The organism is Thalassospira sp. A40-3 (assembly GCF_015871485.1).
Taxonomy (GTDB): domain Bacteria; phylum Pseudomonadota; class Alphaproteobacteria; order Rhodospirillales; family Thalassospiraceae; genus Thalassospira; species Thalassospira tepidiphila.
In genome coordinates, this window is the sequence record NZ_CP065428.1 from 1215001 (window position 1) to 1272671 (window position 57671).

At 54.3% G+C, this 57671-nt stretch carries 44 protein-coding genes, 1 tRNA gene and 2 rRNA genes (2 of these 47 only partly in view); 16 read left to right on the plus strand and 31 right to left on the minus strand.

Going from position 1 to position 57671, the window contains the following annotated elements; genetic code table 11:
• The 3 genes from IT893_RS05445 to IT893_RS05455 form a co-directional block, all read left to right on the plus strand.
• Positions 1-953, plus strand: a 23S ribosomal RNA gene (locus IT893_RS05445) (it extends 1793 nt beyond the left edge of the window).
• A gap of 136 nt (positions 954-1089) precedes the next feature.
• Positions 1090-1204, plus strand: a 5S ribosomal RNA gene (rrf, locus tag IT893_RS05450).
• A gap of 107 nt (positions 1205-1311) precedes the next feature.
• A tRNA-Met gene (locus IT893_RS05455) sits at positions 1312-1388 on the plus strand.
• Between the two features lie 306 nt (positions 1389-1694).
• Here the strand turns inward: IT893_RS05455 and IT893_RS05460 are convergent.
• The 5 genes from IT893_RS05460 to IT893_RS05480 form a co-directional block, all read right to left on the minus strand.
• Positions 1695-2837 carry an amidohydrolase family protein gene (locus tag IT893_RS05460; RefSeq protein WP_197147104.1) on the minus strand — a complete coding sequence of 381 codons (1143 nt, stop codon included), beginning with the start codon at positions 2835-2837 and terminating at the stop codon, positions 1695-1697.
• Between the two features lie 315 nt (positions 2838-3152).
• On the minus strand, positions 3153-3824 hold the full coding sequence (locus tag IT893_RS05465; protein ID WP_197147105.1) for an isoprenylcysteine carboxylmethyltransferase family protein: 672 nt from the start codon (positions 3822-3824) through the stop codon (positions 3153-3155).
• Between the two features lie 109 nt (positions 3825-3933).
• A complete protein-coding gene (locus IT893_RS05470; protein ID WP_197147106.1) occupies positions 3934-4821 on the minus strand; it encodes a hypothetical protein in 888 nt (295 codons plus the stop codon).
• Between the two features lie 168 nt (positions 4822-4989).
• Positions 4990-6231 carry an HAD family hydrolase gene (locus tag IT893_RS05475; RefSeq protein ID WP_197147107.1) on the minus strand — a complete coding sequence of 414 codons (1242 nt, stop codon included), beginning with the start codon at positions 6229-6231 and terminating at the stop codon, positions 4990-4992.
• A gap of 2 nt (positions 6232-6233) precedes the next feature.
• Positions 6234-7205 carry a DNA-processing protein DprA gene (locus IT893_RS05480; protein ID WP_197147108.1) on the minus strand — a complete coding sequence of 324 codons (972 nt, stop codon included), beginning with the start codon at positions 7203-7205 and terminating at the stop codon, positions 6234-6236.
• A gap of 432 nt (positions 7206-7637) precedes the next feature.
• On the opposite strand from IT893_RS05480, the gene IT893_RS05485 reads away from it, so the two are divergent.
• On the plus strand, positions 7638-8468 hold the full coding sequence (locus IT893_RS05485) for a phosphodiester glycosidase family protein (RefSeq protein WP_197147109.1): 831 nt from the start codon (positions 7638-7640) through the stop codon (positions 8466-8468).
• 16 nt (positions 8469-8484) lie between these two features.
• Positions 8485-9378 carry a hypothetical protein gene (locus IT893_RS05490; RefSeq protein WP_197147110.1) on the plus strand — a complete coding sequence of 298 codons (894 nt, stop codon included), beginning with the start codon at positions 8485-8487 and terminating at the stop codon, positions 9376-9378.
• A gap of 137 nt (positions 9379-9515) precedes the next feature.
• Here IT893_RS05490 and katG read toward each other — a convergent pair whose 3' ends face one another.
• Complete coding sequence (gene katG, locus IT893_RS05495; RefSeq protein ID WP_064781693.1) at positions 9516-11699, minus strand: catalase/peroxidase HPI; 2184 nt, start codon at positions 11697-11699, stop codon at positions 9516-9518.
• A 504-nt stretch (positions 11700-12203) separates the two neighbouring features.
• Between katG and IT893_RS05500 the strand changes: the two genes are divergently transcribed.
• The 3 genes from IT893_RS05500 (at position 12204) to IT893_RS05510 (ending at position 14981) form a co-directional block, all read left to right on the plus strand.
• On the plus strand, positions 12204-13214 hold the full coding sequence (locus tag IT893_RS05500) for a cation diffusion facilitator family transporter (RefSeq protein ID WP_197147111.1): 1011 nt from the start codon (positions 12204-12206) through the stop codon (positions 13212-13214).
• Positions 13215-13323: 109 nt separating this feature from the next.
• The gene (locus IT893_RS05505) at positions 13324-14256 is read left to right on the plus strand and encodes a 2-dehydro-3-deoxygalactonokinase (protein ID WP_197147112.1); all 933 of its coding nucleotides are present in this window, start codon (positions 13324-13326) and stop codon (positions 14254-14256) included.
• Positions 14257-14321: 65 nt separating this feature from the next.
• Positions 14322-14981 (plus strand): 2-dehydro-3-deoxy-6-phosphogalactonate aldolase, encoded by a 660-nt coding sequence (locus tag IT893_RS05510; RefSeq protein ID WP_197147113.1) that lies wholly within the window; start codon positions 14322-14324, stop codon positions 14979-14981.
• 243 nt (positions 14982-15224) lie between these two features.
• Here IT893_RS05510 and IT893_RS05515 read toward each other — a convergent pair whose 3' ends face one another.
• The 4 genes from IT893_RS05515 to IT893_RS05530 form a co-directional block, all read right to left on the minus strand.
• Complete coding sequence (locus tag IT893_RS05515) at positions 15225-17753, minus strand: tectonin domain-containing protein (protein ID WP_197147114.1); 2529 nt, start codon at positions 17751-17753, stop codon at positions 15225-15227.
• Between the two features lie 23 nt (positions 17754-17776).
• Positions 17777-19564, minus strand: coding sequence for a type II and III secretion system protein (locus IT893_RS05520; RefSeq protein WP_197147115.1), 1788 nt, complete (start codon positions 19562-19564; stop codon positions 17777-17779).
• A 298-nt stretch (positions 19565-19862) separates the two neighbouring features.
• Positions 19863-22313, minus strand: coding sequence for a tectonin domain-containing protein (locus tag IT893_RS05525; RefSeq protein ID WP_197147116.1), 2451 nt, complete (start codon positions 22311-22313; stop codon positions 19863-19865).
• Positions 22314-22509: 196 nt separating this feature from the next.
• Complete coding sequence (locus tag IT893_RS05530; RefSeq protein ID WP_197147117.1) at positions 22510-23445, minus strand: AraC family transcriptional regulator; 936 nt, start codon at positions 23443-23445, stop codon at positions 22510-22512.
• Between the two features lie 353 nt (positions 23446-23798).
• Between IT893_RS05530 and IT893_RS05535 the strand changes: the two genes are divergently transcribed.
• From IT893_RS05535 to IT893_RS05545, 3 genes are all read left to right on the plus strand, one after another.
• Positions 23799-24581, plus strand: coding sequence for an SDR family oxidoreductase (locus IT893_RS05535; protein WP_008890444.1), 783 nt, complete (start codon positions 23799-23801; stop codon positions 24579-24581).
• Between the two features lie 170 nt (positions 24582-24751).
• On the plus strand, positions 24752-25024 hold the full coding sequence (locus IT893_RS05540) for a GIY-YIG nuclease family protein (RefSeq protein ID WP_197147118.1): 273 nt from the start codon (positions 24752-24754) through the stop codon (positions 25022-25024).
• 97 nt (positions 25025-25121) lie between these two features.
• Positions 25122-25469, plus strand: coding sequence for a hypothetical protein (locus IT893_RS05545; RefSeq protein WP_197147119.1), 348 nt, complete (start codon positions 25122-25124; stop codon positions 25467-25469).
• Positions 25470-25549: 80 nt separating this feature from the next.
• Here the strand turns inward: IT893_RS05545 and IT893_RS05550 are convergent, their stop codons facing one another.
• The 15 genes from IT893_RS05550 to cysD form a co-directional block, all read right to left on the minus strand.
• Positions 25550-26653, minus strand: a complete 1104-nt coding sequence (locus tag IT893_RS05550) for an ABC transporter substrate-binding protein (protein WP_197147120.1) — start codon at positions 26651-26653, stop codon at positions 25550-25552.
• 181 nt (positions 26654-26834) lie between these two features.
• The gene (locus IT893_RS05555; RefSeq protein WP_197147121.1) at positions 26835-27473 is read right to left on the minus strand and encodes a CDP-alcohol phosphatidyltransferase family protein; all 639 of its coding nucleotides are present in this window, start codon (positions 27471-27473) and stop codon (positions 26835-26837) included.
• Positions 27474-27565: 92 nt separating this feature from the next.
• A complete protein-coding gene (locus tag IT893_RS05560; RefSeq protein WP_197147122.1) occupies positions 27566-28501 on the minus strand; it encodes a glucosaminidase domain-containing protein in 936 nt (311 codons plus the stop codon).
• 63 nt (positions 28502-28564) lie between these two features.
• Complete coding sequence (locus IT893_RS05565; RefSeq protein ID WP_197147123.1) at positions 28565-29275, minus strand: GNAT family N-acetyltransferase; 711 nt, start codon at positions 29273-29275, stop codon at positions 28565-28567.
• Between the two features lie 183 nt (positions 29276-29458).
• Positions 29459-31210 (minus strand): peptidase M14, encoded by a 1752-nt coding sequence (locus IT893_RS05570; RefSeq protein ID WP_197147124.1) that lies wholly within the window; start codon positions 31208-31210, stop codon positions 29459-29461.
• Positions 31207-32061 carry an ABC transporter permease gene (locus IT893_RS05575; RefSeq protein WP_197147125.1) on the minus strand — a complete coding sequence of 285 codons (855 nt, stop codon included), beginning with the start codon at positions 32059-32061 and terminating at the stop codon, positions 31207-31209. The genes IT893_RS05570 and IT893_RS05575 overlap by 4 nt, the downstream gene beginning before the upstream one ends.
• 4 nt (positions 32062-32065) lie before the next feature.
• Positions 32066-32989, minus strand: a complete 924-nt coding sequence (locus tag IT893_RS05580; protein ID WP_197147126.1) for an ABC transporter permease — start codon at positions 32987-32989, stop codon at positions 32066-32068.
• Between the two features lie 73 nt (positions 32990-33062).
• Positions 33063-34592: an ABC transporter substrate-binding protein gene (locus tag IT893_RS05585; RefSeq protein ID WP_197147127.1), complete on the minus strand. Its 1530-nt coding sequence runs from the start codon at positions 34590-34592 to the stop codon at positions 33063-33065.
• 101 nt (positions 34593-34693) lie between these two features.
• A complete protein-coding gene (locus IT893_RS05590; protein WP_371810698.1) occupies positions 34694-35932 on the minus strand; it encodes a dipeptide ABC transporter ATP-binding protein in 1239 nt (412 codons plus the stop codon).
• Positions 35933-36520 (minus strand): ABC transporter ATP-binding protein, encoded by a 588-nt coding sequence (locus tag IT893_RS20150; RefSeq protein WP_252724088.1) that lies wholly within the window; start codon positions 36518-36520, stop codon positions 35933-35935. It abuts the gene before it with no gap.
• A gap of 473 nt (positions 36521-36993) precedes the next feature.
• Positions 36994-40368 (minus strand): error-prone DNA polymerase, encoded by a 3375-nt coding sequence (locus tag IT893_RS05595; RefSeq protein ID WP_197147128.1) that lies wholly within the window; start codon positions 40366-40368, stop codon positions 36994-36996.
• A gap of 14 nt (positions 40369-40382) precedes the next feature.
• Positions 40383-42017: a DNA polymerase Y family protein gene (locus IT893_RS05600; RefSeq protein ID WP_252724089.1), complete on the minus strand. Its 1635-nt coding sequence runs from the start codon at positions 42015-42017 to the stop codon at positions 40383-40385.
• On the minus strand, positions 41929-42750 hold the full coding sequence (locus IT893_RS05605; protein WP_197147129.1) for an ImuA family protein: 822 nt from the start codon (positions 42748-42750) through the stop codon (positions 41929-41931). The genes IT893_RS05600 and IT893_RS05605 overlap by 89 nt, the downstream gene beginning before the upstream one ends.
• A gap of 160 nt (positions 42751-42910) precedes the next feature.
• A complete protein-coding gene (gene cysN / locus IT893_RS05610) occupies positions 42911-44830 on the minus strand; it encodes a sulfate adenylyltransferase subunit CysN (protein WP_197147130.1) in 1920 nt (639 codons plus the stop codon).
• On the minus strand, positions 44830-45735 hold the full coding sequence (gene cysD, locus IT893_RS05615; RefSeq protein ID WP_197147131.1) for a sulfate adenylyltransferase subunit CysD: 906 nt from the start codon (positions 45733-45735) through the stop codon (positions 44830-44832). The genes cysN and cysD overlap by 1 nt, the downstream gene beginning before the upstream one ends.
• 333 nt (positions 45736-46068) lie before the next feature.
• On the opposite strand from cysD, the gene IT893_RS05620 reads away from it, so the two are divergent.
• Positions 46069-46869 (plus strand): hypothetical protein, encoded by an 801-nt coding sequence (locus tag IT893_RS05620; RefSeq protein WP_197147132.1) that lies wholly within the window; start codon positions 46069-46071, stop codon positions 46867-46869.
• 157 nt (positions 46870-47026) lie between these two features.
• Entirely contained in the window at positions 47027-48244 is a 1218-nt protein-coding gene (locus IT893_RS05625; protein ID WP_197147133.1) for a PLP-dependent aminotransferase family protein, read from the plus strand.
• A gap of 108 nt (positions 48245-48352) precedes the next feature.
• Here the strand turns inward: IT893_RS05625 and IT893_RS05630 are convergent, their stop codons facing one another.
• From IT893_RS05630 to IT893_RS05640, 3 genes are read right to left on the minus strand one after another with little or no spacing between them, the layout of a single operon-like run.
• Positions 48353-48487: a DUF2474 family protein gene (locus IT893_RS05630; protein WP_197147134.1), complete on the minus strand. Its 135-nt coding sequence runs from the start codon at positions 48485-48487 to the stop codon at positions 48353-48355.
• Positions 48487-49485: a cytochrome d ubiquinol oxidase subunit II gene (gene cydB / locus IT893_RS05635; RefSeq protein WP_197147135.1), complete on the minus strand. Its 999-nt coding sequence runs from the start codon at positions 49483-49485 to the stop codon at positions 48487-48489. Before cydB ends, IT893_RS05630 begins: the two co-directional genes overlap by 1 nt.
• A complete protein-coding gene (locus IT893_RS05640) occupies positions 49482-50870 on the minus strand; it encodes a cytochrome ubiquinol oxidase subunit I (protein WP_197147136.1) in 1389 nt (462 codons plus the stop codon). The genes cydB and IT893_RS05640 overlap by 4 nt, the downstream gene beginning before the upstream one ends.
• Positions 50871-51218: 348 nt before the next feature.
• Here IT893_RS05640 and IT893_RS05645 point away from each other — a divergent pair, with 348 nt between their 5' ends.
• Positions 51219-52115: a hypothetical protein gene (locus IT893_RS05645; protein ID WP_197147137.1), complete on the plus strand. Its 897-nt coding sequence runs from the start codon at positions 51219-51221 to the stop codon at positions 52113-52115.
• A 3-nt stretch (positions 52116-52118) separates the two neighbouring features.
• Here the strand turns inward: IT893_RS05645 and IT893_RS05650 are convergent, their stop codons facing one another.
• A complete protein-coding gene (locus IT893_RS05650) occupies positions 52119-53006 on the minus strand; it encodes a LysR substrate-binding domain-containing protein (protein ID WP_197147659.1) in 888 nt (295 codons plus the stop codon).
• 112 nt (positions 53007-53118) lie between these two features.
• Here IT893_RS05650 and IT893_RS05655 point away from each other — a divergent pair, with 112 nt between their 5' ends.
• Complete coding sequence (locus tag IT893_RS05655; RefSeq protein ID WP_197147138.1) at positions 53119-54123, plus strand: YeiH family protein; 1005 nt, start codon at positions 53119-53121, stop codon at positions 54121-54123.
• A 170-nt stretch (positions 54124-54293) separates the two neighbouring features.
• Here the strand turns inward: IT893_RS05655 and IT893_RS05660 are convergent, their stop codons facing one another.
• Entirely contained in the window at positions 54294-54695 is a 402-nt protein-coding gene (locus IT893_RS05660) for a DUF779 domain-containing protein (protein WP_197147139.1), read from the minus strand.
• A gap of 72 nt (positions 54696-54767) precedes the next feature.
• Positions 54768-56288 (minus strand): aldehyde dehydrogenase, encoded by a 1521-nt coding sequence (gene adh / locus IT893_RS05665; protein WP_197147140.1) that lies wholly within the window; start codon positions 56286-56288, stop codon positions 54768-54770.
• A 376-nt stretch (positions 56289-56664) separates the two neighbouring features.
• On the opposite strand from adh, the gene IT893_RS05670 reads away from it, so the two are divergent.
• Positions 56665-57671: the 5' portion of a sigma-54-dependent Fis family transcriptional regulator gene (locus IT893_RS05670; protein WP_197147141.1), read on the plus strand. The gene runs 895 nt beyond the window's last position; the window shows 1007 of its 1902 coding nt (coding positions 1-1007); the start codon lies at positions 56665-56667; the stop codon falls past the right edge of the window.

Sequence of the window (57671 nt, forward strand, 5' to 3'; positions counted from 1 at the left end):
GAAATTCCTTGTCGGGTAAGTTCCGACCTGCACGAATGGCGTAACGACTTCCCCACTGTCTCCAACACCAACTCAGCGAAATTGAATTCTCCGTGAAGATGCGGAGTACCCGCGGTCAGACGGAAAGACCCCGTGCACCTTTACTACAGCTTTGCAGTGGTATCAGGATGTGAATGTGCAGAATAGGTGGGAGGCTTTGAAGCCATGGCGCCAGCCATGGTGGAGCCACCTTTGAGATACCACCCTTTTGCTTCCTGATATCTAACCGAGGTCCGTTATCCGGATCCGGGACCCTGCATGGCGGGTAGTTTGACTGGGGCGGTCGCCTCCCAAAGAGTAACGGAGGCGCGCGATGGTAGGCTCAGGCTGGTCGGACATCAGCTTAAGAGTGCAATGGCAAAAGCCTGCCTGACTGCGAGACTGACAAGTCGAGCAGAGACGAAAGTCGGTCATAGTGATCCGGTGGTCCCGCGTGGAAGGGCCATCGCTCAACGGATAAAAGGTACGCCGGGGATAACAGGCTGATACTCCCCAAGAGTCCACATCGACGGGAGTGTTTGGCACCTCGATGTCGGCTCATCACATCCTGGGGCTGGAGCAGGTCCCAAGGGTTTGGCTGTTCGCCAATAAAGTGGTACGTGAGCTGGGTTTAGAACGTCGTGAGACAGTTCGGTCCCTATCTGCCGTGGGCGTAGGATACTTGAGAAGAGCTGTCCCTAGTACGAGAGGACCGGGATGGACGCACCTCTGGTGTACCGGTTGTTCCGCCAGGAGCATCGCCGGGTAGCTAAGTGCGGAAGGGATAACCGCTGAAAGCATCTAAGCGGGAAGCCCCCTTCAAGACTAGGTATCCCTATCAGATCCCTGGAAGACCACCAGGTTGATAGGCTGGGTGTGGAAGCGTGGCAACACGTGAAGCTAACCAGTACTAATTGATCGATCGGCTTGATTGATCCCTCTTGCTACTGATCTGCATATGACTTGCGCAGCGGTAAAATCAGCAAGACCAATACGTCACAACAATAAATAGTTCGCAACTCAACATCACGATCTCATAAGATCTCCGATCTCTTCGCTGTGTTTGGACGGCCCGGTGGCCATAGCGGCCGGGAACCACCTGATCCCATCCCGAACTCAGAAGTGAAACCAGCCTGCGCCGATGGTACTTTGTCTTAAGGCACGGGAGAGTAGGTCACCGCCGGGCCTTCCAAATACAGCAACTCATATTCCCTATAAACACACCCAAACATCCAACGCCGCATCATCCCAGACGCGGCGTTATCTGTTTAAACAACAGAATACACCCACTGACGCGGGGTGGAGCAGCCCGGTAGCTCGTCAGGCTCATAACCTGAAGGTCGCAGGTTCAAATCCTGCCCCCGCAACCAACATTAATAAAGCTCGCCCTTGTGGCGGGCTTTTTTAATGTTCGATTATCGGGTGCATATGGATTGGAACATCGCAAACAGGCCTATGCCTGTTTGCAGGTTCTTTGCGTAGGCCATAGGCCGGAGTTGGCGGAGCCCATAGGGCGCAGACTAATCCTGCCCCCGCAACCACTTCTTGTATAAGTCGCTTCTTTGCGAAATATAACAACGCCCTAAATCAAAACACCCCGCTTGGCGAACCTGAGCGGGGTGTTTGTCTTTGCTGTAGCCTTGTTTGGTAAAGGCGTGTGGGTTTGAGGAGAGGTCTCAGACCTTTATACCGAACAGTTTTTGCGCATTCCGGAAGGCAATTTTTTCCTTGGCTTCACGGGGCAGATCCACTGCCTTAAACCAGTCGGTTCCCTGCTTCATGTCTGCAAACGGATAATCGGTTCCAAACATCACACGATCCACACTGATGTATTTCAACAAAAGATGAAGCAGTTCATCCTGGAAAAATGCGCTGGTCGTGTACCAGAAATTGTCATTGAAGTACTGGCCGATGGGCTTGTTCAGGGAGCCTTCGGTCACGTCGCCCAAATCTTCGACGATACGCTCAAAGAAGAACGGAAGGCCTTCTCCCATATGGCCGATGATCATTTGCAGTTTGGGGAACCTGTCGAACGTTCCTGTCATGATCAGTCGAAGACATTGCGTAAGCACCTCCTGATGCCAACCATATCCGGAACCACTGAGAATATAGTCCTGATATTCGTCATTATATCCTGGCCGCATGATGCGGTAGTAAATGTCGAAGACTTCCTTGGGCGGGAAACCCGGATGCAGGTATATCGGGACATCAAGTGCCTCGGCCCGCGCCAGAAGGGGTTCAAAATCGGGATGGTCGAGAAACTTTTTGCCGATGAAGCCATTGGTCATGGCGCCGACAAAGCCATCTTCGCGAACGGCGCGTTCCAGTTCGTCGGCTGATGCGGCCGGGTCCTGTAGCGGCAGGGTTGCATAGGCCTGGAACCGCCCCGGATAGGTGACCATCGGGCCTGTGGCAATCATCTTGTTGAGGCGATAGGCAAAATCGATGCCTTCCTGACCAGCGAGATCCTGCACACCGGGTGTATGTGCCGAGAGGATCTGCATATTGATCCCTGCCTGATCCATGTCACCGATGCGGCCGGGGCCAAGTTCGGCAAGACCGGTTTCCCTGAGATATTCCACGTGATCATCGTTAATCGCATTCAGCGCGATCAGTTCGTCGGTGGTATAGGTCTCTTCGGTGGCGATAAAGGGCAGGTCCTGGTCTCGCAAGGCAATGGTCGATTTTACTGCCGCAGTGGTGTTGGCGGCATTGGCGGGTGCGGCCAATCCGGCACCAACACCAATGGCCGCAGCACCACTTAGAAAGCTGCGGCGTCCTATTGCTAGGTTCCCTTGGTGATTTTCGGTCGGTTTCATATCAATTTCTACTCCGCTATTACGTTGTGTGGTTCGGGGGCTTTCGTCATCATCGTTCTTGGGATCGAACATTGGTGACGGCAGCCCGGTAGGCCTAAAACCAATGGAAAGGGCAGGCGCTTCACTCAGACGGCCTTGTGTGGATCGACTTATGCGCGTCCACGTCTGGGCAAATATCGGATCAACAGGCAAAAGGCCTGCTATTGCTGGGGGTGGGGGCAGATCGCAACATCGTCGCGCGGGATAAAAGACAAGCTGTTTTTCAGCCGCTCAACCGCGTCGGGCTAAGCGGGACACCCTATTTAGGTTTGGCACCTAGGGCAGATAGATCACAGGTGTCAGCCATCCCTTTTCCTGCATCACTTTGATGCCTTCCAATACCGGTCCAGCAGCCAGAAACCACATCGCATCGCGCGTCGTGGTTAAAAACAGTGACGGCTTGCACAGCAGTGTTTCTTTATCCCGCCAGCGAAACCAGGTCGGCCGAAAACGCGGCACAGTATTGGTATAGCGCAGGAATGCCTTGCCAAAGCGTTCTGATAACAGCACCTCTTCTTGCAAGACCACATTGCGAAACACCATCCAGCACACGCCCGCAAACAAACTGGCGAGCACGATGCTGCCGGTCTGGGCTCCGACACCAAACGCCCCGATTATGCTGAAGAGATAAAGTGGATTACGGCAGCTTGAATAAGGCCCGGTGGTGACAAGCTCTGTGTTCTTGCGCCCGCCGATATAAAGGGAGCACCAGCCACGTCCGATGATGCATACGTAAATCGCAAATAGCCCAACGGCTTCGATCATGTCGTGAAGCGCGCTCTGCCGATCGGTCAAGGACCGAGATCCGGCAACGAGTACCAGAAGAACCACAACACCAAGCCGAAGAATACGTTTTCTTCGGCGCTGTATGGTTCGCATGCCGGCGTCATCCGGGGGCGTTCCCGACACCGCATTACCGGCAAAACGGAGTGCTGTAGGGGGGATCATAAAGTTCACTCTTGCCACAAATCAAACTGCGGTAACTTCTATCGTTAACAGGTTGATTGTGGCGTCCAGTGCTTCACATCCGGTCGTTCGGTTGCAAACTCAAACTTACTCACTCCCCCTCAACCACCCCATCGACAACACCAGCCTCCATCAGCTCTGCCACCTCCGGGAACCAGATCCCGGAATGCGGGGCGAGGAAGACTTGCTTAAGGAAACTCTCGGCAATGCCCTGGCTGCGATAGAAGGTGATTTCCTTTTCCTGCTGGCCCTTGATGTCATAAAGCGGGACGGGGTAGTCGAGATCGATCTTGTATTGATGAAAGCCCAGCCGGGCGTTCGGGCCAAGGTAACGCTTGGCGCCACCGATAAAGGCGGTTGTGCAGGCGGAACTGCAGGCCTCATAAACATAGGTGTCCAAGCCCCGATCGCGGATCAGCAAGCCGACACCGCGCCCCTCATAGACATGCCCGCCATCACTATGCAGGACGATGCCGGTGATACCCGGATTTTGATCGAGCAAGGCGGCCAAGCGCTGCGCCATGCCAAGGGTAAAGGTGCCAGTGATGTAAATGCGGGTGTTATCGGGGCTGAGGGTCAGCGCATACTGGCTGGCGCGGGCATCTTCAAGCTCGGTCAGGTTGACCGGAATAAACCGCTCCGGGGCAAGCGCACGGAAAGATGCCGCGATGCTGAGTACGGTAAAGACCAGAGAAAGCCCGATCACCCCATAACTCACAACAGTCCAGATGTTGGCAAGAATGCTTGATTGATGTTGGGTGGCGCGCAGCACCCCAACCACCTGCCAGACAAAAACAACGCCATGAAAAAGAAGGATAAACGCAACCGTCGCGATCAGCGCCGGAACGCGATCAGGGATATAGGGCGGGAGCGTGTAGCGATCGGCAAACAGGATCAGGGCACGGATCAGGATCAGGTTGACGAACAGCGCGAATAACAGCGCGTGCTTTCCCTGCCAGTGATCCCGGATGTATGCCAAGTAATCTTTCCCCTAGACGGTTAATTTCTTGGTTTTATATGTATTTTTAGTGCTGTTCTGAAAAAGCCGATCTGTATAGTCGAATTGAATAATATGTGTGTGGAACACAGAGATTCTGAAGCGAGCCCTTCAATATTCCTTTCTTTGGCAGAAAAGTATAATTCGTTTCTATGGCCAATCCCAATTTTGATAGCGACTAAATGATTCGGCAACGCTTTTGGGAGCATTAGGGTTGGAAATATGAGTGTCAAAACTACGTAATCTATATTTCACTTGCTCTGGTGAGTACGGGGAGTATGGTTTCTTAATCTCCGGAGCGAGTTGTCTTATTTGCTGAAAATCATTGTTTCCTGGGGTTTTCAGCCACGTAACAGCAATCATTTCTGCTCCAGTGGCCTCAATAAATGAACGAGCAGCCTCGCTTGAGAACCCCTGCGTACAGATGTCATCAATCAATAGAACCTTCTTGCCCTTTTTTAAAGGCGGGCTCTTGTATCGCAACTGCTTTGGCCCGGTTCTAACAGGATCCCGGCGTAAGCATATTGTTGAAAGCTGATTTCTGTGATCTGGCGCTATTCCTTGTTTTCTAAGCAACTGCGATTTTTGTGCATCTGTGTGCCGTATTATAAGATCATCTAGGTATTGCGCTTGAAGTGATCCTGAAACAACTTTCAAGGCATTCGTCAAAAGTGTTTTTTGTGAAGTAGTTTTATGCCCTGGGTAAGGAGTGACGTAGTTTACTTCTGCTCCCAAACCGGAAAAATGTAACCGCGCGGCCATAACCAAGCCCCAGAACCTTAGGTCTCCGATACTAAATTTGGTAGCTGATTTTGCGCTACTTGAGTAGCCAGCAGCTTCGGGATATCGCTTCGAGAACTCAGCTAAGGGGGCTATTGAATATATCCGTAAGCCTTCTTCCTCGATTTTCCAAAACCAATCTTCTGGGTCGCAGCAACAATCAATAAATTTACCTATCTCTAAAGGTGACGCAAAGTCGAAACCATATTTACTGTTCTGCGCGTGCCAATTTGCATTCAGGAATAATAAGCCTCCGTTTCGGGCAGCCTGCATATCATGATCTGTACTACCTACGTAAACGGCCTCTTGTTTAGAAACGCCATAATTATCAAGAACGGTCTTCATGGCCTGCGGGCGTTGTTTATAAGGAATGTGAACGCCGCCCTGAAAGTATGGGATTTCGGTGCCGACAAGTTCTGAAATAAACTGTTGAAATGATTTGTTGGCAGGGCGAACAGTCCAGTGACTATTGCTGACTAAGGCGATATCTATTCCTTTTGAAACAAGAAATTTGAATAGTTTTACTGTTTCAGAAAGCTTTTCATTGTCGATAGTGCCTTTTGAAACTAGTACGTCTCTCAGAGAAAAAATTACTAATTTGAGTGAATGCATAATTAAATCCCTTCGAATAGATTTTGTTGGATAGGCTCTTCGATATTTCGCTTTTGTAGAGCTTCCCTTACAAATTCTCGAAATTTCTCTTCCTCTCCTGGGATTGCAAACTCACAAAAGTTTGGGGCCGTAATACTCGGTGGTGTAAGGCCTCCACCTGGAGAGTAAACACTGAGTGTTGCAATTGCCCTTTTTAGCTTCTTCGCATATTGGACAGTGTGCGCAGTACCACTCTTTGCTGCCCATTCTGTAGGGATAAGCACCTTAGCCAATGCAGCTTGAAGTCTATTCCTCCGAACAAAGTTCTTGGCGCTATATGTCTCGTTTGGGAGGTACTCTGTTATTATCGCTCCTCCATTGCGAACAATGTTGCGACGCAGTTCTGATGCATTCTTGGGATAGTCAGAAAAAATTCCCGTTCCAAGTACCGCGATGGTAGGAAGGTTTGCTTCAATACTGGCTACATGTATTTTTTGGTCAATCCCAAGAGCCAATCCACTCACCGTCGGGCAACCCCAATAATTCAGACAAAGTCCAACGTACTCGGTTACCCATAAGCCTTTGTCACTTGGAGAACGAGTGCCGACGACTGCGATTGATGGTTCGCTCAGAACGCTCAGGCTTCCCTGAACGAACAGCCAATGTGGCGCATCCGAAAGGTCCAGCAGCGATTTAGGGAACATTGGGTGGGATCGATCTATGACCTGCACCTGCGCTTCGTTTAGATCGCTTAGCAATTTTCGAGAGCGAGTTAGTATTCGCTCTCGAATACTTGCCCAGTCGGAGACAGACTCCGTTGCTATACGCGCCCCATTTGAGCGCAATACATCCGCGGCTTCTTTGGAGCTGTTGAGATCGACGATGTCGGAAAAGGGTATCTGCTTCTCAGCTATCGAGCGCAAAGTTTCATAGCCCACGCCCTGAATAGCAGATAGAGCGAGAAAGCACTGAATGTTGTAGTTTGGGCTAAGCATTTATGGCTCAACTAAGGCATTCGGAAATTGCAAAGAGGCGGCTAGAATACGCTAAGATAGAACGTTAAAGCTAGATATTTGGCAAGCAAAGTTAATTCTGTCGGACAATATCGTTATAGAAAACAAAACACCCCCAGTCTCACAACCGGGGGTGTTCTCATTTTGAAGCCGTAAAGCCCCAAATCACATCAGGCGATCAGCCCTCACGCCACATCAAAACTATCGGAGTTCATGACTTTCACGCACACGGACCATAAGAGCGGGAGCTGTCCCCTTTTCGTCGTGAGTACCTATAGATCGTCAGTGAATTTGAAACAAAATCAATGATTTCATGTAACCAATAATATTGCTGGTCTGTGTTGAATTGTAACCTTCCATAATCAATTCAAGGTGGTAATATGGTGCCTCTTGTTGTTAGGGGGGGGGCAGTGGATGGCCGTCTTATTGAAATCCATATACTTCGTTAGTTTTGCCCTATTGATGGTCTTGATAAACACAAGTGTTTCTGGCGAAACCTTGTCCAATAATATGCTTCAGACAAAGACCTTTGATGTGGAAGAGACCGAGCAATTACTACAGGTGTGGTCGCTACCAAATGATGATCAGAATAATGGCATTCTGTCTTTGGTGGCCGTGACGGCGAGGTCTCCGATACCGAACTTCGAAGTTATAGATGTACGTAAGGAAGGTAGAATATTCACTCTTCTTGGTGAATTGAAGTGTCGGTCGCCAGTGGCACTTTCAAATGGTGGTTTCTACTTCGAAGATGACGCGGGATTTCCTCAGCCATTGGGATTAGTTATTAGTGCAGGGCAAAAGAAGAATGATTTTCGGCGACGTAAATTTGGAGGATTTGCCGTTTTGAATAAACAACGGGTAGATATTATTCCCGTTGATTCCGTTTCTGCGGCGCGGGAGGCGTATCAAGCAATACAGTCATCTCCAATCCTAGTGTACAGAGGCCAAAACGATATGTTTTCTGATCGCGAGGTGAAGTTCAATAGGACAGCTATCGGTATTACTGATTCTGGAAATGTTGTCTTGTTGGGGGCATTCAGACCAAGAGGAAGTGCTGTTTCACTTTATGAGTTTGCTGAATTGATTGTGTCATTAAAGTTACACGGGGGTCCGCGAATTGAAGCGGCTCTAGCCTTGGATGGTGGTCCCAGTAGTCAGATAATAATCCCAGAAACGGGAGATATATTTGGTTATGACGGTCCGAATTACTTGCCAAATGCTATTTGCCTGAATGTTCTCCAATAAAGAATAAGGAACTTTCATGTCAGTCGAGAATGACAACGATGATTCTGGGGGACGAGGAGGGATTACTCGTATCGTTCTGAAATTCGTTGTGGTGTCAGCCTTGGGTGTAGCGAGTTTCGCATTTTTCGAGCCATTGAAGACTATAACTAAAAACTATCTCTGGCCTGAAAATATCGAATTACATGAAACAGCGAGCGGCATAGTGGGGGTTGCTCAGGGGTATCAATTTTCGTTGGTCAATAAGTCATCCGTTGCAGGCATCTCCGGAGGGGCAATCCTATTTGTTCCTCAGGGGCAAGGGATCGAGGTTGTTGGAAAGTCTAAGTTTATTATAGAGCCGTCAAACGGCTCCGTTTCAGTGCCGAGTTCAGAAAAACTTATGATTATAACTCGTCGAGAAGGTGAGCATCGTTTGCTAGCCAAGATCGAGACCCAACGAGGTGCAAAGTTTGAGGGAGAGGTTATAATTCACTCAAAACCCCGCTCCTTAGTTACCACAGATGACTATTCGGGGGTATGGGATGTGTTGCTAAATGAGGTTTCTGGAACAATGAAAATTGAACAGACTTCCCCTTCGGACAGACATTTCGGCGGAAGAATAACCCTCTCCGATGGAACGCACCTGAATATCAGCCCGTCAGCTAGTAAGTGGGATGGAAGAACAATCGTAATTTGGGCTACTAACGAGTTTGGGGATGAATATAGTTTTCAGTCTAGGAAGTGTAGATTGGAGATAGACGACAAATATTGGGTGTTTGCTCATGGTGACTATAAGGTACACCTTAAAAATGGTGGATCAAAGGACCTTGAATACAATTTTTCTACCTATGTAGAAAAATGCCCTGGAAGTGAGAGCGTTAGTCCACGGGAAAATAGTGGTAGTTTCTTTGCGAGAGTAGCTTCTCGATAGTTTATTTCTGCTGACTGTTATGATTTGAAGTCCACTAATGAACGAAATATAAAAAACACCCCCGGCCTGACGACCGGGGGTGTTCTCATTCCGAAGCTCAAAAGCTCCAATCCAAATCACATCAAGTCATCAGCCCCTCACGCCAGATCAAAACGATCTGCGTTCATGACTTTGGTCCAGGCGGCGACGAAGTCTTTGACGAACTTCTCGTGGTTGTCGTCCTGGGCGTAGACCTCTGCGTAAGCACGCAGGATGGAGTTGGAACCAAACACCAGATCCACGCGGGTGGCGGTGTATTTGGTTTCGCCGGACTTGCGATCAACGATGTTGTACAGGTTGTCGCCCGCCGGTTTCCAGCTGTAGCCCATGTCGGTCAGGTTGACGAAGAAGTCATTCGACAGCACACCAACCCGATCCGTGAAGACACCGTGTTTGGTGCCGCCATGGTTGGTGCCGAGCGCCCGCATTCCACCGATCAGGCAGGTCATTTCATGCGCGGTCAGGCCCATGAGCTGTGCACGGTCGAGCAGCATTTCTTCCGGTGAGACGACATAGTCCTTTTTCGACCAGTTGCGGAAACCATCCGCCAGTGGTTCGAGGACATCGAAGCTATCCGCATCAGTCATTTCATCGGTCGCATCCCCGCGGCCCGGTGCGAACGGGACGGTGATGTTAACCCCGGCATCCTTCGCGGCCTTTTCAACCGCAGCCGTACCGGCGAGCACGATGAGATCGGCAATCGAGACTTTCTTGGCAAGACCAGCCTGGAAGTCTTCGAGTGCCTTCAGAACCTTAGCAAGGCGTGCGGGTTCGTTGCCTTCCCAGTCCTTCTGCGGGGCAAGACGGATGCGTGCGCCATTGGCACCACCACGGCGGTCAGAGCCACGGAAGGTGCGGGCACTGTCCCACGCGGTGTTGATCAGATCGGTCGCGGAGACACCAAGACCCAACAGCTTGGATTTGAGATCGGCGATCTCGGACTCGCTCAGCGTGTAATCAACTGAGGGGATCGGGTCCTGCCAGATCAGGTCTTCTTTCGGCACATCCGGGCCGAGATAGCAGGCCTTCGGGCCCATATCACGGTGGGTCAGTTTGAACCATGCACGGGCAAAGCAATCGGAGAAGTATTCAAAGTCATTATTGAATTTCTCGATGATGGCGCGATAGGTCGGGTCCATCTTCATCGCCATGTCGGCATCGGTCATGATCGGCATGCGGCGGATCGACGGGTCTTCGACATCAACCGGCATGTCTTCTTCCTTGATGCCGATCGGTTCCCACTGGTTGGCACCGGCCGGGCTTTTCTTGAGCTCCCACTCATAACCCAGCAAAAGCTTGCAATAGCCGTTATCCCACTTGGTCGGGTGGGTGGTCCAGGCACCTTCGATGCCTGAGGTCACAGTATCGCGGCCAATGCCACGCTTGGTGTGGTTCATCCAGCCAAAGCCCTGTTCATGGACATCGGCGGCTTCGGGTTCGGCCTCAAGCAGGGATGCATCGCCATTGCCGTGTGTCTTACCAACCGTATGACCACCGACGGTGAGGGCCGCGGTTTCTTCGTCATCCATTGCCATGCGGGCAAAGGTTTCACGCACCTGGGCGGCGGTCTTGAGCGGGTCGGGTTGACCATTGACGCCTTCCGGGTTCACATAGATCAGGCCCATCTGGACTGCTGCAAGCGGGTTTTCCATGGTGTCGGGCTTGGAGACATCGTCATAACGATTGTCAGATGGTGCCAGCCATTCGCGTTCGGCACCCCAATAGGTGTCCTTTTCCGGGTGCCAGATATCTTCGCGGCCACCGGCAAAGCCAAAGACCTTAAGGCCCATTGATTCATAGGCCATGGTGCCGGCGAGAATGATCAGGTCGGCCCAGGAAAGCTTGTTGCCGTATTTCTTTTTGATCGGCCAGAGAAGACGGCGCGCCTTATCAAGGTTGGTGTTATCAGGCCAGGAGTTCAGCGGGGCGAAACGAAGGTTGCCCTTGCCGCCGCCACCACGGCCATCGGCCAAGCGGTACGAGCCGGCAGAGTGCCAAGCCATACGGATCATCAGCCCGCCATAATGGCCCCAGTCGGCCGGCCACCAGTCCTGACTGTCGGTCATGAGATTTTTGATGTCGGTCTTGACCGCTTCAAGGTCGAGCTTTTTGAATTCTTCGGCATAGTTGAAGTCTTCACCATAGGGGTTCACCTTGGTGTCGTGCTGGTGAAGAATGTCGAGATTAAGCGTCTTTGGCCACCAGTCGCTTACTGATTTGCCCGTCTCGGTCATGCCACCATGCATTACCGGACATTTCCCTGCGGTATGTTTTCCGTCCATTTTTTCTCTCTCCGTCGTGGCTGAGATGTTTTAAACAGCTACTGGACCCGTATCGCGTGTATCGCGCGGTCGTGGGACGCGTTGGTGTGTTGCGTCCGTTTGTTGTTTCTCCCTGATCTAGTTTAACCAAAACCAGCACGATGAAACCAGAAGTTATACGTGACGGTTTCATGTTGAAGGTAATCATCAACTCAGGGATCGCAATGCGACACGGGGTAATCAATTTTGGCAACGGGTTTCCCATCGCTTTGAGAAGGCTAACAACGATACAGGTAATAGGGGAAATAGTTATTTCATGTGTTTTCGATAGTTTTTATCGATGATTTGGTCTGGAGCGGTGAAGGTGCCGGTTTTGGCCGGAGGTGGTTGGAGCCGTGACATTTACAATCAGTCGGGTAGACTGTGTTCGAGTTCACAGTCTTAAGGCCTTAAACATGCGGGGTTTTCCTGATCCCGTATGTTGCCAGGCCAAATCATCGCCCCACAGAAAGCGGAAATCCCCATATGTCTCATTCTTCAAAAGGTGCCATCTATATGGCGGCAGCGGCCAATTTGCTGATTGCTGTCGCCAAGTTTGGCGGGGCGGCGATTACCGGATCGGCCGCGATGATGTCGGAAGGCATTCATTCGCTTGTCGATACCGGCAATCAGGGGCTGTTGCTTTTGGGTTTGAAGCTTTCGACCCGTGAACCCGATGAACGGCATCCGCTGGGCTATGGCAAGGAAACCTATTTCTGGTCGTTCCTTGTGGCGGTGATGATTTTTGGCCTTGGTGCTGGCGTTTCGATCTGGGAAGGGGTGGACAAGGTTATTCATCCGCATGCGCTTGATGTGCATGTGGTGGCAACATTTGGCGGGTTTGATATCCGCACCTATCACGTCGTGTTTTCGATCCTGGTCATCGCGATTGTGCTTGAGGGCTTGGCGTTTCGCACGGCCTATATCACCTTCCGGGCACAGCAACCCAACGTACCGCTGATCAAGGCGGTGCGCAGCAGCAAGGACCCGACCGTGTTTGTCATCCTGTTTGAGGATTCAGCAGCGCTTTTGGGCCTTGTGGTGGCGTGTGTCGGGATTGCGGCGGCGTATTTGCTTGAAATGCCGGTTCTCGATGGTTTGGCATCGGTGATGATCGGGCTCATTCTGGCGGTGACGGCCTTTATGCTGGCGGTTGAGTGCAAGGGGCTTTTGATCGGTGAAAGTGCCAACAGCCAAAGCCGCAAGAAGATCAATGATATGGTTGCCGCCATTCCAGGCATTCTTAAGGTCAACGAGATCATCACCCTGCATCACGGGCCGCAAAGCCTGATTGTGTGTGTCAGTGTTGATTTTGAAGATACGGTGACATCGGTCGCATTGGAGGCCGCCGTATCACGGCTTGAAAGCGATATTCGCGCCGAAATTCCCGAAGTATCGAAAGTGTTTATCGAAGCACAGAACTGGCGCGCCCATCAGAAGCTTCTCGATGAATTGGGCAGCGACCCCGATGCCGCCCCCTTGACCCACCCGGCTTAAAGCTTCGGTGCTATTGGCGTGTGCGCTGGTTGCAGTTGAACTGGCGTGCGCGAAATAGTATGAGGAATAAAATCAATAAGGAATTTCAAGGGAAGGGATGCGTTCGAACATGACTAAAAAGATCTTCCCGAGCTGGATCGCGGTTGATTGGGGGACATCAAACCTGCGCCTTTGGGCGATGGATGATACCGCTAACATCCTTGGTTCGGCGGAAAGTCCGCTGGGCATGAATGCGATTGCCGGTGACCCCAAACTTTCGTTTGAGGCGGTCCTGATTGGCTTGATCGAAGATTGGCTGGGCGCTGATCCGGCAAAACTGCCGGTGGTGATTTGCGGCATGGCCGGGGCAAAGCAGGGCTGGCTTGAAGCGCCTTATTGCGATGTGCCGGCACGGCCATCCGATCTGGCCAAGGGGGCGGTAACGCCAAATGTGAGTGATCCTCGCATTTCTGTTTTTATCCTGCCGGGACTTTGTCAGCGCGGTGATCCTGATGTCATGCGCGGCGAGGAGACCCAGCTTGTTGGCTTTATGGCGCAGAACCCGGATTTTTCCGGCTGGGTCTGTTTGCCCGGCACCCATTCGAAATGGGCACAGGTCGCCGATGGCGTGATCAAGGCGTTTCGCACCTATATGAGTGGCGAGGTGTTTGCGTTGCTTTCGCAGCAATCCATCCTGCGTCATTCTGTGGATGATGCCTGGGATGACGTTGCCTTTGCCGACGCCGTGCGCAAGGCATCCGAACAGCCAACCGCCTTCCTGCACAGTCTGTTTACCGTGCGGGCAGGGGCGTTGGTGGCAAAGGGGGAGGCATCGGTTGCCCCGGGGGCCGCGGTTTTGTCAGGCACGGTTATCGGGGCCGAGATTGCCGATGTTTTAAGTCGCCTTGCGCCGGGGGATGACATTGCCCTGATCGGGGCGGGCAAGCTGGCATCGCTTTATCAGGCGGCCTTGGCGGTTCATAACCACAAGGCAACACCGCAGGACGGGGCTGCGATTACGCTTGCCGGGCTGTCACGTGCTTACGGCGTTGTGACAGGCTAAATGCCGATCTATTCAGGCCCCGGATGCATGACATGCGCGCGGCCTTAACAAACAGGAAGACAGTTATGGCTTATCCGACATCCGTCAATGATCAGATCACCGATAGCGCTTCAGGTGCCGGGCATCGCAAACTGATCGCGATCCTGCGCGGCGTGCAGCCCCACGAGGCCGTTGATATGGCGCGCGCGCTTGTCGATGCCGGGATCACGATGATCGAGGTGCCGCTCAATTCCCCCGAACCGCTAAAAAGCATTTCTGCCATGAAAGACGCGGTCGGGAACGCCGCGATGATCGGGGCGGGCACGGTTTTGACAACCGATGATGTTGCCAATGTGAAGGCGGCGAACGGTGAATTCGTCGTATCGCCGAACTGCGATATCGAGGTGATCGCCAAAACCAAGGAAGTTGGTATGGGCTCCTGGCCCGGTGTTCTGACGCCCACCGAATGCTTTGCCGCGATCAAGGCCGGGGCCGACGGGCTTAAGATTTTCCCGGCCAGCATCATCGGGGCAGAGGGCATCAAGGCAATGCGCGCGGTCCTGCCAAAAGATGTGCCGGTTTATGCCGTTGGCGGTGTCGGCCCGGATGATTTTAGCGTCTATGCCAAGGCGGGCTGCGATGGTTTCGGCCTTGGTTCTGGCATCTATAAGCCCGGCATGACGGCGGGTGATGTCTCAAAGGCGGCGATTGCCTATGTCCGCGCGCATGATGCGGTGTTTGGCTAGGCCCATCTGGCGAGACCGAAAACTTCATCGGGATCGATAGCCCATATGCGCTACCAGAGAACCCGGAAATCCGATGTCGTGATTTTATTGGACAGCCAGTAGACAATAGAAAACCCGGCAGGATCATCTGCCGGGTTTTCTTTTACCCGAGGGCTGAAAAGTCCACGGGGTAGGGGCCTGGACGCGAAAGACCTTACCGGTTGCGCATAATTTGAAGTGCAATCGGTTTGGCTGAGGATGCCCCTATTGGCGTGCGCGTTTGATTTCTGGCGCAGTATCGAACGTGATCCATGGCCGGCCGGTCTGATCAACGGTCAGGTGACTGATTTCGATATTGTTGACCTTATCAAAGCTTTGGTTGGCGCTGTTCCATTTTGCCAGGTCATTATTGATGCGGATATAGACAGAACCATCTGCTCCGACGCTGATCGCACTCGCTTCCTGCCCTGTGCTTGGACGACGGACAAAACTACTTCCATCCCATTGACGCACATACCCATCATTATCAATGACCCAGATATCTTGTGCGCGACCAACTGCAACCTTCTCGATATTTACACTCGTCTGGATTTGACGGAAGGTCAGGGAATTGGAGGGTTTGCGGTACAGCTTGTTATCGCCGCTGGCAAAGCTGCATACGACATACAGCGTATCATCTGGTGCAATACCGATATCCTCAATCGTGTTGCACGGATTATCATATTTGCGCAACGAACCGTCAAAATCGCGATACAACCCCTGCAAAGTTGCTGATTGTCCGACATGATTGACATCTGTCCAGATTGCACCGTTGGAATCGACAACAAATCCCTCAATCTCGTAGCTATTCGTGCCTAGAACTGTCTTTTTCGAAACAAAGGTTCGGCGGCGTTCGTCATAGGTATGGAAGCTGCGGGTCTGAGTGCTGTAGGCATAGACAAGTTCATCGTTTCCTGCCTCGATCCAGGCCTCACCGCTTGTGATATCGCCATTATCAAGGGTATCAAAGCGCATGTTTTTGGAAAATGTAATCGCAGACGGGCTATCTGAAACCGGACTTTCACTTGCCCCAGTACCGACCGTATCACCGCTGCTGCGTGCAGCAATCATGCGATCTTCACTTTCATCCCGCTCGAAATAAGACGAGGCAAAAACACTGCCGTCAGTCGCAACAAACCAAGGCAACCCATTCGGGCCACTGGCCACATCACGCGGCTCCTGCCACAGGGTGGTTACCACCTCGAACGTTGACCCATCTTTTTTCAAGCGCATCAAACGACCCTGCTCGGACACAATCCAGACGCGGCCATCCGGGCCGATTGAAATATCGCTCGCCTTTTGCGGCAAAAGCTTGCAGGGAAAGTCATCGCAGCGCTGAACGAAGCCATCGGCATTGATCACCCAGACGTCGCCCTCTGGCGAGACGGCAACATCAACCCCGGTTCCTTGTATACGGTTGAAGCGTTTTCTGGTCTCGTCAAACTTGAAAAGCGTACCGGATGCATCAGCAATCACAACAGTCCCGCCCGATCCAATCGCAATGTTGGAGGCGGTTGCATCCAGTACCTGTTCCCACTTCGCACCGCTATTGAAAAAGACCCTGCCAAGATTGGAAATTCCCCATGGCGTGCCTTCTGGGTCAACCGCAATCCGCACGAGAGATCCCGGGAAGCTCTCAAAATCGCGTCGACTGTTGGACCAGCGCAGGACATTGCCGTCTGAATCAAGTGCGAAGATGCTGCCATCTTTGCCAATGGCAATGCGGTCTGCAGACTTGTTTGTATCAAAGAACGTGATTGGTCCGTCAGCCGTTATCGTTGCTGGATCAATCACACCCCCCCGATCCTGGTTTGGTGGGGTTTCTTCAGCCACTGCAGTTTGTGTCGAAACGTCCGGGGCGGCTATTGATTGCGCAGACTGAACGGGCGCTGACGGAACCTCTGCCGCAATGCTTTCGGAAGTAATCGAACGGGCAGTGATCGGTTTTGCCCGCTGGTTTTCGGCTTCCTCCCCCGTCGATGAAACAGGCTTATTGGTATAGAGATCGCCATCACTCTGAACGGCCCAGACAGCACTGTCAGGTGCGATCACCAAACTGACGACATCATTAATCCCGGCAAGCTTCGTCCATGCGGCATCCGCTTCGCTCAAAAGTCGAATGTCCCCTTCGGGTGTGGCAATTCCGACTTGCCCTATGCCCCCCGCAGCAATATCACGCGCGCGTCCATTCCATGCCTGCCAGCTTTCCCCGTCAAAGGATTGAACTGTGCCGTCAGACGCAACCGCCCAAAGCGTGCCGTCATAATCAAGCGCAAGTCTAACCGCGCTGCCTGTTACCGGACGCCATTCACTGCGTAGATCGTACCATTTGAAAACCGCACCATCGTTTTTGGCGATATAAACATTTCCAAGAGTGTCGGCCGCAACATCGACAACGTCTTCTGCCCGGTTTTCCCACCACAAACCATTATAACGAAACACAGTTCCGTCGTCCGACACCGCCCAAGGGCGATTGCCTTCAGCGGCGGCAATACGTTGCATTTTCCCCGACATCGGACGCCAGCGAACTTCAATACGGTCCCACCGCCATACCGTCCCATCCCGGCCGACCGCATAGGCCTGGCCATCGGCATTCATCGCAATATCTGCCACAGAACCTGATAGCGGCACCCACGGTGCAGATGGCCCGGCAGGTGCTTCCTGTGCTGCGACATGCACGGTATTTGTCACGCCAAGAGCAAACACGAACGTGGCAATTCCCACAAGGGCGAGCTTCATCTTTTCCAAACGCAACGTTCTTTCCAGTTAAAGGCGTGTCACTGCATCAGAATACGTGACTGAACCATGGCGATGTTGTCTTGAACTGTTTCATCTTCATGCCAAGACACAAGATCGACGTCGCCAGAGCGGAATTCTTTGAAGAATTCCTGACCCTGGATTTTGCCAAGAATCTCGTTAAAGGCCGGACGGGGTGTAAACCAATCGTGATGACGTCGATGCAGGCGTTCAAGGTCCTGCTCAAGCGGGGAAAGCTGTTCGATTACAGCATCGCGGCTTTCTTCGGATTGATGGGCGAATTGCGGTCGACGCGGCGTCAGCAGGATCAGAACCGATCGTTCAAATTCACGTTCGGTGCGCTGCGAGAACAGCATGTTGAGTCCCGGAATATCCATCAGCAAAGGCACACCATCGACAGATTTCGATGTTTCGCGTTCGCTTAAGCCCCCAAGAATAAGCGTTTCGTCAAATTTCATGGTGACCGTGGAATTGACGTTGGTCTTTGTCGTATCGAGACGGAACTCAAAGACAACCGAGTTTGAAGGGTCGGTCAAAAAGGTACGTTCGGCCACGACATGAAGGCGTAGCATGTCGTCTGGCAAGATCTCGGGCGTTATCGCCAGTTTGACACCAACCTCTTTTTGGACCGAAACACTATCCCCATTGCCACCGGAAACTGCGGCAGCCAGAATTTCGGTTCCCGAGAAGAATTCGGATGTTTGACCGGTTTGGGCCACCAGGCTTGGCTTTGCAAGCACCTGATTGTCCGCATCGGCAGAGTTGGCAATATTCAATGAATAGGTCACCGCAGGAATAGAGATCATGCGCGTGATGGTCTGGGTGCTCCGCTCATAACCGTCATTGTGGTAATCCTTCACCCGGTTCGAACCGATAGAATAACCAGGGGTACCAGACAGTGGGTCACCGAATTGCAGTTGCAAGCCATTAAGCAAATTGACACCGCGTGAATGACGCACGTCTTCCTGCGTCCCGATCAGGACAACATCAACCACCACCATGGATGTGTCACTAAAGGACCCACCTGCACCTGGAACGTCAACAGTTGGCAACGGCTCCGTACCTCCGCCATACGACGACCCACCGTATGCCGAACCACCATATGCTGAACCGGATCCGCCATAGGATGGCTGCGAAGGTTGGGATGGAAGCGCATAGGGGTCAGCGCTCTGGAATTGCGCCATCAGGACTTTGGCGTCGGTCTCATAAAAACTGTCCCAACCCGACACCCGTCGCTCAAGCATCCTGACCTTGCCGGGATCATCAACAAAATCACGATAGCTTTCGAGGTAATTGCGTGCGGCCGCATCATTCATCGCCGCCAGACTGACAGTCATCGCCTTTACCACATTGGGGTCAGAAGCCTTTTCCGGAGCAATCTCTATCAATTGCTTAAGAGCCCCTTCGGCTGTTTTGGGGTCATGGGCGTAATAGGACGCGGCGGCAAGGTTATAAAGTACATGCGGGTCGTCGCCGTAATGCTGGGCAACGGCGGCAAATTCCATCTGTGCCAGCCCATAGCGACGCTGATCCATGTAAAGATGACCCAGTTGATATTGGGCGACCATATTACCCGGATCGAATTGAAGGGACTGCTTATAGCCCTGTTCTGCCAGTTCGAATTTCGACGCATCACCCGACTTGCCCATCAGGTGATAGACAAACCCGTTCAGGAACTGCAGGTCCGAGTTGGTGATATCCATCTTGAGCGCCACATTTACAAGCCGTGACGCTTCTTCAAATTCGTTCGATTGCAATTTTCCCATCGTGGCATTGACCAGCTCGTGAATAACACTGGTATTGCGCATCGATGCGACTTCAAACCCCTGATCTTTTGTGCCCAGAGATGTATTCGAAGCCGAAAATCCCGTTTCTCCAAGTGTTTGGCAGCCTGCAAGCATCATGATAATCGGTAATGCTGCACCAGAGAGACGCATATTTTTCTTTGAAATCATTCTCGTAAAGCCTTTTGGAGTTTATTGCAGCCACATCAGGCCGCTATACCCCGCTATGTCTAAGCAGTGGTTTCCCGCGAAGGGAAAAAGGAAAAGGAAGCGTGAAAGAAAGGGGGCAACGTTAAAACGTGCCCCCTTTTCAGGCGAGGACCTAGCGCCACTGGGACGCTTTGCCCGATGCGGTGATACGCCATAGCTGGTTTCCGCCCGCAGCAACTTTTACCGCGTCGGTTTTATTGCCGTTTGCAGCCCAGTTTTTCTTATCAGACTGATAGGTATAGATTTTACCATCGGTGCCAACGACATAGCTTAACCCGGACTGGAAGACAGCGACGTCCGTCGCAGCACCGCTCATGCGTTGCCACTTGCCGTCATCGAGCATCCAGATTTCCTTGTTATGGTTGACGGCCCAGAGTTGACCATTGTTTGCAACATCAATACTGGCCGCTTGCCCGGATTGACGCATCCAGCGATTGTTTTCAAGACGATAGAGCGTGCCTTGTTCATCAAGCATCCAGACGTTTCCATCTGTTGCGGCGATATCGGCGGCTTTAGGCCCCTGGATCACATTGACTTTGTAAGGCGCACTATTGCCATAGGCATAGAAGGTCTGCCCCTGATTATTGATACCCCAAAGGATATTGCCGGCAACGGCAATGCGTTTTGCCGCAAGGCCGGAAATCTCTTCAAACCGTTCAGATTGGGTATTGAACATCATGACCCGCGAAGCTTCACCTTCCTCGGCGACATCGCGAATGGTTATGACGCCATCTTTCATGGTCTGCTGACGTTCAAGCAATTTGTCCGACAGGATGAAGACCGAACCGTCTGTTGCAATGGCGATATCGCGTGCCATCTGGTCGTGATCAACCCATTTTGTACCTGATACATTCGGGGATGCCTTTGCAATATCGCGCATCAGGGATGCCCAATGGGCAGGGTTCGGCTTGATCGGTTCCTGGGTCATCAAAGCCCAGTTGGTCATCAACTCATTGCGCGTGGAGTCCTGTTGCAGCATCAGGTTCAAGTTAATCGGACGCTTGGCGATCTGCTGCGCATCAAGGACGATCGATTCCTGCTTGTCCATTTCCTCGGCATTTTCGGCCGCGATACTTGTGACAATGGATGCAATAGTGACAACAACGAATGGAATAGAAAAGGCTCTGGCACCAATCCCTGCGTACCTTGCCGTATCGCGAAACGCATAGGGCAGGATCTTTTTAGCAAGTGTCCCCGCCGCATTTTGGAATGCCGGCGCGAAAGCTTCCACCTTGATCGCAGCCGCATATGCAAGCGCGACGGCGGCACTTGGTGCCAAATTCACGCCTGCATCAACCAGAGTGTCCACCGATGGCGGCCGGTAGCCGACATCATACAGACGCGCCATATTTGTGCGCATGTTATTTGCACCGGCACGCAAAGCGACACCGCGCTGCCAGCTTTCCCACGAACGGCTCATTTCCGTTGCCGTCCATTTGCGGGTGTCCTGAATATAGGTCGCAAAATAGGTCAGGAAATCAAGTTCGTAGGGATGTTTGTAGCCCTGGGTAATCAGTTTTACAACGCGTTCATATACTGCCACCAAAAGGGCTGGTGATTGTTCAGGTTCAGTCCGAATCACTTCCATTGCATCGGTGAAGTAGGATTCGTCAGTGATTTTCTGCGCTTCCATATAGCGTCGGATAACGCTTTCAACCGCGTCCGGCGTTTTCAGGATGTCTGCGACAATTTCCATCCCGCCCGGGATGGCGAACAGACCGTTCGTTGTACGCGGCGTGCTTTCCCAGCGCATGGTCAGGAATTCGCAAGCCTTGTCTGACCTGACATCACTTAAAGAACGGGTCGAACCTTTCGGGCAGCTCCAGCACGTCCCGCCATCGACGAAATCGAAATGCTCGCCTGGCTCACATGTCAGAGGGGCTTCTCTATTTGCTGCGGTCAGGAGCTCGTTACGGACACATGCACGCGGATGCGAGACGGCTTCCCAAGTGCGCACCGAGTTTTCAGGGCAGCTGTAACAGCCGCCATTCGGGTCCGCAAATGTCCCTGACGGGCAAACCGACCCAAGAAATTCAGCAGAACGCGCGTTTGCGAATGCCTTGCCGCAGGCATTCCACTCTGTGACCGCGGCCCAGGTACGGCCGTAACCATCCGGGCATTTCCAGCATTCACCGCCATTGCGCGGGTCGGTCTCACTTCCTGCTGGGCAGCGATTATGTGATCCAACGCGGGTTGCAGCAAGAAACTCCGGGGGATTTACTGCTTTGGAGCAGGCCACATTGGTATCAACAGCATTACCTGTGCGATTATAGCCTTCCGGGCAGGTGTAGCACGCCCAAAGCCCGACATCGAAGAAAGAACCCGGCGGGCACTCACCCTTGGCCTGACCAACCTTTGTTGCCTTCTCAAACCCACAAGCAGGTAAAAGCTCTCCGGTGAAAAGGTCAGCTGCACCACATAGCGCGTTGCTGGTAATTGCACCGCGTTGCGTCTGAATGTTTTGGGCCTGCGCCATATTGATATGCGAGAAGAAAAGCAGTGCGAAGATACCGGCCAGGAAAATACCTGCGTATCGTTTCGACTGCCACACCAGATAAGCCATTAGTCGTTCCTTACCACTGCAGTTCGTCAATAGCAGTCGCCAGGATACGGGCCGCGTGAGACCGATTCATAAGATTTTTCAGCGCCTGCTAATAGTTGCTTTAGGTAGCGACCAAGCGTTCGGCAACTGCATATTTCCAGGGCGTTTCTTTTTTGTCGTGAAGTGGATATCTGTGTCTAAAATTGGATATTTTGGCCTAAGCCTCGCGTGCTGTTTTGGTCGGACGCTCGCCAAATTCTTGCATATATTCCTGTGCAAAACGTCCCATATGACCAAAGCCCCATCGCCGGGCGATGGTCGCAACTGAGTCCGTGCTGTCAGTTGACATCAGATCATTGCGAACAAGTTTTAGGCGGACCTTGCGAATATATTGGCGCGGCGTCAGCCCAAAGGCATCAATGAAGCCACGCTGTAAAGTGCGGTAACTGCACTCGGCAATTTCCGAAAGCGAAGCCATATCAAGGGTGTGAGACGGGTTCGCATGGATATAGTCCTGTGCGCGTTTGACATGACGCGGAACGACACGCGAAACTTCCTGGCCGGTAAGGATATCCCGCACATTGCTTTTCAGATGGGTCAGGATCTGGGTCAGCAATAGATCGTAGGCTTGGGATGCCACCAACATATTTGGATCATCCAGCAGCCCGTGATTAAGGGAGTTTTCCAGAAACTGCATATATTGCCGGATCATTTGCCCGCCGGGGGTCGCAAGGTCGGCAACCGGATCAAATTCTATCTGGTAAAGTCCCAGATGCTCGCCGCCAAGGCTTCTTGCATGTTCCCTGATCCGTGTTTTAGAGATCGGCAGGACATAAGAATAAAACTGTTCCTGATAGGCGGTTGCTTCAATGCTGAGATCGCGCATCATGCCTTGATCGGGTGTCAGATCCCACGTGCGGCCAAGATGGGTGATTTCGCCCCAACCATCGGTCGGAACGAACAGCGCCATTGTATCGTGGCATGCCCCCGCAGACTGCCAGTCGACACGCGCTGTCCCGAAAGTGCCATGCAAAAAGGGTTGATCCCCGATCATGGCAAGCGCCATATCGGCATCAACCTCTTCACCTTGTCGATTGATTGTGAGTTGAACCGGCGACGAAAAATCAGAAACGACTTCCTGCAGTTCGGCCAAGTCCTTCGACCGGACTATTGTAAATTTCGAATGCAATGCCATACGCTGTGCTGTGTCCCTAGCAAGCGACCACGACGATCTAAGCCCTTGATTTGGGCCATCTCTTTATTTCTCATACAATAAGATAGAACCCAGTAGCCTGCAACAGAAGTCAGCATTTTATCGCGACTAACTCTCAATACAGGCAAAATGCTTCCTGACATTGTGGGTCGAGATCACAGATAGCCGACACAAGGACGGCGTTTTGAGGATAAGGCGACCTTGCCTCTTTAAGCTGCGAAGGGCGTTTGACCTCAAGGGCGCGCGCAGGCTAAATTCCTGCCATTGTATGAATTCCAACATGGGAGGATCCATTGGATCTTGGAATCAAGGGCCGCAAGGCCATCGTTTGTGCGTCATCCAAGGGGCTTGGTCGTGGCTGTGCGATCAAACTGGCCGAAGCCGGTGTTGATCTTGTGCTCAATGCGCGCTCCGAAGGGCCGCTGAACGAAACCGCGGAATATATCCGTGATACCTATGGCGTGAATGTCACCACGGTCGCCTGCGACATCACCACCGAAGAAGGCCGTAACAAGGTTCTGGCCGCTGTCGATGCGCCGGACATCCTTGTTAACAACGCCGGTGGCCCGCCCCCGGGAGTGTGGTCCGACTGGGGTCAGAAGGAATGGGAAGCCGCCGTTCAGTCCAACATGCTGACCCCGATCCTGCTTGCGACTGCGGTTCTGCCGGGCATGATTTCGCGCCAGTGGGGCCGGATTGTGAATATCACGTCAGGTTCGGTTAAATCGCCGATCCCGCATCTGGGTCTTTCGAATGGTGCGCGTGCCGGTCTGACCGGCTTTGTTGCGGGGACTTCGCGTCAGGTGGCCAAGGATGGTGTGATCATGAACAACCTTCTGCCGGGCCAGCACGACACCGATCGTATCAATGCGCTGATGACCAACAAATCCAAGGCCGAAGGCATTTCGCTTGAAGAAGCACGCACCAAAACCCAGGCGGGTCTTCCCACGGGCCGGTTTGGTGATCCGCTTGATTTCGGGGCGACCTGTGCCTTCATGTGCAGCGAGCATGCGAAATTCATGGTCGGACAGAATGTTCTGCTTGATGGCGGAGCCTTTAACTCCACCATGGGCTGATATGTCGCCTTTCGTCACAGGACGGTCTGCAAACACCCATTTGCTGCGCTTCCGGTGCTCACGTATGTCAAGTACGCTGCGCGCCGGTTCTCGCAAACAGGCATTTTCGACACGCCCTGTGACGAAATCCAACATATCACCAAGTGCCCAATACAAAGGGTGGTGCTAGCATGGCGTCCTTCACCTTTGTTTATGTGCTGCGCGAATGTGATTTCAGGCCGGGGCAGGGCAAGGCCGCTTTGCCCCTGACCTATGTTGGCTGGTCGACCGATGTCGAGGCCAGGCTTGCCACGCATAATAGCGGCAAGGGGGCCAAGACGACGCGCGGACGGCAGTGGGAACTGGTGTATGTCGAACGGTTCCGTACCTTCGGGCAGGCGATGAGCCGGGAATGGCATCTTAAACGCGATCGCAAGCTGCGCCGGATGCTGGCAGGTGGATAGGCTGGTTGATTTGGACACAAATCAGGGCTTGCATCATCGCGCCAAGTGACAGATATGTCCTTGAAATAAACGCATTCAAACTAGGGTACCTCTGATCATGGCATTCGTTCGCAAAAATCCACTGAAACTGAACAATCTGCAGCTGCGCACGCTTGTGCTTGCACAGGTGATTGCCAAGGATCCCAATTCGGGCAAGATTGACGAGGCCACCGGCGAAGCAACGCTTTTGCGCGTTCCCCATGCCCATGGCGACCACGTTCATGTTGGCAAGTTCACCGTGGCCGCCCGGGATGCCAGCGGGTTCGAGAACCCGGCCGTTTGGGTTGCGCTTGCCCGTAAGGGATTGGTCAAGGAAGGATATCCGGCCAGCATCGTTCTGACCAAGGAAGGCATGGAATATGATACCGGCCTTGGCGATCATTTCCTGGAAGAAAGCGATCACTAGGATCGGTTGATAGCGATACCAACCTGATGCGAAAAAGCCCTGCATTTGCAGGGCTTTTGTTTTGGCAATGACGTGCCTTTTTAGTCGACCCGGATGAATTTCCCGTCCTGGATGGCCACAAAATAGATGTTGCGATTGCCATCGCCAAAGGCATCAAACACCAGTTCCTGATGCAGCCCCTGTTGCGGCGGCAGATTTGTCAGCGCATCGGCAAGCGATTGATCCGGGTGCTTGGTACGGAGTGCGGCAAACAGCACGGTCGCCGCGTCATAGCCCAGAACCGCGGTATAGCCGGGCTGACGACCGAACATTTCGTTGAACGCGGCGACAAATTTCTGGAAGCGCGGATTGGTGTCATAACGGTCATAGGCCTGTGCGAGTTCCACGCCCTCGACCGCCTCGCCACCGACCTCTATCAGGGCCTGTGAACCGGCCCATTCTGAGACAGCAAGCGGAATGCTTGATGACAGCTTGCGGATTTCTTGGGCCATCTGCGCACTGTCTGTGCTGTTGGTGATCAGAACGATGGCGTCGGGATCGTCGGCCAACAATTGGCTTGCTGCTTCGGCGTGGGTGATATTGTCGGTGTTGATCCAGATTTTGGAGATGACCCGCCCGTCAAGGGCATCAAGTTCCAGAAGGAACTCGCGATACCAGCTGTCGGTAAAGGCCTGGTTCTGGCCATCAAGGGCAAGGGCGACCCGTTCATAGCCCTGATCGATATAGCGACGGGCATAGGCGCGCGCATTTTCACGCGTCGTGGTGTTCATGCGAAACAGGTTGTCACGAAAACCGGCAAAGTCGGCCGCAGAGACCGTAGGCGAAATGGTCACGACACCCAATTCATTGATCACCGGCAGCATCGCCATGCCGATCGAACTGATGATCGGGCCGACAATCGCATCAACGCCAAGACGCTTGAGCTCGCGCACGTGATTTTGGGCCACTTCCGGGGTTTTCAGATCATCACGCGGAATGATTTCCACCATGCGACCATTGATGCCGCCATCGGTATTGACCTGTTGGGCGGCCAGTTTCAACGCATCAAGCGCGTCCGTTCCGGCATCCGATCCGGGGCCGGACAGGCCGGCAATGAAACCGATTTTGATCGGGCCTGATTGATCACAGGCAACCAGCAAGAAGCATCCGACAAAGACAGAGCACAGAAACCTGATGGACCGCATTTTATTCCTTGCAGTTTTTCTTGATCGGCCCGATAGGCTGGCCCTTTGTTATTGCCTTATCCTGTCATGATCGTCAGCGACAAGGCGACAAATCCGATATGGCAGTTCCCCGAATGTGTTTCAAGCGGTTGATATTGCGATATTTGCCGCATCAACCCAAATCCCGATCCTAGCCCAAGTCCTAGCCAAAGTCGCGTCTGGCCTGAAGCACCCGTCCCATCGTGGTCATCAGGCACAAGGCACCGAAAACGGCGGCGATCATGTTAAACGAGGCCGGGAAGATACAAATAAGACATAAGACCAGTATGGTCTCGCTGCCTTCGGTGATGCCGGTCAGATAGAAAAAGCTCTTCTTGCCTTGGGCGTCGCCATCCGTGCGCCCCTGCTTGGCGGCAATGATCGCATAGGCCAGAAAACTCGAGCCGGTGCCGACAAAACAGAAAATCAGAAACGCCGCCATCAGGGCATATTCCGGTCGACCGATGGCAAAGGCCAGAATGATGCCCGAATAAAACAGAAAGTCGGACACGATATCGTAGTAACCGCCGAGATCGCTTTCCTGGCTTTTTGCATTGGGATGGCGCGACCGTGGGGCGGCATGGCGTGCAACTGCGCCATCAAGCCCGTCCATGAACCGTGATCCAAGGATCAAAACAAGTGCTGCGTAATCAAGTCTCAGCACAAGACAGCCTGCCGCCAGCAAGCCAAGGAAAAAGCCAACGCCGGTGATGAAGTTGGGCGTAATGCCCGTGCCCGAAAGCGTACGCGCAATCGCATTCAACGGCACATCAATCAGCGGGCGCAGGCGGGCATCAAACATCTGGTGTTTCCGGTTATCTCGTTGAAACAGCGACTATAAGCGCAAGTTCGATGGAATGAAAATCACCAGTTTGTTGATTGCGGGTGAGATGACTATTCACCGGACGGGATCAGTTGGTAATAGGGGCTTTCTTCAAGCACGGCGTCGTCGACGGGGCTGAGTTTGTTTTGTCGAATGACCGCCTGGATTTCTTCGATATAGACACTGCCGCGTTCGGAATATCGGGTCAGTGTTTCGGCCAGAACAGATCCCGAAAGGGGTTCCTGAGCGGCGATCATTCTGGCGCGCAAATCGCGAAATTCCGTGTAGGCCGACCCGGTATTGAGGTTCATCATATAGGCCCGGACCGAACCGAACGGTGTTTTGAAAGCCGCGATCTTGTAATCACCAAGGTGCTTTCGCTGTTCTTCGGGCGTGATGCCGTCGCCGCCATAGGTCCATTGGCCAAACAATGCGTTGCCAAGGGCGGCAAAGCGCGATGTGCCCCAGCCGCTTTCGATGGCCATTTGCGCCATGGCAAGCGACGGGGGAACCGGCGCGATGCGTTTTTCAAGTTCCGCGATGGTTGCCGGGTCTTCGGGGGCTGTTTCAACACGGTATTGTTCGGCCAGTTCAGCAATGATCGAAAGATCGTTGGTGCGGATCGCATCGCGAAGGACACTGCTTTGCAGGGCGATTTCCTCGTTCGCAAGCAGGGTCAACGGGCCGAGTGTCCGGAAAAATGTGCGTTTCTTGGCCGTGACCGTCAGTTGATCGGCAAGTTCGTCGCGCCATCTCGTCGGGATGGTTTGCAGGAAAAGCCGGGGAACGATGCGTTCCCCCGCGTTCCAGCGTTCTGCGGTATAGCCAAGATCCTCAAACAGCTTTTCAAGCTGTTCATAGCCATTCAGTTCAATGCGGATAACGTCGCTTTGGTCGGGCGTCGGCAGAAGGATATCCGCCCGTGCAGCGGGAAGGAGACCCGCGGTCATCCCAAAGGTGGCAACCGCCAGAACGGAAAATGTGCGTATCAGGACACGTTTAAACATGGTGTGCCTCGCTGATCTGACCTGACATCGGTGCAGGATCAGAATGCTACCATGCTTTGGGGTTTAACGGCGAAAATCTTCAAGACGTTTGCGCTGTTTTCCAGCCTCGTCAAAGTTATCGGGTGCCAGCCACGCCTCGAACGCGGCCTTGACGGCGGGCCATTCTTCAACGATGACGGAAAACCATGCGGTGTCGCGGTTGCGCCCTTTGTAAACCATGTGATTGCGGAACGTACCTTCATAGGTGAAGCCATATCGTGTGGCGGCGGCACGCGACGGGGCGTTCTGATCGTCGCATTTCCACTCATAGCGGCGATAGCCCAGCTCATCAAAGGCGCGCTTCATCATCAGATACATCGCCTCTGTCCCGCCGATGGTCTTTGAAAGGGCCGGGGCATAATTGATATTGCCGATTTCGATCACGCCATTGTTGGGATCCATGCGCATGAAGGCGGCAACGCCGACAGCCATGTTGGTGGCCTTGTTGATGATGGTATGGAGCATCGGGTCGTTACTGGCGTTCATGCCGTCGAGCCAAGCCTTGTAAGCGGTGAAATCGGCAAACGGGCCAGTCGGAAGGTATGCGAAGCGCGACCCATCGGGCACCTTGCTGTTGGCATCAAACAGTTGCGTGGCATCGCGGGCAACATCAAGCGGGCTTACGATGACGTGGCTGCCGATCATGTCGTTGCGCGGTGGCAATGCACACCCGGTCCAGTTTTCAACCGGGTGGCCGACGGGTTTGCCAAAAATGTCTTTGTGGGGCGTGGTCATGGTGGTTCCTGTTGGTCTGATAAAGGGTGGTTTCTGATCAGCAGGATGGTTTGAATTGGCTCTCTGTTCCAGTGCCAGTTTTGCAAATGTGATGGTGCCAATGCAAAGCCCCCACATCGGGCAATGCGGGGGCAGGAGGCTTGGAGGGGAGTTTGTGTTTGTCGGCAAGATGAAGGGCCGTGACTATCCCTTTTGCGCCATCAGTTTTTGATGGGCGTCGTAGGCCGCGATCACGGTTTCCATCTGTGCTGTGTGACCCGCAATGAATTCCGCGCCATAGATTGTCTCGTCGGGATATTCTGTGATCAGGGTCAGCGGAACATCATGGCGATCATCAATGGAAATCATGCATGGGAACCCATTGATGATGTCAAAGCCGGTATCGCCCGCATGGGTGCGATACAGTTCGATCTGGGCATTGTTGAAATCAAGGAGGCCCGGAATGGTTGCCAGCTGCTTGGTGACCAGATCAATGAAGGCATTGGCATGATCGGTCCAGTCATCGTGATGACGCATGATCAGGAAAAACCCCTTGGGCAGGGTCCACATATCAAACCCGCGCGGAACATATCCCGACAGCGGCCGGGTCCATTCGTGGGATGGATAACCATGCAAGTTTACATGCAATTGCGCCTTGCTGAAATCTTGCGCCTTCTTGCGAATTTCCTTTTCCAGCAGGTTGGCGCCAGTACGATATTCAAGATCATCTCCCAGTGCCGTATAGCGTGCCGCATGATGCATATGACGCGGATTGTCGATAATCAGCCGCTGATGCAGGGCATAGCCATCGGGGTTTTCCAGCGGCGAAATGGTGAAATGCGCACCATCGCGTTTGGCTAGTGCCTTGGCCGCGCGAAGCGCGCCGGACGGCCCGGTGATTTCGTTTGGATGCTGCCCGCCACTGATCATCACAGGAATATCGGTTCCGCTGTGATAACGTGCGCTGATCGTCCGTCCTGAACGCGATTGCGCTGTAAAGACGTCCCCGTCAATTTTCCCCAGTTCATCGGCGATCTGGGCACTGGTGAGCGGATTGGTCGCGGTATCAAGGTCCTGTGCTGGTCCTATGGTTTCCGTCGTTGAAAGCGCGCGGTTTTCAACCGTCACCGTCAGTTTGTCGGTCCCGGTCTTGATTTCCGGGACGATCTGCCCGGGTTGCAAGCCACGATCGCCCAGCGGTCGGCCGGATTTGACCTGAAACAGTTCAAGCAGCGAGAAATAGAAATCTTCGTGCAGGGCTTCATGCAGGCTGATTGCTTCATGCCCGAGTGCGATCGGGTGATCCTGACCGGGGAGCTCGACCGTGATGTTCAGTTCATTGAAATACGGTTCCTGATTGCCCCAGTCATGGGCAGCGATGGCCGCCATGGTTTGATGAAACAGGATTTCGTAATCTGTATCGAGTTGGGCGTCGCCAATGACTTTGCCATCGGCATCAGAAATCCGCAGCCAGCCGGTCGGTGACAGATGCGTTTCATTGACCGTATCGCGATGTACGCGGTTCGGGGCAAAGACTTCATGACTGGCCGTTGCACCGTTCCGGTCGGTCAGAACAACTTCATAAACCCCGTCGGTCCGGGGGCCTGCGTGAAAACTGATCCGCGCATCACCGACAAGTGCGCCTAATGGATAGGTTTCAAGTAGGAACCGGTTATCGTTTGCGGCTTCGTGGCGCGGATAGGTTACGCGGATGTCAGAGTAAGACTGCGCAGCAAGATCAATTTCTTCCTGGAAGAAATGCAGCAGCGGCTTATAGGAACTTCTGATCCTTGCGGTGATGCCGTGCTTGGCAAAGGCGGCCTCTGCCGCGCGGCGGGAAGGGGCATCTTCAAACAGCCATGCCTCGATCACCTGACCTTTGTGTGCCGGTGTTGCGAAATCCCTGATCAGGGTGTCGATGGTCCGTGGAAGGGTGGTGGCGAAAATACGGGTCATCGTGAAGTCCTACCTGTGGGGTCAAGGCTGTCGCGAAGCCAGTCACCAAGAAGGTTCAGGCCAAGCACGGTCAAAAGAATGGCAAGTCCCGGGAAGACAGATACCCACCAGGCATTTTGAAGGTAAGTACGGCCATCGGCCAGCATGCCACCCCAGCTTGGGATCAGCGGATCAACGCCGAGGCCAAGGAAGGTCAGACTGCTTTCGAGCAGGATGTTATTGGCGACATTCAACGTCATCAGAACAATGACCGGGCCGATCAGGTTGGGCAAAAGGTGACGGAGCAAAATGTGAACATCGCGCACGCCAATCGCCTGTGCCGACTGGATGAATTCCCGATCGCGCAGCGACAAGACCGAACCGCGCACCAGACGGGCATATTGCACCCATTGCGAGACGATCAGCAAAATGATCATGTTGGTCAAACCGCCGCCGACAATGGCGATAAAGGTGATCGCCAGCAGGATGAAGGGCAGGGCAAGCTGCACATCGGCAAAGCGCATGACAATCATGTCCCAGAAGCCGCGATAATAGCCCGATACAAGCCCCATGATCACGCCGATCACAACCGCACCGGCAACCGAAAGAATGCCAACCTGAAGCGAGATTTTGCCCCCCATGACGACGCGGGCCAGCACATCACGGCCCAGCGGGTCGGTGCCCAGTATGTGGGCCGTGTCGGTGAAGGGCGCTGTCAAACGGGCCATCAGGTTGATCTTGTCACCGCCGTCGGGAAACAGCAGGTCGGAAAACAGAACCGCAAGGCAGATTCCGCCGGTCAGAAGCACGCCAAGAATGAATTCCAGATTTTTATACCGCTTGAAACGGGCGGATTTGGCAATGGCTGTCATGGAATTACTCCGTTCTGATCCGCGGATCGATCAGGCCATAGGCAATGTCGACCAAAAGGTTCACGCCAACAATCAGCATGGAAAGAACCGTAATCACCGCCTGAAGCACGGGGTAATCACGCGCCCCCACAGCATCAAATGCAAGGGTACCAAGACCAGGCCAGTTGAAAACGCGTTCGACCACGACGATGCCCCCCAGAAGCCCGCCAAACTGAAGACCGAAATAGGTAATCAGCGGGATGGCACAATTGCGCAGCGCATGTTTGTACAGCACCGTGCTTTCGGAAAGCCCCTTGGCCCGGGCGACCATGATGTATTGCGACTGCATGGTTTCGAGCATCGAGGTCCGCACAAGACGCACATTGGTTGCGGTCAGGATGATGCCCATTGTAATGGCGGGCATCAGGAAGCTTGCAAATCCGTCCATTCCGCTTGGCGGCAGCCATTGCAGGGTAATGGAAAACAACAGAACAAGCATGATGGCCAACCAGAAGTTCGGGAAGGATAACCCGATCAGCGAAATGATCCGGATGAACTGATCTGCCCATTTGCCGCGCGAAACGGCGGCCTTGATGCCAAGCGGGATTGATACCGCGATCGAGACGAACATCGAAGCAAAGGCCAGCATCAACGTTGCCGGCAAGGCATTGCCAATCAGGTCGATCACCGGTGTTCCGCCAAGGAAAGAGCGGCCGAAATCAAGGGTGAAAACCCCCAGAAAGAAATCGGTATATTGCACCAGAAATGGCTTGTTGACGCCCAGTGCCTCGCGAATACGGGCAAGGTCCTCTTCGGTGATGCTGCCTGCACCCTGCGAAAGCATGAGTGCCGGGTCACCGGTCAGGCGAACGGCAAAGGCGACGACCAGTGTGACGGCGACAATCACAAAGGCAGCCTGCAAAATGCGTTTAATCAGAAATCCGGCCAAGGTCTTAATTCCTTAAGCAAACAGAAGGTGGGATGCCGCCCGTAATGCGGGGCAGGCGGCATCCCGTAAAGGATCAGTCGACTGAAACTTCGTTCAGGCGCAGGCGGCTATCGGGAACCGGGGTGAAGTTTTTAACCCGGTTGGATAGGCCAAAGATCGCATTGAGGTTGTAAAGCGGCATTTCCAGCGCACGATCAGCTGCGTAATTGGCAATCTCGCGCAGGATTTCCTCACGCTTGGCCTGATCGGTGATGGCGCGCTGGCTTTCAAGCAGCTCGTCCATTTTTGGGTCGCTGTCATACGGGTTCCATTTTTCACCCGTGTGATACATGAAATAAGCCGTGTTATCGAAATCAAGCGTCCAGCCACCCCAGGACTGCTGGAACATCTCGCCGGTTTTACCCTGCGGGATAATGTCGTTTAGCAGAACGTTGGTTTCGTAAGGCTTGATCGTTGCATTCAGGCCAATGATCTGAAGGTAGCTGGCAACAGCCTGCGCCACTTCGTTAAAGGTTGAAGCATTGCCGCGAATATTGATCTGAACATTGGCGCCCGGTGCGACGCCCGCTTCGGCCAGAAGTTCCTTGGCTTTGTTCGGATCATAAGGAAGCGGCTCCAGGGAGGGATCATAACCAAACGACAATTCACCCTGGAAGCTGACGATCTCGGATGCCTGACCACCCAGAACCGCATCAATGATCGCCTTGCGATCAACGCCATAAATCATGGCCTTGCGCACGCGCTCATCCTTGGTAATACCGTTCGCGGTATTAAAGCGCAGGGCATAGACGGTCGGGCTTGCGGTGGTGACGACCTGAATATTCGGGTCTTCTTCGATGGTCGGGATCATGCCGATCGGAATGGTCGGCGGGATCACCAGGTCAACGCGACCAGCCTGCAATTCGGCAACAGCCGTCGATGGCTCGCTGATGAAGCGGTATTCAAGATTGGAAATCTTGGCCTGATCGCCCCAGAACCCGTCATAGGCTTCCAGTTTGATGCCGACCTTCGGTTCGTAGGATACGAATTTGAACGGACCGGTGCCGACCGGGTGCGCGTTGAAATAGTCTTCGCCATTCTCAGCGATATATTTCGGCGGCACGATCATCGCACCATAGCCGGCAAGCTTGGTCAGCAGAACCGGATCAGGCTGGGTGAGGTGCATGTCGACCGTGTAATCGTCGATGACTTCGACATTGTCAATCGCGGCATAGTTCGAACGCTGCGGGCCTTTTTTACCTTCTTCGCCCATCAGGCGATCAAAGGTGAATTTTACAGCATCGGCGTTGAACGGCTCGCCATTATGGAAGGTAACGCCTTCACGCAGCGCAAAGCGGATACGCAAACCGTCATCAAGAACCTCCCACGAGGTTGCCAGACCCGGTACCAGTTTGGTGTCCGGCCCGCGATAGGTCAGACCATCATAAATGTTGGTTGCAACCGAGGCCCAGTTAACCAGAAAGGTATCGACCGGATCCCAACTGCCCGGATCCTGCGGCGAGGAAACGGTGAGTGTGCCTTCGGCGTGTGCCGGCGCAGACGCCATCATGCCACCGGCAAGAGCCAGCGCCATAAGGGCGGTACGCATTCCCTGTTTAATCATCAAGTTTTCTCCTTTGGTTGGTGGCTGGCTTTTGGAGCATCACGGAAAACACCGGTTTTTGATTTTCTGGTGTTTTTTTGGGTGACGTCCCGAAAGCCCGATCAGACCGCGTTGGCCACAAGATGGCCGGGTGCGATTTCCTGATAGCTGACAATGGCCGGTTCATCCCCGACACGACGCACCGGGCTTGGAATTTCACCGTCAAGCATGGTGCGATTAACGTCGCGTGTGGGGTCGGCCACCGGTACGGCGCTGAGCAAGCGCTGCGTATAAGGGTGTGACGGGTTTTCAAGAACCTGCTGGCGCGAACCAAGTTCGGCGACCTGACCGAGATACAGCACGGCGACCCGGTGGCTCATCTTTTCAACGACGGCCATGTCGTGGCTGATGAACAAGTAGGCCAGGCCGTGTTCTTCCTGCAATTCCATGAACAGGTTGATGATCTGTGCCTGGATCGACACATCAAGGGCCGAAAGAGCTTCGTCCGCGATGATCAGTTTCGGGTTCGAGGCAAGTGCACGGGCAATACAGATGCGCTGGCGCTGACCGCCGGAAAATTCGTGCGGATAGCGATCCGCATGTGCCGATGTCAGGCCGACACGTTCAAGCAACTGGTCAACGCGCATTTTGATCTGTTTGGTGCCATCCATCAGATGATGGGTATGGATCGGTTCGGCAATTGAAAAACCGACCTTTTTGCGCGGATCAAGCGAGGCAAACGGGTCCTGGAAAATATATTGAATTTCCTGACGCAGACGTTGCTGATCAGCCTTGCCCATGCTGGCAAAGGGACGGCCATCAAATGTGATGTTACCGCTGGTGGCTTTTTGCAATTGCTGAATGGTCCGCCCGATCGTCGATTTGCCTGATCCGGACTCTCCGACCAGGGCAAGAGTCTCGCCGCGGTAAATGTCAAAGCTTACATTTTCGACCGCATGCACACGATGTGTGACGCCGCCAAAAATCCCCTTTTTGATGTCAAAGCGGGTGACAAGATCGCGCACCTGCAAAAGTGGTTGGGCATCGTATTTTGCCGTGTTCTGGATGTGCTCACTGCCGACGATACGCGGGGTGTCGCCATCCATGACGGCAACCGGGAACCGTTTGGGGAATTTCTCGCCCGCCATGGCACCAAGACGCGGAACCGCCGAAAGAAGTGTTTTGGTGTAGGGGTGCTTTGGGTTGGCAAACAGGTCTTTGACCGGGCCTTCCTCGACCTTTTTACCTTTCCACATCACCACGACGTCGTCGGCAACTTCGGCCACCACGCCCATATCGTGGGTGATGAAAATAACCGCCATGCCGAGTTCGGCCTGAAGATCACGAATGATGGTCAGGATTTAGGCCTGAATGGTGACGTCAAGGGCGGTGGTCGGCTCGTCCGCAATCAGCACTTTGGGCCGGCAGGCAAGGGCCATGGCGATCATTACGCGCTGTCGCATGCCGCCGGAAAGTTGGTGTGGGTAGCGGTTCAGAAGTTGTGCGGCATCTGGCAGGCGCACCATTTCAAGAAGCCGCAGCCCTTCTTTCAGAGCGTCTTTCTTGGACATGCCTTCATGCAGGATCAGCGATTCTGCAATTTGGTCACCTATGGTGAATACCGGGTTCAGCGACGTCATCGGTTCCTGGAAGATCATGGCAATGTCCTTGCCACGGATCGCACGCATCTTTTTTTGCGGCAGGGCGAGCAAATCCGTTTTGCCCGTCGTTCCTTCAAAGATGATTTTCCCGGACGGGTACGTTGCCCCCATCATTTCTGCCAGACGCATCACCGAAAGAGAGGTCACTGACTTGCCTGATCCGGACTCTCCGACAATGGCCGTCGTTTTGCCCGGTGAAACGGAAAGGTTCAGGTTTTCAATGACGCGCGATGCGCCAAACTCGACAGACAGATCCTCAATACGCAGAATCGGGGCATGTTCAGTCACGCGATTATCCTCGACTATCAAGTGTCGGAACGCGGGGTGGCGCGTACCGTGCAGACCGGGACCGGAATTGCTGTGGATGGTTGGCATCTGATAAAGGGGTGTTGGGACGCCGTGGGGGGCGATGATCCCGATGTTTGCTGCACCGGCAGCACGTACCTTTTTCCAGATAATAGAGTTCAGCAACCCTGATCGCGGTTGAGCGATTTATAATTTATACACAATCATCATCATTTATCTGACGTTTTGTCAACGTTTTGTCTTTTTTTGAAGTTCAAATCGCATTTTCTGCACTTTCGGACGTGTCAGACCTTTTTTCGCGATCTGCTAGTTTGCTGTTTTTAATAAAAATAGTTACGGGCGACTTCTTGTGGCTCTTAAGCCCGGTATTGGATGCGTGATGTGCCGGTCCAAGGGCAAAAAGACAGACTCCGTGAGTTGGATTGGCCGATACCTGTTTGGGTCAAACGGTCAGATCAGTGGAAATCATGGCTGTCGATCTTAAGGCGTTTGTGACTGGTGGTGCGTGTTTCCGGTTTTGAGCTCAACTGGTCCAGATCAGCCTCCGGTTTAGGGGTAGGTCGCGATGTCGTGGGTGAGGCGGCTTCCCCGGTTGGCAGGGCGGTGCGTGGGCTGGCCCAGCGCAGGTTGCGCGGATGGTTGTTGGCATCACGCGCGATCTTTGTGTTCTCGCTCATCGATTGCAGCATATGGGTCAGATCGACCAGCTTGTCGGCAATGATGTGCGTCACCCCGTCTTCACGTTGCAATTTGCCGGTCACCCCAAGGACCGTGGCGGTCATCACCTCGCGACGGTGTTGTTCCATCACCTTGCTCCAGACCACAAGGTTGGTGATGCCGGTTTCATCCTCTAACGTGATGAAAACAACCCCCGATGCCGTGCCGGGGCGCTGGCGGACAATCGCAAGTCCCGCATGGGTCAAACGATCCCCATTTCGCACATTGGGCAGATCACTGGCGGTACATACACCGGCGGCACCCAATGCATCACGCAGCATCGCCATCGGATGGCCCTTAAGCGACAGACGCAGGCTGGCGTAATCTTCGATGATCTCTTCGCCCGGGCCCATGATCGGCAGATCGACCGGGGCTTCGGCGCCAAATTCGGCCGAGACCCCCATATTGTGGTTAAAGTTCTGGGCCGCCTCAAACAGCGGCAGGCTTGCTGGTGCCTTGCGCCCCTTGCCAAACCGGCGCACGGCCCAAAGGGCTTCGCGCCTTGATAAGCCCAGCGATCCGAACGCATCGGCCTCGGCCAGTTTTTCAAGGGCGGCCGGGGATAGTCCTGTCTGGCGCGCCATCAGATAGACATCCTGAAACCCGCCCGCTGGCCGGTTGGAAATCAGGGCAAGGGCATCAAGCTCGCCAAATCCCTTGATCTGGCGAAAACCAAGCCGCACCGAATGATATCCCGCCGTGCGGCCCAATTCGCGTTCCAACTGATTGTCCCAGAAGCTGTGATTGATATCGATTTCAAGCACGCGCACCCCGTGATTGCGCGCATCATTGACCAGTTGCGCCGGGGCATAAAACCCCATCGGTTGGGAATTCAGAAGCGCACATAAAAACACATCCGGGTGATGGCATTTCAGCCAGGACGACGCATAGGCGAGAATGGCAAAACTCGCCGCATGGCTTTCGGGGAAGCCATAATCGGCAAAGCCTTCGATCTGTTTGAAGCAGCGTTCGGCAAAGTCCATGTCATAGCCGTTACCCAGCATGCCATTGATGAACTTGGTCCGGTGTTCACCAATGGTGCCGGTGCGCTTGAACGTTGCCATGGCGCGACGCAGGTTGTCGGCCTCTCCGCCGGAATAGCCGGCGGCGACAATGGCGATCTGCATCGCCTGTTCCTGAAACAGCGGCACGCCGCAGGTGCGTTTCAATACGGCTTCGAGTTCCGGGGATGGGTAGTCGACCTTTTCGCGGCCCATGCGCCGTTGCAAAAACGGATGGACCATGCCGCCCTGGATCGGGCCGGGGCGGACGATGGCGACCTGAATGGTCAGATCATAAATGCTTCGCGGTTTTAAACGCGGCAGCATGCTCATTTGCGCGCGTGATTCCACCTGAAAGGTGCCGATACTGTCGGCCTTTTCCAGCATGCGATAGGTCGCCCGGTCTTCCTTGGGAAGCGTCGCCAGATCATAATCGATGTTCTTGTGATTGCGCAGCTCATCCAAGGCTTTTCGGATGCAGGTCAGCATGCCAAGAGCCAGGATATCGACCTTAAGGATACCCAGCGCATCAATGTCATCCTTGTCCCATTCAATGGTGGTGCGGTCCGCCATGGCGGCATTGGCAATCGGGGATAGTTCACAAAGCGGCCCGCGTGTGATGACAAAGCCGCCAACATGTTGCGACAGATGGCGGGGGAAGCCGGTCAGTTCTCCCGCGATATCGAGCACCGCCTTCAGGCGCGGTTCATCGGGATGAATGCCGGATTGACGCATCATATTGTCATGCGCGCCCTTGCTGCTTGATCCCCAGATGGTTTTGGTCAGTTTGACGATGGTGTCTTCCGACAGGCCAAACACCTTGCCAACATCGCGAATGGCGCTGCGTGATCGGTATGAAATCACCGTGGCGGTCAACCCGGCCCGGTCGCGGCCATAGCGTTCATAGATGAACTGAATAACCTCTTCGCGGCGTTCATGTTCAAAATCGACATCAATATCAGGTGGTTCATTACGGGCATTGCTGATGAAGCGCGAAAACAGCAATTCCACCTTGTTGGGATCGACCGAGGTGACATGCAAACAAAAACACACCGATGAATTGGCTGCTGATCCGCGCCCCTGACACAAAATGCCACGGGACCGGGCAAAGGCAACAATGTCATGCACGGTCAGGAAATAGGGGGCATAGCCCAACTCGTCGATCAGTTTAAGCTCTGTCTCGATCAGGTTTTTGACCTTGTCGGGCACACCATCGGGATAGCGTTTATGCGCGCCTTCCCAGGTCAGGCGGATTAACCGTTCCTGGGTGCCTTCGCCCGATCCGTCATTTTCATCGGGGTATTCATAGCGCAACTCATTCAGGCTGAAGGTGCATTGATCGGCAATCTCGACGGTGCGGGCCAACCAGTGCGGGTGATCCGGGAACAAACGGGCCATTTCACGCGGGGATTTGATATGGCGTTCGCCATTGGGGAATAAACGGTATCCGGCATCCTCAATCGTGCAGTGATGGCGAATGCAGGTCAGGACATCCTGCAATGGTTTGCGCGATCGTAAATGCATATGCACGTCATTGGTCACCACGGCCGGAATGCCAAGATCGGCCTCAACCATTTCGGTAAATTCCAACCGTTCGCTGTCAAACCCGTCCATGAACCGCCCGATGGCCAGCCAAAGACGATCTTGGAAATGCGATTTCAAACTGATCAGTTCAGTGCGAAAGGTGTCACCCGGCACCTGTGGCGGCACGGCGATAAACAGCAGGCCTTCGCCATGGGTGACGATATCGGCAAGATAAATCTCGCACGATCCCTTGGGTGCGCGGCGCTTGCCAAGGGTCAGCAACCGGCACAGCCGGGCATAAGATGCACGGTCGGTCGGATAACACAGCAAGGATGGCCCATCCATCGGGTCCAGCCGACAGCCGACAATGTAATTCAACCGGTCGGCATAATTGCGATGTGCGGTATGGCCGCGCACCACCCCGGCCAGCGTATTGTGATCGGTGATCGCAATTGCATGCAGGCCCTTGGTGGCAGCGGTCAGCACCAGTTCCTCCGCATGCGATGCGCCGCGCAGAAATGAAAAATTGCTGCTGACATGCAGTTCGGCATAGGCCGGATCGGCTGTACTGTTGGTTTGCTTGGTCATGGCATCAAATCACATCACCCGGCAAACAAACCATGCACCGACCAGATATCCTGCCCGGCATGGCCGCTGCGAAACAGCCAGATCAACCGGCCTTTCTGATCGCAGATGCGGAAATAATCGCGTGTCATCTGCGACAGGGCGTAATTATCCCGGTCCAGATGGGTCCACCATTCCGGGCAGATGCGCTCTGGCCCGTCGGCCCGCAAGACATCAATCATCATCTTGCGCCAGCGCAGTTTTGTCGGTGCACCGTTGGCACTGCGTTCCATGACATCAACCGGTTCGGGCGGATCAATCAGCCGAACCGGGCGTTTGGGCAGGGGCGCATCCGCAAGACGTGCCGGTTTGGCAGCCCCGGTGGGCGGCTGCCTTATGGCCGCCCGTTCGGGCAGGTGGCTGGCGTGATGGGCCGGGCGAAACAGGATATCCTTGGGCCCCAGATGATGGGCAATGCGATCAAGCAGTTGGGCAAGCGCAATGGTGTCGCTGTTGTCTTCCTGCTTGCGATCAAGGCGGACCTGACGAAAGGCAACATGTTCGACCCACGGGGCATAGATAATCACCTGTTCGATGCCAAAGCCGGTATCAACACCGGGCATCTTTTCCGCGAGCAATCGCAGGATATGGCTTTCGGACTGGCAGGGCGTGCCAGTTGTGGTCGTGATGGTATGGGCATGGCCATCGACCCGAATGGACCGAACGATCAGGCGCCTAAGACCAAGGTTTTCATCGCGCAGTTTGGCGCACAGATCGGCCACCATGCTTTCAATCGCATGTGCCAGCGTGTCAGCACTCCCCAATGGTTCGCCAAAGCTTTGTTTGATCAGCCACGGCGCATCGGGCAGCTCAAAATTCAGATGTTCGGGCAGGCGGCCATAAAACTGATCAAGGCGATGCAACACATCCGGGCCAAGGCGGGTGGTGATATTGGCACGCGGCAGGGGTGTGATATCGCCAAGGTGTTTCAGGCCAAGTCGCGACAGAACCGCGCTGATGTCATCCGATAATCGCAGACAGGATGCCGGAAACCCGGCCGCAATCCCGTGATCGCGTGGCAGGGACAAGATGCGCTCATTGGGTGCGCCCGGATGACACCGGGCCGCGGCCCATGCGGCACCAGCGGTATCGGCAATGGCGGTGCGGGCAGCAATGCCTTGGGCCTTCATATCGCGCAGGATTTGTTTGATCATCGCACTTTCGCCGCCAAACAAATGACTGCCGCCAGTGATTTCAAGCCATAGGCCAGCATCCCCATTAAGCCCATGCGCATGCAAGTCCCGATCCGGCGCAATCCATGGGCTATAGCGGTCCATGAAGCGCACCAGACGGGCAAATTTGCCATCGCAGAGTTCAGGCTCTTCAGGGCTGTCCTGAAGATCGGGCAGGATGCTGCGCGCATCCGACAAACGCATGCCACCATGAAGTCCGGCCTTTTGTGCCGCTGCATTCAGGCCGCAGACGAGCACACCCTTGTGATCGCTGCGCGTGATCACGTGCGGGGTGTCTTGTGGCTTTGAGGCCTGTGGGGCAGTTTTCAGACTGTCAGCATCGCGGGGCTGATCAGGCGTGGGCGTGCCTGTCTTGTGTTGAGGCTTCTGACAGTCGGTTTTCCAGTGGGTCAGCCACAGATAAAGAAAACGTTGTTGCATCGGTTTTGACTTTCCAGCTTCCCGGTCGGACCCCGCGTCCCCCGATCAGGCTGAGATGATGGTCGTTTCCTGTTGGTCGTTCTGTTGGTTCCAAGGCGTTTACAGGTGTGATTTGCCAGCGCGTCCATGCGCTTGAGGTCGGAATGCGCCCGTTTCTGGCAAGCGGGCGCAAAACAATGATGCGTGTGCCACCACTTTCACAGGCCAGTTGCAGGCGCCGGGCGGTGGTCAGGTCATAGTCGGTGGTTTCAATGATCACCGCACGGACCTGACCGGATTTTGCCACTTCCTCGCAGGTCCAAAGGGCGGTGGCCTGTTGATCGACTGTCATCATCAACGGTTTGGGTTCAAGGGCCGTCATCGGCAGGGAAAGGGCATAAAACCCGCCCTGATCAAGGGCCCGACGCTGCCGGATCCAGAAAATGCCCTTGCCGGGTGGCGGGGCAGATGGGTGATTAGAGGCATCAGAGGACGCATCCACAGACAATGTCGCCAGATACCACGCCAAAAGGGACGCCGCGCAATCATCATGGCCGCAAAGCACTTCATGCAGGCCAATCGGGGCAAGACCGCCGAGGCTGATATGATCGCGCAGGAATGTGCTGCCAAAGGCACGCGCAATCACCCTGTCTACCCGATCTGGCCCACCGGACAGACAGGAAACCTGAACCTTCCATTGTTGCTCGGCCCGCGCCAGTGCCGCGCGTGCCTGATGAATGCGTCTGTCTGACATTTTATTGTTCCTGTTTTGTTCTGTTTTATGTGGTCAAAGCGGAACAGGAGTCAAGGCGTATCCAATCGGGTTTTTCAGGATCGGGGATATGTGGTTGAAGCAAAAGAAAACCCGGCATTCGCAAATGCCGGGTTTTCCTAAATGCATGTCTGAATGCAGATCAGATTTCCGGGAACCAGGCCCCGAGAACACCGAATTCTTCAAGCTTGGCGACAATGGCCTCTGCTGCTTCTTCGGCGGTTTGATCGGATGTGTTGACCGTGATCTCGGCATTTTCCGGCCGCTCATAGGGGCTGTCGATCCCGGTGAAGTTGGCGATCTCGCCCGCACGGGCCTTTTTATAAAGGCCTTTCACATCGCGCTGTTCGCAGACTTCAAGCGGGGTGTCGATAAACACCTCGATGAACTCGTCTTTCTCAACAAGGCTGCGTGCCAGTTGGCGTTCGCTTTTGAACGGCGAGATGAAGGACACCAGCGTGATCACGCCCGCATCGACAAAAAGCTTGGCGGTTTCCCCCACACGGCGGATGTTTTCCACGCGATCGGCATCGGTAAAGCCAAGATCCTTGTTCAGGCCATGACGGACATTGTCGCCATCAAGGGTGTAGGTGTGCTTGCCAAGGGCGTGGAGCTTTTTCTCAACTAGGTTGGCAACGGTCGATTTGCCCGCACCCGACAGGCCGGTGAACCACAGAATGACCGATTTCTGGCCTTTCTGATAGGCACGAGCCCCCTTGTTGATGTCCATTTCCTGCCATTTGATGTTGGTCGCACGGCGCAGGGAATGGTTGACCATGCCCGCCCCAACAGTGGCGTTGGTAAAGCGGTCAATAATGATGAAGCGGCCCGAATGACGGTTTTGATCATAGGGATCAAACGCCAACGCCTTGTCGGCCGAGATATTGGCAATCCCGACTTCATTAAGCTCAAGCGTCTTGCCCGCCACGTGTTCAAGCGTGTTCACATTGACCTTGTATTTTAGGTCGCTGATCTGCGCATTGGCAACCTGTGCGCCCATCTTGATCAGATAGGGACGGCCGGGCAGAAGGTGATCTTCGTGCATCCAGATGATGCGGGCTTCGAACTGATCGGCAAAGTCGGGCTTGGCATCCGCATGCGCCAAAATGTCGCCACGCGAAATGTCGATTTCATCTTCAAGGGTCAGGGTGATCGCCTGACCGGCAATGGCAACATCCAGGTTGCCATCAAAGGTGACGATGTCCTTGACCTTGCTGGTATGACCCGATGCGGTGACGACAACCTCGTCACCCGGTTTGACGCGGCCTGATGAAATGGTGCCGGAAAAGCCCCGGAAATCAAGGTTCGGGCGGTTAACCCACTGCACTGGCAAACGGAACGGCTTTTCAATCGCATCCTGTTCGACCTGCACATCTTCAAGATGGGCCAGAAGCGTCGGGCCGGAATACCAGGGCGTATTCGCGCTCGGCTCGATCATGTTGTCGCCACGCAGGGCCGAAAGCGGGATCGCGGTGATCGAGCTATAGTTCAGCTGCTCGGCGAATTTCAGATACTCGGCAACGATCTGATCAAATTTGGCCTGATCATAATCGATCAGGTCCATCTTGTTGACGGCCAGCACCACATGCTTGATGCCCAAAAGGGATGTGATGAAGCTGTGACGGCGGGTCTGGGTCAGAATCCCCTTGCGCGCATCAATCAGGATCACGGCAACATCGGCGGTCGAGGCACCGGTTGCCATGTTACGGGTATATTGTTCGTGGCCGGGGGTATCGGCGACGATGAATTTACGCTTGTCGGTCGAGAAGAAACGATAGGCAACATCAATGGTGATGCCCTGTTCGCGTTCGGCCTGTAAACCATCAAGCAGCAGGGCGAAATCAATCTCGCCGCCCTGGGTGCCAACCTTGCGGCTATCTGATTCAAGGGCGGCCAGCTGATCTTCAAAGATCAGTTTGGAATCCCAAAGCAGACGCCCGATGAGGGTCGATTTACCGTCATCCACGCTGCCGCAGGTGATGAAACGCAGAAGGCTTTTTTCTTCCTGAGCCTTGAGGTAGCCGAGAATATCATCGGCGATCAAATCAGACTTGTGTGACATCAGAAATAGCCTTCCTGCTTCTTCTTCTCCATCGACCCGGCCTGGTCGTGGTCAATCATGCGGCCCTGACGTTCGCTTGAACGGGTCAAAAGCATTTCCTGGATAATCTCGGGCAGGGTGGCGGCCTCGGACTCAACCGCCCCGGTGAGTGGGTAGCAGCCAAGGGTCCTGAAACGCACCGATTTCATTTCCGGGGTCTCGCCCGGATTAAGCGGCATACGGTCGTCATCGACCATGATCAGCATGCCGTCGCGTTCGACCACCGGACGTTTGGCGGAATAATACAGCGGCACAATCGGGATCTGCTCAAGATAGATATATTGCCAGATATCAAGCTCGGTCCAGTTCGAGATCGGGAAAGCACGGATGCTTTCACCCTTGTTGATCCGGGCGTTATAGATATCCCACAATTCCGGGCGCTGGTTTTTCGGATCCCAGCGGTGGGTTTCGGTGCGGAAGGAAAACACGCGTTCCTTGGCACGAGCCTTTTCCTCGTCACGCCGCGCACCGCCAAAGGCGGCATCGAACTTGTATTTGTTCAGCGCCTGTTTAAGCGATTCCGTCTTCATGACATCAGTATGCAGGCTCGATCCATGGGTGAACGGGCCAATGCCGCGCTCCACACCGTCCTGATTGATGTGAACAATCAGATCAAAGCCGTATTCAGCCGCCATCCGGTCGCGAAATTCGATCATTTCGCGGAATTTCCAGGTGGTGTCGACATGCATCAATGGAAAGGGCGGCGGGGCCGGGTAAAACGCCTTGCGCGCCAGATGCAGCAGAACTGATGAATCCTTGCCGATGGAATAAAGCATCACCGGCCGCTCGAACGATGCCGCCACCTCGCGGATGATGTGGATACTCTCTGCCTCAAGCTGGCGGAGATGGGTCAGATTAGGCTGCATTCTCTTTCCTGCCGATCAATCATAACTGTGGCAATCAACACATAATTTAGTGTTTATAAAAGTATTTCACTTAGCTTTGATGGGTAATATGGAACGCCCCGCAACGCAAGTGTGATTTCTATTTTTACACAAAATTTTGTAGTCGAATGATTATCAACACCTTTAATGGTGTTTAATTCGAAAGGCGTGGCAGGGCAAGTTTATTTGCATCGCAGGGCCTCTGTTCGGGGAGGAAGACCTCAATTTTACCTTCCAAGCCAGATGCATTGACCAGATACCCCATTCATCGCCATATCAATCGCACGCAATTGCGGCGGCGATATGTGGGGGGTGATGAACGGACACGCACAGCCATTCAAGACCTGGATTATTCAGGATGGTATGGCCCTGATGTGGCAGGGGCGGGGCATTGTTGCCATTTCGGCGCTGCTGACAGTTCTGATCAGCGGGCTTGGCGCTGTCATGCCCGGACCCGCATTGTTGGGTGATGACGGAGCGCCCAGCCTGACGGGCACCATCTGGCAAGTCATCTGGTTTGCGATTTACGCCATTCCGCTGATCCCTGTTGCCTATGTCAGCCACATCGCTGTTCTGAGGGGCAAAGTCGGGTTTGCGGCCATGCTATCAAACGGTTTGGCCGGGTTGCTGTATTTTGCGCGAGCCATGATGGCTGCTGTAGTGGTGGTCGCGGTTTTGGTCACGCTCTATCAGCTTGTGTTCGTATCCGACCTTCTTTTGATGAGTACAGGCCGCGTTGATGTGTCGGCGGCGTTGCGCCTTGGTGTGGGGGCTGTGACGGCCCTTCTGGTCTTTGCCCTGCTTGTGCTGTTGGGCGCATGGGGTGCGATGATCGTTCAGGCGGGGCAGGCAGGGTTTGGCGATGTTCTGGCCGTCGGACGGCGATGCTTCTTCTATCTGTTTGTGCGACTCTTGGCGGTGGTTCTGTCCCTGCCCATTCTCTCAGCCTTGGTGTTGCCGGTCATGGGGCAGGTGGTGGCGATACTGGTTGCCGTTGGCATCCCCGCCGATCCGGCATTTCTGATCGTCAGTGCGGCATTTTCCGCGTTGATCGGCTGTTTCGCTGTTGTGCTGGTTTCCGTGGTCTTTTGTCGGGCCTGGCTGCGGGTAAAATAGCGGGCACAGCGCAAAACCGCATGGGGCTGTAACAAGCTTGGTGATAGAGTTAATTGTAATTTTATTTCAAATTTCGATGGCTCGATAAAATAAACTTGATTTAGGTCAGTGTTGCTTGCCAAATAACGGCAATGTTGCTGACCTAAAGAGTGCTGCCATGTCTGTTCAATGGAATGAAATGATCGTCCCCGATGCCCGTGCCCTGCGGGCGTCCGAAATTCGTGACCTGCTGAAAGTGGCTGAACGGCCAGAGATTATTTCATTTGCCGGTGGCGTGCCCGATCCCAAGCTTTTCCCGCTTGCGACCTTTAATCATGCTTATGGCGATTTGACCGGCGATGAGCAGGCCGGGCGTCGCAGCCTGCAATATTCCATCAGTGAAGGCCTGCCCGGGCTGCGACAATGGATTGCGGCCGATCTGGCGGCGACGGGGGCTGTGCGGGATATTGATAATATCCTGATCACCTGTGGCGCGCAGCAGGGGCTCGATATGCTCGCCCGCCTGTTGCTGGAGCCGGGGCGCGAGATCGTTCTGGAAAAGCCAAGTTATCTCGGCGCGATGCAGGCCTTTTCCATGCGTCGGCCAAGCTATGTCGGCATTGCCATGGATGATGCCGGCCCGGTGATTGCCGAACTTGATGCCGCCTTTGCCAAGGGGGCCCGGATTGCCTATCTGTCGCCGGATTTCCAGAACCCGACCGGGCGATCCTATTCGCTTGATCGCCGTTTGGCGGTGCTGGAAACCGCGCGCAAATACGGGGCGGTGATCCTTGAGGACGCGGCCTATTGCAAGCTTGCCTATGAAGGTGAAAGCCTGCCGTCGCTTTTGGCACTTGATGACACCCATGGCGATCCGGATGCCGGAACGGTTATTCAGCTTGGTACTTTTTCCAAAACCCTGGCACCGGCACTTCGTATTGGCTGGATCACGGCGCCGCGCCCAGTGATCCGTCAGCTTGTCCTGATGAAGCAGGCGGGGGATCTGCATGTATCAACCATCAATCAGGAAATTGCACTGCGTGCTGCATCGAAACTGTTCCCAAGCCATCTGGAAACCCTGCAGGATGCCTATCGCGCCAAACGCGATGTGATGCTGGGCGCGCTTGCGGACTTCATGCCTGAAGGTGTCAGTTGGTCGCGCCCGCAAGGCGGCATGTTTGTCTGGTTAACATTGCCCGAAAACATCAACAGCCGCGAACTTCTGATCGATGCGATGGAGGATGCCAAAGTCGCCTTTGTCCCCGGTCAGGCATTCTTCTGTGATCAAAGCGGGATCAACACCGCGCGCCTGAGCTTTGCCACCGAAAGCAGCGAGCGTATCCGCGACGGGATTGAACGTTTGGCTTTGCTGATCCGGCGCAAGGACAACCAGTAAGCAAAAAAAGAACCCGGCAGCGGGTGGGGAGTGCTGCCGGGTAGAGACCTGCTGTCGGGGGTATGAAGCAGGTCACGGGAGTTTGGTTCGGTTAGGTCAAGTGGATCATCACGCCTGACCCATCAGGGCACGCAGCAGTAAGGATGCTGCGCCAAGCACGACAACCCCGCCGACATAAAGGCCGACAAACCACAGCCATCTGCGGGCTTTTGGGGATTTGACAGGTGATTTGATGCTGGTCATCAGTGATACCCCTCATCCCCGGTCTTGCCGCGAAATACCCAATAGGCATAGGCGGTGTAGCCCAGAATGATCGGCAGCAGGACCACAGCCCCCACCAGCATGAAGGCAAGGCTGTTTTCCGGGGCAGCCGCATCGCGGAAGGTGATCATCGGCGGCACGATATTGGGATAAAGCGTGATCCCGAAACCGACGTAACTGAGGAAGAAAATGCCAAGCGTGATGCCAAACACCGTCTTTTCACGCTTCTTGACCGCATGCCACAGCCAATAGAGCAATCCGACCGTCACAATCGGGATCGGTGCGAGATACAGCATGTTAGGCAGTTCAAACCAGCGCTGGGCATAGGCCGGGTTAACATAGGTCGTCATCAGCGACACCACGCCAAGATTGGCCGCCATCCAGATCACAGCCGGTTTGGCGAGCTTTCGCAGGTTGCCCTGAAAATCGCCTTCCATCTTCATGATCAGCCAACCGGTGCCAAGCAGGGCATAGCCGACGACAACCGCCGTCGCGCAGAACACCGAAAACGGGCTCAGCCAATCAAACGCCCCGCCAACAAAATGTCCGTTTTCAACGGCAATGCCTTCGATAAAGCCGCCCAGCATCGCACCCTGCATCGCGGCTGCGATGATCGAACCGGCCGAAAAGGCAAAGTCCCAGTGTTTCTGGTGGTTCTTGCTTTTGAACCGGAATTCAAACGCAACCCCGCGAAACACAAGCGCCAACAGCATCGTAAAGACCGGAATGTAAAAAGCGGTCATCAGCAATGAATAGGCCTGCGGGAAGGCGGCATAAAGCCCACCCCCGCCCAGGATCAGCCAGGTTTCATTGCCATCCCACACCGGGGCGACGGTATTCATCATCCGGCCGCGATTTTTCGGCTCTTTGATGAAGGGGAACAGGATGCCGATGCCAAGGTCAAAGCCATCCAGCGTGACATAGGCAAAGACGGCAACGGCAATCAGCAGAACCCAGATCAGTTCATAATCCATGATCATTCTCCTGCCACGGGCGGATGTGCGGCGGTCGATTGGCGACCACCCGCCCGCAAGATTTCGGTTTCTTCAGGGATGTGGGCGCTACGCGGGTCCTTGACCATGGCGCGCAGGATATAGGCCGTGCCGACCCCGAACACGATGGCATAAACCACGACAAAGGCGATCAGCGATCCGGCAATGGCGGTCGGGGCGACGGGCGACCCGGCCTCGGAAGTTCGCATCAGGCCATAGACCACCCAGGGCTGTCGCCCGACTTCGGTGGTAAACCAGCCGGCCAGAATGGCGATAAAGCCACTTGGTCCCATCAGAAGGGCAAAACGATGCAGATAACCACAGCTATAAAGCTTCTTGCGCAGACGTGCGATGACGCTGGCAATGCCCAGAAGTGCCATCAAAACACCCAGCCCGACCATGATGCGAAACGTCCAGAATACAATTGCCGCATTCGGGCGATCTTCGGGGGCGAAGTCTTTGAGACCCGTAATCTTGCCATCCCATTCATGGGTCAGGATCATCGACCCTAGCTTGGGAATTTCGAGCGCGTATTTGGTTTCCTCTTCTTCCATGTCCGGTATGCCAAACAGGATCAAAGGCGCGCCTTCGCGGGTTTCAAAATGCCCTTCCATCGCGGCCACTTTGGCCGGCTGATGTTCAAGGGTATTAAGCCCGTGCAAATCGCCGGCAAAGATCTGGATCGGGCCAAGGATGGCCGCCATCCACATTGCCATGGAAAACATGATTTTCGCCGCCCGGTTTTCGCGATCACGCATCAGATGCCATGCGCCAACCGCACCAACCACAAGGGCGGTGGTCAGGTAGGCGGCCAGCACCATATGCACCAGCCGATACGGGAAGCTCGGATTGAAAATCGCATCGATCCAGCTTGACACCACCGCCCGGCCATTTTCGATCACATAACCGTCCGGTGTTTGCATCCAGCTATTGGCCGACAAAATCCAGAAGGCCGAGAAAAGCGTGCCAATCGCAACCATAGTGGTGGCGGTAAAGTGGAGCTTCGGTCCGACACGGTTCAGGCCAAACAGCATGATGCCAAGGAACCCGGCCTCAAGGAAGAAGGCGCTCAGTACCTCATAAGCCAGAAGCGGGCCGATCACACCGCCGGTAAATTCGGAAAACGGTCCCCAGTTCGTGCCGAACTGATAGGACATGACAATCCCGGATACGACGCCCATGCCAAAGGCCAGGGCAAAGATTTTCATCCAGAATTTGTAAAGCGAAAGATAGGTCTCGTCCTTGGTGCGCAGCCACAGGGCTTCGAGCACAAACAGGAAGCTTGCCAGTCCGATGGTAAAGGACGGGAAGATAATGTGGAACGAGACGGTGAAGGCAAACTGTATGCGCGCCAATAGTTCTGCATCAAGCATTGGCAGGGTCCTCTAAGGTGGCGAAGCCTCTGGACAACTCTGCATCTTCCGCGATCGGAAGTGCCCTTTGACGGATGCATGTGTCGGTTTTGCGTGGCGCATGCACAGGTTGCCCTGTCAGACCGACCATTAGAACCGACCCCAAAATGCTGCATTGCGAATGCGCAATTTACATTTGGAATATTTTTAAATTCGACTGTAGTGGTTTAATTTAGGTTAAGCTTATTTCGATGTCGTTCCAGCGTTTTGTAAATAATTTCAACGGTTTGAGTTTGTCCAAGATTTGATGCACGCTTATAAAGTGTGGATACTAGAGACGTTCTTTTGATTTGGTGGCCTGAACGTGATTTGGGGAACGCAGCAGAAGGCAGGGCAATTTTAGAAAGGTTACCGACCTTGTACTGCGATGAGAAAGTTTATGTCGTGGAGCAAACAATCAGAAATACCGAGAATACAGGGATCTGGAAGGCAAGTTTTTTGGCAGCCGCAAGCAAAAGGTGGTTGTTGCTTCTACTTGTTTTGCCTGTGCTCGCTAGCGCACCAATTAGCGTAGGGTACTCATTTGAAGGCAGCATCTTTTCTTGGTTAGGTGAGTCCTATCTCGAACTGCTCAAGTTTACTGCTATTTATTCTGGTGTCGTTTGGGTGCTGCAGCTTGGGCGTTCTTGCACGAAAACAGCGCTGTTTTTCTCTGCGGTAACGTTATTTTCTATCGATGCTTTGCTGTGGCTTATCCGTCAAGTGAATGTCGCATTCAGCGTGGGAGATATGAGTTGGCAGGGCATGCATTTGCTGTCTGTCAGCGATGGTGATGTGATCGGCGCGCTTGTCTACGCCTCAGTGTTTGCCATTCAAGAAGTTATGATGTTTGCGATATTTATACTCCTCGCGATGCTTATTCCGCCTTTGCTAAGTTATGGGCGTGTTGCGTTGCAGGGCGCTCTGAAGATTGGTTGGCTCATGCGAGGCTTTATCGCCAAAGGAGTGATCATCGGTATCTTGCCGCTTTGGTTGCTCCACGAGGGTGCAGCCGTGATTTTGCCGGGAATTTTGGTTGATACGTTAGTCTGGCTCGGTGGGGCGGGAGAAAATCTCTGTCGGCTGAAGGGCGCAGCTCTGGCCGTGACTGTTTTGTCGCAGTTCCTAACTGTGCTTATGAATGTAATGGTCGGGGTGATCCTAGCACAGGCCTTCTTGAAGGGCGGCAAGCGAGTTTCGAAAGCAATAACTGCTTCCGATATGTGACCATCATTTGCCGTTAAGGCACAGCTTCTCAAGTGCCAGCGAACTTTGGGTTTGCTGGCGTTCCTTGTGGCGCAGCACCATGAATTTGCGGGGCGGAATCGGGAAGTTTGCGCGCGCAAGGCGGCCCTGGGCGATCAGCGAACTGACGGCGAATTGTGAAACGGCGGTGGCGGCGATGCCGTTTTCAACCGCGGTAATGACGGCCTCGTTGCTGGGTAACACAAGTGCGGTGCGCAGGCGCGCGGGATCAACGCCAAGATCGCGCAGGGCGGCTTCAAATTCCGATCTGGTGCCTGAACCTGCTTCGCGCAGGATCCAGTTAGTCTGGGTGACAAGCGCCTGCGGGCTCAACGCCCGGCCATTGGCCCATGGGTGTTTGGGCGATACAACAATCACCAGGGCGTCTTCGGCGACTTCGCGTTTGGCCAATGCCGGTTCATCAATGTCGCCTTCGATAAAGCCGATATCGGCGGCCCCGCCACGCACAGCATCGGATACGGTTTTGGTGTTGCCAATCGTCAGGCGGATTTCGATGCCGGGATACTGGTCGTGAAATTTCATCAGGAACGGCGGCAACCAGTAACTGGCAATTGTCTGACTGGCATAAACATTAAGCTCCCCGCGCTGCATGCCACCCAGTTCGGCCAGCGTCAGTTCCGCCGCCCGTGCACGGGCCAGCGTTGATTTGGCTTCATCGAGAAACAGCCGCCCGGTCTGGGTCAGCTCAATCCGCCGTCCGACCCGGTTAAACAGCGCGACACCATAAAAACCTTCGAGATTTTTGATCGCGGAACTGACGGCCGATGGCGTCAGGCCAATGGCCTCCGCCGCGCGGGTCAGATGTTCGCGTTCGGCAACCGCGACAAAGATCTGAAGCTGTTCAAGCGTCATCATGGTTATGTTCAACCGTTCAATTTAATCGAATGAAATATGAATTTTTATTCGATGGAAGTAAATGGTTGGGCGTGAGATTTTCTGCCTGTGATCAAAACACAGGAAAACCATGTTTTTTAACACCCACCTCAAACCGATCCTGCCCGGGCTTGCCGTGACCATCTTGGTCGCACTTGCCGCCAAGCTGGCAGAACATGCCGAGCGTATGTTGTTCGGGCGTGGCTGGGTGGAAAGTCTGGTCTTTGCCATTCTGATCGGGGTGGTGGTGCGATCCGTGTTTGGATTGGCACCGCGCTATTTTGCCGGGGTTCGGTTTTGCGCCAAGACGGTGCTTGAAATCGCCATTGTGTTGCTGGGCGCATCAATCAGCGCGCAGGCCATCGGATCGGCCGGGGGCGGGTTGGTCGCGGCCATCATTCTGGTCGTCTGTATCAGCCTGTTTGTCAGCTACCACATTGGCCGTGCGCTTGGTCTTTCCAACCATCTTTCAATGCTGGTGGCATGCGGCAATTCAATCTGCGGCAATTCGGCGATTGCTGCGACCGCGCCGGTGATTGAGGCGCAATCAGATGATGTGGCGGCCTCGATCTCCTTTACGGCGGTTCTGGGTGTGCTGTTTGTCTTTGTCCTGCCGATGCTTCATGCCGGGCTTGGATTATCGGCAACCCAGTATGGTATTTTTTCAGGCCTTACCGTCTATGCCGTGCCACAAGTTCTGGCGGCAACCGCCCCGGCCGGCACCCTTGCGGTTCAGGTCGGCACGCTGGTCAAACTGATCCGGGTTCTGATGCTGGGGCCGGTGATCTTTGCGCTGGCCGTGATTGGCGGGCGGGCACGCGAGACGAAGCTTCCGATTGCGCAGGTCGTGCCGTGGTTCATCATTGGCTTTATCGCCATGATGGTGGCCTGTTCGTTTGATCTGATCCCCGATATTGCCCGCGCGCCGATCAAAACCACCTCGTCCTTTCTGACCATCCTTGCCATGGCCGCCCTTGGCTTGAGCGTTGATATCCGCAATGTCCTGCATGTCGGTGGGCGGGTGGTGATGGCGGCCCTGTTGTCGCTGATGTTTCTTTGTGCCCTTTCGGGGGTGGTGCTTTTGGTTCTGGCATAAAAAATGCCCGCTGCCCAAATGGGGAAGCAGCGGGCGAGGGGGAAGAAGCCGCACATGCGCCGGATAAGCTGGCAGCTTCTTATGGCGTTTCGCTGGGGGTGGACACCGTGGGAGGAGATGTCGGAAACGAAACGCCCGGGTAGATCCAGGATCGAAAAGCGTTGGCTTTGCTAATCCGTGATTGGTGCCTTTTCTTCATGCGCCTTAAGCGCGTTCCATTCATCGTCGCTAAAGATGCGTGATCGGGTCAGGAAGCGTTTGCCTTCCGGCCCTTCCAGCGAAAACATGCCGCCGCGCCCGTCGACCACATCAATGATCAATTGGGTATGACGCCAATATTCGAATTGGGCGCGCCCGATATAAAATGGACTGCGTTCAATCTCGCCCAGCAATACATCCTGATCGCCGGTTTTGAATTCCCCATCGGGAAAGCACATCGGCGCACTGCCATCGCAGCAGCCGCCCGACTGGTGAAACATCACCGGCCCGTGGATATCCTTAAGCTTCCTGATCAGTTCAATCGCGGCATCTGTCGCAACCACCCTGTCAGGCGCGTTTTCTGATCCAGTCAATGTCACCTCCTTCTTTGCGAAAGGCGACCGGACGCAAGGTTGGCCTCGCGTCCGGCTGTGAAGAGGATCGGATCAGAAGAAGCCCATCGGTTTCGGATCGTAGGAAACCAGAAGGTTCTTGGTCTGCTGATAGTGGTTCAGCATCATCTTGTGGTTTTCACGCCCGATGCCCGACTGCTTGTAACCGCCAAAGGCCGCATGCGCCGGATAGAGGTGATAGCAGTTGGTCCACACACGACCGGCCTTGATCTCGCGACCAAAGCGATAGGATCGGTTGGCATCCCGCGTCCAGACACCAGCGCCAAGGCCATACAGCGTGTCATTGGCGATATGCAGCGCCTCGGCATCGTCCTTGAACGTGGTGGCCGATACGACCGGGCCAAAGATTTCCTCCTGGAAAATCCGCATGCGGTTGTGGCCCTTGAAGATGGTCGGCTGGATATAGAAACCATCGGAAAGGTCCCCACCCAGATCGGCCTTGTCACCGCCACACAGGACTTCGGCACCTTCCTGTTTGCCGATATCCAGATAGGACATGATTTTTTCCATCTGCTCGGTCGAGGCCTGCGCACCCATCATGGTGTCGGTATCAAGCGGGTTGCCCTGTTTGATGTTGGCAATGCGCGATAGCACGCTGTCCATGAACTTGTCATAGATGCTTTCCTGAATGATCGCGCGCGACGGGCAGGTGCAAACTTCACCCTGGTTCAGGGCAAACATTGCCATGCCTTCGGCGGCCTTTTGGCGGAAATCATCGTCCGCCGCCATGATGTCTTCAAAGAAGATGTTCGGTGACTTGCCACCAAGCTCCAAGGTCACCGGAATGATGTTTTCCGATGCATATTGCATGATCAGGCGGCCGGTGGTGGTTTCACCCGTGAAGGCGACCTTGGCAACACGGTTGCTTTGTGCCAGCGGCTTGCCGGCTTCTACGCCAAAGCCCTGCACAACGTTGACCACACCCGCCGGGATCAGATCGGAAATCAGTTCCATCAGAACACAGATCGATGCCGGGGTTTGTTCAGCCGGTTTCAGAACAACACAGTTCCCCGCGGCAAGGGCCGGGGCCAGTTTCCACACCGCCATCAGGATAGGGAAGTTCCATGGGATGATCTGACCGACCACGCCAAGCGGTTCGTGGAAGTGATAGGCGACGGTATTGTCGTCAATCTCGCCAAGCGAGCCTTCCTGCGCACGAATGGCGCCTGCGAAATAGCGGAAATGGTCAATCGCAAGCGGAATGTCGGCTGCCAGGGTTTCACGCACGGCCTTGCCATTGTCCCAGGTTTCGGCGACGGCCAGCATTTCAAGATTGGCTTCCATGCGATCAGCAATCTTGTTGAGCATGTTGGCCCGTTCCGTGACCGAGGTCTTGCCCCAGGCCGGGAAGGCGGCATGCGCGGCATCAAGGGCCTTTTCGATGTCTGCAGAGCTCGATCGTGCAACTTCGCAGAACGGCTTGCCATTTACCGGCGAGACATTTTCAAAATACTGACCCTTGGCAGGGGCCACCCATTCACCGCCAATGAAGTTTTCATAGCGGGTTTTGAAGCTGACCTTGCTGCCAGAGTCATTTGGATTCTTGTAGATCATTTGGGTTCCTCCGAGATAACGGGCGATTTGCCGCCCGCATTTTTGATTATGACGATCCGTTACCCGCAAAGGTCGTGCCACTTGGCGATTTCGATAGCGGTTTGTCAGAAAGAACCTGTTTTTCAGATGGTTGCGCGTTTCCCGTTGAACCGGGTGTTTTGTGCCATCGGCATGACTGGAACAGAGCGGTTGGCGCAAATTGTTCCAAAAATGGAACACTCACGGTTTTGCCGGATTTGGCGGGCGAAACTGTTTGGCGTGGGGGACGTCAAATGTGTTACGATTTGGCCTGTGATCGGCTGTGGCAAAAGTCACGCACCGGAAAAATCCGGGCCAAAACAATGGCAAAAACACCGACACAAGGGAGATAGCGTCTATGTCAGGAAACATTCCCGGCGGACGGATAGAAGCAGCCCTGCAGCTGAGCGGCGGGGCGCAAAATCGTGCGGTGCTTGAAAGCTGGCAACGGTGTGAACAACGCTTTGGTCTGGCTCATGACACCCTGCGCCGTCCCGAAGTCATATCTGAAAGCCAGACCCGGCAATTGCGTGATCGCAACGGGCGGCTTTATCACCACGCCCATGACCTTGTGCGCACGCTGTATCGCAAGATTGATGCATCCGGCTATGCGGTGTTTCTGACCGATAATAGCGGTGTGATCCTTGATAGTGTTGCGGCCCATTCGCTTTTGCCGTCATTTCGCACCAACGGCCTTTTGCCCGGCGCGGTCTGGAGCGAGGAACGCGAAGGTACCAATGGCATTGGTACCTGCATCGTCGAAGGTCGCCCGATCACCATCCACAAGGACGAACATTTCTTGGCCCAGCATTCGGTTCTGACCTGCACCGCGGCCCCGGTGTTTGATCCCGATGGCAAGGTGTGCTCTGTCCTGGATGTATCGGCTGTGCGCGAAGATATCAAACGCCCCGATTGCCTGCGGGTGCGCGGCATGGTGGCCGATTATGCCGATGCGCTTGAACGTATCCTGTTTTTTGATGAGCGCGCCGGTGATGTGATTGTCCATCTGCATCCTGATGCCCGCCATGTCGGATCAACCCGTGATGCGATGATTTCGATTGCGCCAGATGGCACAATCAGTGGGGCGACATCGACTGCGCGGCGCATTCTGGCGGCGTGTGATAATTCCGCCGATATCGCCGATATGTTCGAGATGGATGTCGATAATCTGCTTGCCAAACTGGCAAGCCCGGATGGGCAGGGACCATCTGCAACCCCGCTTAATATCGCGGGCGGCGGGGTTCTGTTTGGCAGTGTCACCATCCCTGAGCGGATGCGCCGCCGTTATGTCGGGCGCTCAACACCGGTGGCGCGCAAGGCACCAACCCTGCCATCCCGACGCACGACCGACATCCCTGATAAGGA

What these genes read in the sequence shown, in the direction of transcription:
- IT893_RS05460 (WP_197147104.1), bottom strand. Translation starts at nt 2,837, where the DNA reads ATGAAACCGACCGAAAATCACCAAGGGAACCTAGCAATAGGACGCCGC.
- IT893_RS05465 (WP_197147105.1), bottom strand. Translation starts at nt 3,824, where the DNA reads ATGATCCCCCCTACAGCACTCCGTTTTGCCGGTAATGCGGTGTCGGGA.
- IT893_RS05475 (WP_197147107.1), bottom strand. Translation starts at nt 6,231, where the DNA reads ATGCATTCACTCAAATTAGTAATTTTTTCTCTGAGAGACGTACTAGTT.
- IT893_RS05480 (WP_197147108.1), bottom strand. Translation starts at nt 7,205, where the DNA reads ATGCTTAGCCCAAACTACAACATTCAGTGCTTTCTCGCTCTATCTGCT.
- IT893_RS05485 (WP_197147109.1), top strand. Translation starts at nt 7,638, where the DNA reads ATGGCCGTCTTATTGAAATCCATATACTTCGTTAGTTTTGCCCTATTG.
- IT893_RS05490 (WP_197147110.1), top strand. Translation starts at nt 8,485, where the DNA reads ATGTCAGTCGAGAATGACAACGATGATTCTGGGGGACGAGGAGGGATT.
- katG (WP_064781693.1), bottom strand. Translation starts at nt 11,699, where the DNA reads ATGGACGGAAAACATACCGCAGGGAAATGTCCGGTAATGCATGGTGGC.
- IT893_RS05500 (WP_197147111.1), top strand. Translation starts at nt 12,204, where the DNA reads ATGTCTCATTCTTCAAAAGGTGCCATCTATATGGCGGCAGCGGCCAAT.
- IT893_RS05505 (WP_197147112.1), top strand. Translation starts at nt 13,324, where the DNA reads ATGACTAAAAAGATCTTCCCGAGCTGGATCGCGGTTGATTGGGGGACA.
- IT893_RS05510 (WP_197147113.1), top strand. Translation starts at nt 14,322, where the DNA reads ATGGCTTATCCGACATCCGTCAATGATCAGATCACCGATAGCGCTTCA.
- IT893_RS05520 (WP_197147115.1), bottom strand. Translation starts at nt 19,564, where the DNA reads ATGCGCAATACCAGTGTTATTCACGAGCTGGTCAATGCCACGATGGGA.
- IT893_RS05525 (WP_197147116.1), bottom strand. Translation starts at nt 22,313, where the DNA reads ATGGCTTATCTGGTGTGGCAGTCGAAACGATACGCAGGTATTTTCCTG.
- IT893_RS05540 (WP_197147118.1), top strand. Translation starts at nt 24,752, where the DNA reads ATGGCGTCCTTCACCTTTGTTTATGTGCTGCGCGAATGTGATTTCAGG.
- IT893_RS05545 (WP_197147119.1), top strand. Translation starts at nt 25,122, where the DNA reads ATGGCATTCGTTCGCAAAAATCCACTGAAACTGAACAATCTGCAGCTG.
- IT893_RS05550 (WP_197147120.1), bottom strand. Translation starts at nt 26,653, where the DNA reads ATGCGGTCCATCAGGTTTCTGTGCTCTGTCTTTGTCGGATGCTTCTTG.
- IT893_RS05555 (WP_197147121.1), bottom strand. Translation starts at nt 27,473, where the DNA reads ATGTTTGATGCCCGCCTGCGCCCGCTGATTGATGTGCCGTTGAATGCG.
- IT893_RS05560 (WP_197147122.1), bottom strand. Translation starts at nt 28,501, where the DNA reads ATGTTTAAACGTGTCCTGATACGCACATTTTCCGTTCTGGCGGTTGCC.
- IT893_RS05565 (WP_197147123.1), bottom strand. Translation starts at nt 29,275, where the DNA reads ATGACCACGCCCCACAAAGACATTTTTGGCAAACCCGTCGGCCACCCG.
- IT893_RS05570 (WP_197147124.1), bottom strand. Translation starts at nt 31,210, where the DNA reads ATGACCCGTATTTTCGCCACCACCCTTCCACGGACCATCGACACCCTG.
- IT893_RS05575 (WP_197147125.1), bottom strand. Translation starts at nt 32,061, where the DNA reads ATGACAGCCATTGCCAAATCCGCCCGTTTCAAGCGGTATAAAAATCTG.
- IT893_RS05585 (WP_197147127.1), bottom strand. Translation starts at nt 34,592, where the DNA reads ATGATTAAACAGGGAATGCGTACCGCCCTTATGGCGCTGGCTCTTGCC.
- IT893_RS05595 (WP_197147128.1), bottom strand. Translation starts at nt 40,368, where the DNA reads ATGACCAAGCAAACCAACAGTACAGCCGATCCGGCCTATGCCGAACTG.
- IT893_RS05600 (WP_252724089.1), bottom strand. Translation starts at nt 42,017, where the DNA reads ATGCAACAACGTTTTCTTTATCTGTGGCTGACCCACTGGAAAACCGAC.
- IT893_RS05605 (WP_197147129.1), bottom strand. Translation starts at nt 42,750, where the DNA reads ATGTCAGACAGACGCATTCATCAGGCACGCGCGGCACTGGCGCGGGCC.
- cysN (WP_197147130.1), bottom strand. Translation starts at nt 44,830, where the DNA reads ATGTCACACAAGTCTGATTTGATCGCCGATGATATTCTCGGCTACCTC.
- cysD (WP_197147131.1), bottom strand. Translation starts at nt 45,735, where the DNA reads ATGCAGCCTAATCTGACCCATCTCCGCCAGCTTGAGGCAGAGAGTATC.
- IT893_RS05620 (WP_197147132.1), top strand. Translation starts at nt 46,069, where the DNA reads ATGAACGGACACGCACAGCCATTCAAGACCTGGATTATTCAGGATGGT.
- IT893_RS05625 (WP_197147133.1), top strand. Translation starts at nt 47,027, where the DNA reads ATGTCTGTTCAATGGAATGAAATGATCGTCCCCGATGCCCGTGCCCTG.
- IT893_RS05630 (WP_197147134.1), bottom strand. Translation starts at nt 48,487, where the DNA reads ATGACCAGCATCAAATCACCTGTCAAATCCCCAAAAGCCCGCAGATGG.
- cydB (WP_197147135.1), bottom strand. Translation starts at nt 49,485, where the DNA reads ATGATCATGGATTATGAACTGATCTGGGTTCTGCTGATTGCCGTTGCC.
- IT893_RS05640 (WP_197147136.1), bottom strand. Translation starts at nt 50,870, where the DNA reads ATGCTTGATGCAGAACTATTGGCGCGCATACAGTTTGCCTTCACCGTC.
- IT893_RS05650 (WP_197147659.1), bottom strand. Translation starts at nt 53,006, where the DNA reads ATGACGCTTGAACAGCTTCAGATCTTTGTCGCGGTTGCCGAACGCGAA.
- IT893_RS05655 (WP_197147138.1), top strand. Translation starts at nt 53,119, where the DNA reads ATGTTTTTTAACACCCACCTCAAACCGATCCTGCCCGGGCTTGCCGTG.
- adh (WP_197147140.1), bottom strand. Translation starts at nt 56,288, where the DNA reads ATGATCTACAAGAATCCAAATGACTCTGGCAGCAAGGTCAGCTTCAAA.